The organism is Porphyromonas canoris (assembly GCF_000765975.1).
Lineage (GTDB): Bacteria > Bacteroidota > Bacteroidia > Bacteroidales > Porphyromonadaceae > Porphyromonas_A > Porphyromonas_A canoris.
In genome coordinates this window covers 1-57,671 of the sequence record NZ_JQZX01000002.1, presented here as the reverse complement: position 1 = coordinate 57,671, position 57,671 = coordinate 1, and the positions used below count along the sequence as shown (strand labels likewise).

Below are 57,671 nucleotides of genomic sequence, written 5' to 3'. Positions count from 1 at the left end.
CTTCCGTTTGGTGCAGATAGTATTGAACCCTATTTGCAGGCTCCAGGTTTGTATGGAGCAGACGCTTTGAAATTGATGATTTATCCAAATTCCGCTAAGGATCGTGAAACGGCAGAATACCCATATGTGGAATTGTTCCGAGACTTTGCCGCCTCCATTTGCAGACCTAATAGTACTCTAGTTAGCTATGGCTACGGATTTGCGGATGAGCATATAAATAGGGTCATCCATGATATGCTCACCATCCCTTCAACTCACCTGGTCATTATTTCGTATAACGATCCAATAGGTCGCATCTTAAAGTTTTATTCTGAGTCAGCACATAAAGCTCAGATGTCTATATTAATAGGGAATAATTTGGGGGACATTACGCATCTTGCCAATGACTACCTACCTAAATCTGCCATTGACAGAGCTACGATTAGAATGGCTGAGTTGTTACAGCATCGTATGGGGGCTTCGAGTTTAGACAAGCAGACTACAGCCAGACAATCGGTGTCTATTGCAGAGGTAGGAGTACAAATTAATTTAGAGTCTTAATTGCATAGTTTATGGCTACAACACCCATCGAATATCTTGCTTCTCTACGCATAGGTACGGTAGAATACATCTCTCCAGATAGGATAGAAGTACAGCTTGACATAGAATCTCCAGAAAGTGTTGCATTAAATACAGGAACACCTCGAAACTTTCCTCGCATCAATGGCTATGTTATGATACCTGTTGACCTCGGTTTTATTGTTGGGCAGGTGTCATGGATCACTATCCAACGCTCTCCTTACCCTAAGCGGAGAGGTTTTCAAGATTTTGGTTTGATTGATTTGCCTTTTCCTCTAAGGAAAATGGAGCTTCAACCTGTGGGAACTCTTCGTTCTATTGAGGCTGGTTATAAGTTTAAGCGAGGTCTTGAGGCTTTTCCATCTGTAGGAGACATAGTGATATTACCGACAGATGAACAACTCCGCTCCATCATAGAGTCTGGAGATAATAGAAGAGTTTATATAGGCAATAGTCCATTAGTAGGGAATGCCAAGGTGATGATTGATCCTGATCGTTTATTTGGAAGGCATCTTGCAGTACTCGGAAATACAGGTAGTGGAAAATCTTGCTCTGTGGCAGGATTGATACGATGGTCTATTGAAAGTGCTCGAGAGAAACTTGTTGATAAGGAAGGGAAAGTAAATAGTCGCTTTATTGTATTAGACCCGAACGGGGAGTATAGTAAAGCCTTTGCGGATAAATCGAACGCAAATATCTACACGGTTAATGTCGAAGGGGGGGCTGAAAAGCAACTTGAAGTTCCGATGTGGTTTTGGAATACAGACGAGTGGTGTGGATTCACCAAAGCCTCTCCCAAAACCCATAGGACGACCATTGTTCATGCCCTAAAATCGGTAAGAAGTGGTAATATCATCGAAGGGCAAACAAAAGAGAGAGAGCTGGCAAACTATGTTCGTACTGTTATTGACACTATTGAGGTCAACAAAGCATCTGGTAATCCTTGGGGAAAATTCCCGTTCCCAAAGAATTTTCACCAATCCGTAGAAAAGTGGGCAAGCGGAATTATATGTGAACCAGGATACTCAGAAGAATTAAAAGGAACGATTCAAGCATTTCAAGACCAAATTGCAGAATTAATAAATGCTAGGTCAGGACAATATCCTCATTATGACTATTCAAGAGAAGATATTGATAATATAATAGATAGATTAAAGGAGGTCTACATTAAAGCTGGGGGAAGAGAAGAGGAATTTTTGCCTACAGATGAGGATAGTCCTATCCCATTCACTGGTGACAATTTAGTTCGTTCCATAGAGGCTAATGCAGAGATACTGAAAACAACAGACTATATTGTGACGCTAATGCCTCGTATCAAAACATTACTGACAGATGTACGTGTCAAGAAAGTTATTGATAACAATACTCTAGAATTAAGTGACTGGTTAGATGATTATATTGGAGCTAACGGTGAGGAGTCTCTAACAATTATTGATTTATCTCTACTTCCATCAGATGTGACAAGTATCATTACAGCGGTTATAGCTCGTATGATATTTGAAACACAGCAACGTTATCTCAAGCTGAATAAGCAATGTTTGCCAACAGTGCTGGTTATGGAAGAGGCTCACTATTTTGTCAAGCGATACAATGATGATGCAGAAAATACAGGACCAACCATTCAATGCTGCAAAATATTTGAGAAAATAGCAAGAGAGGGACGAAAGTTCGGATTGGGACTAGTTTTGTCATCGCAAAGACCATCTGAGCTATCGCCGACAGTTTTGTCTCAATGCAATTCGTTCCTACTACACCGTATATCAAATGATAGGGATCAAGAATTAATTCACCGTTTATTGCCTGATAATATGAGAGGAATTCTCCGTGAAATGCCATCACTCCCCTCGCAATATGCTGTCCTATTAGGTTGGGCTTCAGAGTTGCCTGTCATGGTGAAAATGCGAACATTGCGTGAAGGACAGCGTCCTCAGTCTGATGATCCTGATTATTGGGATGTTTGGACAAGATTGAAAAAACGAGAAATCGACTGGAGCAATGTTGCCAATGAGTGGCAAAATAAAAAAGCTGAATCTACAGAGACTTAAGCTGTTCATAGTTGTATAGAGTTATAGCCAACTCACAGAAACTGATACGCTATTGCTTATATTATCAAATTATAATGTTGCTAATCATCCTCCAATTTAGGGATGCTTACTAAGTTATATAGGAGAAGGATGGTTCCTATGGAATAGATATGTTCACCCACGGTCATTGCCGTGGGTGAACGTTTTTGCTTTTTTTAGTGGAAGATTTAGTGCTGGAGCTGACGAGAGAGCGAGGTTTGCTCCTCTGTGAGTCGTTGTTGCTGGAGGGCGAGTTCGGCTTGGCGTTGGATTGTGAGTTCGTAGTTGCTGACTTGGTGGCGTAGTTCGCGAATGGTGTCGGAGGAGCTTTCAGAGGAGAAGAGGCTGTCAAGATGGGCGATTGTTGGATTACTGTAGCCTTGCTCCATACGTAGGATGCGGTAGCGAAGGGCGTAGCTTTCGTGGGTCTGATTGGCATTACGGAGATATACTGCCCAGCCAATTGTATAGGCGAGGAGTACAAGAGATATACCCCAGATGAGCCACTCCACCCATCGCTTGACATCAAAGAGGTAGTACTTCTTGACTGTTGGAGGAGATTGAGTTTCTTGGATTTTCTCGGATAGAGAGGCTATGCTTTCGGCTTGTCGCTCTTGGGTCTTTGTGATGCCATCTTTGATTTCTCGGATTCGTTTGCCTAGGACGATAGCGACATCTGTCAGTTCACTCTTGAATTTGCCATCTATCTCAATCTTTTGTCCAATAAGGCGTGCTACATCCGTAAGAGAGATGCCATCCTCTTCTGATGATGTAGTTGTTGAGATTGGTTGAGATGCGAGGTTGGAGACACTCGTTTTGAGTTCTCTGTTCTGTTGCTTGATTTCCTCGAGTACTTCGAGAAGGATGTTCATTTGTTCGTTCATAATTTTCTACGTTTTAGTTTCTTATTAGCTTGATTTCTTAGTTTACGTTGGAATACGAGTTCTGCGACATCTACGGCAGGCGCATTGCTATCGAATAGCCCCTCGCCAAGATCTTCTATGGCTTCATCAAGCTCCCCGATAAAACTTTCTGTTTCAGAGGATGGGTGAGGTGCTTGCTTTGCATTCTGTTCTAAAGCAAAGGAGAGTTTGGAGTAGCTACACGAGCGGTCTATGTGCGAACCACTGAAACTTACGCCATCTTTGCAGAAGAGTACGCCCTCTACCTGATCGGTCTGTCCTTTTGTCTTGAATTGTATGTCTATCCCTTGGCGTCTCAGAGCAGAAGAGAGTTCGTCCCAATTCTGACATCGAGGTAATACGGTTTTGATGGTATCGAAGATTTCATACCGAAGTCGGTCATTTCCTCGAAGCCGATTACGTTTTACTGCCTCTTTCCCTTCGCCCCATTTTAGTTGGTTAGCCTCGGTGATTTCTTTGCAGACCTTTGTTGAGCGGTACTTTTCGTTGCTGTCGGAAATAGTTTTTCCGTTGTTGTCTATACGATTGATGCAGATGTGTACGTGGGGATGCTCTCTGTCGAGGTGGCGCACAATGAGATATTGCGTATGTCCGTAGCCCATCTTCTGCAAGTATTGTATCGCCAAGTTATTCATCGTCTTGTCGTCCAGTCGCTCAGCATCCTCAGCCGAAAAGCTCAAGATGGTATGACAGACTATTTTCTTAACATTAGGACGCATTGAGGCTTGTAGCGCAAAGTCGTTGGCTATCTCGTGAGACGAAGCATCCCTCCTAACTCCTTCTGCATAGAGAACTCTCGCTTTCCCCTCTTGCTTCCCGAGGACATAGGCAAGCACTCCAGAAAAGGATGTTCCTTTGATTATCTTGGCTATCATGATTTCAGAGCTTTGAGCTGTTCATCAACTAAAAGTTTGAGCATTCGTAGTTCGGTCGGTATGGTAGAGATACCAAAAGTGTGAAGGCGATGAGCAATTTGATTGATGTTGTTTGCTATGCCCGAGAGCTGGCGTATCTCTCGCATCTGCTCAGGCGTAACTCTTGGCTTGATGAAACTCTCAGAGATGAGCATTCTCAGAAATTCATTTTTATTGATACCAGCCTCTGAGGCTTTACTTTTGAGAGTGAAGTACTCCATCGTATTCAGTTTTAGTAGGACGGAGTAGCTTCTCTTCTCGGATAGTTTTTTAGTGGGGCGTCCCCCTTTCTTTTTATCTTCTGTTGTCATTGTTCCTTTCGTTTTATTGATGAGACCATCGGGATTATTTCGCCCAGTTTGATGGGCGTTGAGGAGGTTTTGGGTAACCCAAAACACAAACTTGCTTCTCTACCTATGCAGTCTTCTCTTCTGTGGAAGAGGTTGTGCCAATCTTTGCTCTTTCACGACCCGAAGTCCGAGTTTATCAATCAAAAGTTGGAGGTTGGGATTTTGCCGAATGAGGTCTTTCAGTACACTACTTTGCGTCTTGATTTGGAGGAGGTAATCGGCAATATCGTAACCTGCTTGCTGGTCTTGGAGAGGAGCATGTTTCTCCAAATAATCGAAGAGCTGCACCTCCATTCCGAGGCTCTGCATCATCTTTAGTTTCTCCTGCCAATAGTCTGTTGCTCCGAGGTCGGGAAAGAGAACTACCTGACGCCCGAAGAAGGGAACGAGATTACTGCTTTTGAAACACCCGTGCTTTCCACCAGTTGCCAGCCACAGATATTGAGGTAGATAATGAGACGCAATGAGTGCCGTCTTTTCGCTCTCAACCAGAGCGATTGGTTTCTGCTTATCGGCATCAAGAAGATGCTCCCCGAAAAAGCATTGACTAAGGTTGTAGTTTGGACGTTTGAGCAAACTATGTACCCATGTGATATGATTGAATGGTTGCTTTACTCGCTTGCCAGTCTCAGGATCGTAGAGCATAATCTTGCCTGTTCTGACTCTACCGATAGTGTCTATCTGCCAGAATACGGTTGCCCCTTCCCAATGTTTAGATGTGCCAACGTGATAACGGTGTATCAGTTGGAGTGCTTCGTCCTCTCCAAGTTGTTCGGAAAGAAAGCAATAGAGGTTGTTATGCTTATATCCTCTCAAGGTCTGCTCCATCGTTGCTTTCTCTATGAAAGATGGCGGTAGAATGATAGGTGTCGGTTTGTAATCAACACTATCAAACGAATACAACTCTTCTTTCGCTAATGGATGCTCGGCAAAGTAATCTTTGGGAGTAAAGTGGTAACCACAACGCTGTTCGTGGTCGCAACGTCCCACGTTATCAGGGAACTCTATTTTCCCCTCCGTGTCTATGTAGCGAGCGAAACATCTGGGGCGTTCGCACGCTGGGCAGGTATGGCGTGTGCGCACACCTTTATATGGGTCTAATTTGAATCTATAATTGCTCATTGATAAATTTGATTTGAATAGCACACTATCTGCACTTTGTTCACTTTCGGGTTAATAAGGAATAGGGAAATGCTGATAATGCAGAAAGTGCGCTGGGTTAAACATTGAGTTTATGGTAAAGTCCGTGTCGCTCCTTAGCAAAGAGGTGTCCAATATTGCGACTGAGAAAATCCTTAAAAGCCCTCTCTTTCATCCCCAATCGCTCGGCAATACTCAGGGCTTCGGCAGTCTGAAAGGATGCTGGCAGTTCGGCAAGGAGTTGTTGCTGTTGCTGAGTGAGCTGAATACCTGCAATCTCTGAGTGCACTTGCTGTGCCGAATGGAGAAAATACTCGGTAAGAGTAATGGCTCGTTCCACAGAGACAAGGTCAATCTCGCTCTTATCTCCCTCGGAACACGCCCAACGAGCCATTTGGATGATAAGGCAAAAGCGAATGACATACACTTCCAACTTACAGTAGACTCCGACGAGAGTTTCGTTGGGTTCGGTATCGCAGAGTTTGGCATGCTCCTCTTGCCACATATAAAGTCGAGCCTTAGCATCTTCGGCAAAGGAGATAATCTCAGGAAGTAGTTCTCCCTCTTCGTCTTTGGAGCAAGGCATCTCAATAAGTTGCTGAATTATACTCGACCATCGTCCTTCGGTGCTTTCGGGAAGTTCTGTTCTGCTCCATCGGGCTTTTTGCTGTAGATTGGGCATCACAAAAAGGATACGGTCTATAAAACCATTACTGGAGCGTTCCCCCTTGGATAGCTCTCCGAGTATCTTCTTTTGGATAGTGCCTACAACAGAGATATAGGGACGCTTGATAAAAATGGAACTCCGATTTCCTTTGCGATCACTGATGGTTGCCTTAGCACTGAACACAGAGAGCCAAAACTGTTCCTCGGAACCGCTGTTGTAGCGATTGAAGTTCTTGAACCAAGCCGAAAGTTCATCCGTCCACAAACAAAGACCTCGCTTATTCTGAGCATGGATAAAACTCAAACCTTCGGGCGTGATGTCAGAGACGATAAATCTTCTTCGTATAGGCTCTGTCGGTTGCTCTGAGTGACCAGCCTCTATACGCTCCTTACGGCTCATCCGTGCAACATTGTCATACTCAGTGTAGGCTTGTTCGTAGAGCTTATTCTCCTGATAGTCAAAGTCAAGAAAAGGTTTCATCGCAAAACTAAGCGGATGACTTTTGTTCGTGCCAGGGCGTCCGACTAATGCCACGTAAAGCATTGCACTTTCTTGCCACCCTCGTTTGAGTTGGGCAAGATGCGTATTCCCTATGCCAACAGCGATAGCCACCAGCATTGCCGATGCGATATAGTCGATAGGAAAACCTTGACACTCGTGGACTTCAGCAATGATATTTCGTATCTCAGAGGGAAAGATACCAATGGGAAAAGCAGAGTCTGAGAATGACAATCCCAATTCGATGGCTTTATCCAGCAGGACTTCTGGCACGATTGTTTGTTCTCCCATAGCCCATTATCCTTTGAATGATTTAGGCTTGTGTCGGATGCCTGCTCTTATGGAGGATAATTGTTCCTCTGAGGAGGGCGCATAAAGGATACCTTTACGTCCACTTTCTACCCATTGCAGTAGCTCTTCTTTATAGAAATATAGCTTCTTGCCACGTTTGTAAGCTGGGATAATCCCCTTACGGACGAGAGCATAGATGGTAGGTTTTGCTTTTTGAATGACTTCGCACGCTTCATCTATACCAATGAGAGATTTCTCTTCAGGTATAGGCGGACGCAATGCCGAGACCATCTCTTTGATGGCAGAGACCTGTTCGGTCAGATACGTTACCGCTTCAGGTAACTTGTCGAATGTAATTTCTTTGTCCATGTTCGCAAATAAATTTGTGCAGGTTGCCCTGCGGATTTCTGATTATTTGCGAGCAAAGGAAATCGGTGTTCTCTCGGTGCGCTACAACACCTTCAAGTAACTTTTGGATAACTTTCTAATGGGGTTGAATGCTCATCAATGACAAGGTCTTTACAGAGAGGAATAAGGTATTTCCCCTCTGTATTGGTGAGCTTTCGTTGGATAGAACTTACCTCTACATCTCTCAAGGTATGGGCAAAAGTGTGTTTGAGAAAAAAGGCTATATCTTCTCTTTTCTTCCCGAAAGGGCGAGATATGTTCCATCCAAAGTGCATTAGATCAATGCTCTTGAGTTGGGAGGAGATTTTGATATCTTGGCTATTCTCAATACTCCATTCAGAGGACAGATAGCGGGTAATCTGTTCGCAAAGTTTTGTCAGCTCTTCCTCTCTCATATAGGCAGCAAGTGTTCTTTGGGTGTAGGAGGTGACGACTTCCATTTTCTTTTGCTCTTCTCTTGCCTTTACTTGAAAAGCCTCTTGACGAAACTGCTCATAGTTTGATGGCGATGGTGTTGGAAAAATTGTCTTCGGAGGTTCGATGACCTGTCTCTCCTGAGATCTAAAGATATGCCCGAAGAATTCTTCGAGTAATGATTGCACCGCTAGAAAGAGCAAAAAGAAGACGACGGAACAAATAAGAAAAACGCAGAACGCAGTAAAGCCGTCCGCTCCACAACTCAAAGTAGTAGAACGAACGGCAAGGGAAAATAGGACAATACACCCGAGGGTGATTGTTTGAGGAATATAGTTATCGTTAGTGCTTGATGGCTTCATACTCATCTATGCTTTGGTGCAAACATAGACAAGTATTCATCACCATTCATTACTTAGGGAAATAGCGGGAAGCATAGGGAAAAGGAAGTAAATACAAGTTTCACTTTAGAGAAATCTTCTCAGCTGTTTCACGCTTCTTCGAGTTCACAAGGTCAGCATAAATTTGCGTCGTGGAGACGTTCTTGTGCGTTAGCATCTTGGATACCGTGTAGATGTCTGTTCCTAATGAAATTTGTATCACAGCATAAGAATGGCGGAAGCAGTGGAAGGTAATATGCTTCGTGATACCTGCTTGCTTGATCCATTTCTTTAGCGGATAGTTTATCATACTTCGTTGTAAGCCTCTAAAGACTTTGCCCGAACTCGGTTCACCACACAGTTCATAGGCTTCGTAGCTGATAGGGAGAGTGGCTTCGGTCGAAGTTTTCTGTGTCTTGATACGAATGCAATACCCTTGGTCTGGAGCAAGTTCAAAGTCTTCCCAGCAAAGGTTCAGAATATCACTGATACTCAATCCTGTAAGGCAAGAGAAGAGAGAAGCTCTTTTCAGAACATCATGCTCACAGGGTGTCTGAGCAAGTATCTTCACTTCATCAAGTGTCAAATACTCTTTCTTGACCTCCTTAGCCTCTATCTTATCTAAAAAGTCATTGATATTCTCTCTTAGCCACTTATCTCGATACGCAATCTTCAGTAGTCCCCTAAAAGTGGAATAGTAGCCAGATGCAGAGTTTGTGGAGACTTTCCCTTTTCGTTTGAGTTGCTTGGCGTTGAGAAGGTACTCTCGAAAGCCTTGGCATAGCTCTATCGTTATGTCTCCAAAGGTGCAATGTCCTTGCACATAGTTGTAAAAGTGTTGATAGACGATGCGCCACTTTTGGTCTTTCTTTCGACACATTTTCAAGAAGTATGCAAGGAAGTCGGTTTTCATTTTAGTTCGATCTAGGAAGCCAAACTCTTCATTGATAAGCGACTGTACACGAATACATCGAATAGCTTCCGCCTTGTTCAACATATCCATGTTAAACTCTCGCTCCATCTCATTCTTAGGATGGGCGTAGATATAGATGCCGAGATACTCCCGACGGCTCATTTGCATGGTTTCGGGATTGCGCACGGCTGGATAATAATCGAGATAGAGCGATATACGCCCGTTTCTGATAGCTCTCTGTCGGAGCGTTACTTTGGGACAAGTATGTCTCATACAATTGCTGATTAGAGGGTTATATTTATTGATTCAGTTGCAAAAGAATAAGGTGATAAGTGAGTGTCCCATACCACTGACAAATAACTTATCGAGTGATGCAGGGAGGTTTGAGGACCTCGTCCAATTCTTGCTGAGAAATGAGGACCTTCCGACCTTGCTTTAGTTTAGGGACATTATAACGTTTGGTATATTGATAGAGCTGGTCACGAGTAAGACCAAACTTTTCCATAGCCTCCCGAACGGTATAGTAGCTTGGAGCGGCCTTATCAAGTACTCCTTTAGCTGCTTCGACATGTTTGGTGGAATAGTAGCTTTTACCCTTAACTTTCTTTCTGGGGATGTTGTGGTCAGAGACGAAGTTGTAAACGGCTGTAAGCGTCATATCGAATCTTTCTTGTATCTCCACGGCTGTACACCATTCTTCGATATGAGAAGCAGGAGCCTGTTTAGCAAAATAGGCATCTATATGCCGTTTGCTCCAATAGGTCTTGCCTCTGTTATAAGTTCGAGGGATATTCTCTCGCTTGGCTATTGCAAAAAGAGAAGATCGAGATATGTTGTGGATATCGCACACCTCGTCTGTCGTATATAATTCCGTAATTACGATTGCATCTCTGGGCTGTCGTTTCTCATAAGGTCGCTCTGCTAACATCCGTTCAATGTCTTCACGCTTGACGATTGAGCGTTGAGAACTCAAATTATAAGCCTTTAAGTTCCCTGAGTAGATATATCTATATATTGTATGCCTACTAATACCAAGTAATCGCCCAGCTTCTGAGATGGAGAGATAAGGTTTGTCTATAATATCACTGACCTTTTTCTCTTGTTCAGAAAGTTCTGTTCTGCGTACCCTCTCTTCTCTTTTTTGAGCTTTGTAGGCTCTGCTATTACATCTATGTGAGCAATACTTGGTAGTCGTCTTCAAAGCTATAAACTCCTGTTTGCAATGCTCACACACTTTTTTTATTGGAATTTTGCTCGCTGTCATTTCGCCATATTTTTGTTTTGTACTGTCTATTGGTGTTGCACCGTGTCTCATTTGTCCAGCATCTCGGTATATACGAGAGGGGCTGAAGGGGTGGTGAGAAGCGTGCGGTACAAATGAGGTACAAAAAACAGCGAAAGAACGGCAACAGATGATGCCTAACGAACAGAAAGGGCAAAAGAAAAGGCACTCATAATGAGCGCCTTTTCGATATTTGGTGATATATGATTATCGGTTGTAATCAGAAATTACTTGCCGATGCAAAAGTTCTTAAAGACATGATGGAGGATGTCGGAAGAGGAGATTTCTCCGGTAATTTCAGCCAAGTGTCGGAGAGCATCCCGGAGGTCCATGCTGACGAGTTCGCCTGATATTCCAGACTCCAAGCCGAGCAGAACACGATCCAGAGCAGAGACGGCATCGGATAGAGCCTCGAAATGACGGGCATTGTAGACGATGAGATCCTCGCTTTCTGCCTCGCCATACATTTCATTATAAGAAGATACAAGAAGAGAGGTGATGTCGTCTGCATGCGTAAAATGGCGTGCAGATATGGTAAGAACCGAGACAGAACCGTTAGAAAGAGTGTTCAGCAAGGAGCGTTTGGCGTCTCCTTCGGCTTCTGTGAAGAGATCGCACTTGTTTAGGAGAGCTATCACACGCTTATCCTGCCAATGTTCGGAGAGTTGGGCATACTCCCCTTTTATTACATTGTCATCTTTAGTGCCGTCTATCACCCAAAGTATCAGCTCTGCCCGCTGCATTGCGGCAAAAGATCGTTGGATGCCGATCTCCTCTACCGTATCGGTTGTTTCCCTTATACCGGCAGTATCTATCAGACGAAACTCTTTTCCGTCCAGTATCACCGTATCTTCTATGGTATCTCTTGTGGTGCCATGAATATCGGTAACTATCGCTTTGTCTTCACCCAAAATCAGATTGAGAAGAGAAGACTTTCCGGCATTTGTAGAGCCTACGATGGCTACCGGGATACCGCTCTTCAGCACTGCTCCACGAGAAAAGCTGTCGGCAAGCCGTTGAAGGTCGGCACGCTGTTGTGAACAAAGAGCTATCAATTCGGATCTGTCTGCAAACTCCACATCTTCTTCTGGGAAGTCGAGCTCCAACTCCATCAAAGCACAGAAGTGAAGAAGAGTTTCCCTCGTTGCCTCTATCTTCTTACGAAATCCGCCCCTCATCTGCGTCAAAGCCATACGGGCGGAAGAGCGTGTACGTGAAGAGATGAGATCTGCCACCGCTTCTGCCTGACTCAAGTCCATTTTCCCTGCCGCAAAAGCCCTCTGCGTAAACTCTCCGGGAGCTGCCATGCGACAGCCTGCCACGAGCAGCGATTGGATGACCTCCTGTAATATGAATGTGGAGCCGTGGCAGGCTATCTCCACTACATCGTCCCCCGTGTAAGAGTGAGGCGCACGAAACACGGAGAGTACGACATCATCTATGGTCTCGCCCGTTTTCGGGTGCTTCCACCAGCCGTAGAGCAGTCTGTATCCTTCTGCTTCGGCAGCTTTAGATACACCCTTGGCAGGGGTGAAGCACCTGTCTGCAATCTCCAAAGCCTCCGTTCCCGACATTTTGACAACGCCTATGGCGGAGACGCCCATCGGTGTGGCAAGTGCACAAATCGTATTCATAGGGATAAATGTAATGGAATAAAAAGAAATCTCGGCAAGGGGATGACAGAAAACATCCTCTTACCGAGACTTTTATTTCTTTGTTGATAGTCTCTTTACGGCTTTTCTATCGGGCTTATTTGCCTCTCTTACCGTAACGGCTCATGAACTTATCCACTCTACCCGCAGTGTCCACAAGCTTAGCTTTACCTGTGTAGAAGGGGTGAGAAGAGCTGGAGATTTCTATCTTAAGTAGAGGATATTCTACTCCGTCAATCTCGATAGTCTCCTTTGTTGCTACTGTTGAACGAGTGATAAATACCTCCTCGTTAGACATATCTTTGAACGCTACCAAGCGGTAGTTTTCTGGATGGATCTCTTTTTTCATCGCTATATGCTTTTGTTATTATTATTCAGTCTATTGGATGGTAACCGGATGCGACCGCAAAGTTATCAATTTTCTTTCTAATATGCAAACATCTCTGTGAACAGTTCACAGTGGTAAAAAATCGGAATAATAGGGTTTAGAAAATCGGTTTACAGTGTTAGAAATTTTTGCCGAACGTGATAAAAAGAAGAAACCAAGACTTGATTTGCGGTTTGCAAGCGTTGATTCTAAAGAATCGAGCCGTGATTTCTGCAAATCAAGTCTTGGTTTCTTCTTTTTTTCGGCATTAGCAGATTTTTTGTTCCCGTTAAAATCTTCTTTTGAAAGCGTTTAGCAGAGATTGTTTATCGTACCGAAAGAGCCTTTTGTCGGGAAGAGTATGTTCCGTCTTTGCTCCAAGTCTGTTAGAGATGCTCTCCGAGCTTACGGTATTTCGTCTTCTTGACGGCATCTTCACCCAGGCGACGAATCTTGTCTTCCTCGTACTCGGTGTAAGTTCCCTGATAGAAATAGGTGTTGCCATCCCCTTCAAAGGCGAGAATGTGCGTACAGATTCTGTCCAAGAACCAGCGGTCGTGAGAAATGATTACGGCGCAACCGGCAAAGTTTTCAATACCTTCTTCAAGGGCACGAAGGGTATTGATGTCGATATCATTGGTAGGTTCGTCCAGAAGAAGGACATTGGCACCGGAACGAAGAGTCAGTGCCAAGTGAAGACGATTTCTCTCCCCTCCGGAAAGAACACCGCACAACTTCTCCTGATCTGCCCCATTAAAATTGAATCGAGAGAGATACGCTCTTGCGTTTACCTCCTTGTTACCGATCTTTATAAGCTCTTGCCCGCCGGAAACGACTTGATAGACGCTCTTTGCAGGGTCTATATCCTTGTGCGTTTGGTCTGCATATCCGATGGTTACAGTCTCTCCCACTTCAAATGTACCGCCATCCACGGTCTCTTCTCCAAGAATCATCCGGAACATGGTGGTCTTACCTGCACCGTTCGGACCTATCACTCCCACAATGCCATTGGGAGGAAGCATGAAGTTGAGATCCTTAAAGAGGACTTTATCTCCGAAAGACTTAGAGACATTGGTAGCCTCAATCACCTTGTTACCAAGGCGAGGTCCGTTCGGGATATAGATTTCGAGCTTTTCTTCTTTCTCTTTCTGCTCTTCGTTGAGAAGTTTTTCGTAGGCATTCAGACGAGCCTTACCTTTGGAGTGGCGAGCTTTGGGAGCAAGATTGATCCACTCCAACTCTCTCGCCAAAGCCTTGGCACGTTTGCCCTGAGTCTTCTCTTCCATTGCGAGACGCTTGGATTTCTGATCGAGCCAAGAGGAATAGTTGCCCTCCCAAGGGATACCCTCTCCCCTATCCAACTCTAAAATCCAACCTGCCACATGGTCAAGGAAGTAACGGTCGTGCGTGATACAGATCACAGTGCCCGGGTAACGCTTGAGGTGTTCTTCCAACCAGTCTATACTCTCAGCATCGAGGTGGTTGGTAGGTTCATCGAGCAACAAAATTTCGGGTTGGCTCAGGAGCAAACGACACAACGCTATACGGCGACGCTCACCCCCTGAAAGATGATCCACGAGCCGATCTGCAGGAGGACACTGCAATGCCTCCATCGCTTTGCTTATACGGGTATCTATGTTCCAAGCATCAATGGCATCGATACGGTCTTGCAGCTCTGCCTGACGCTGGATAAGCTTATCCATCAGGTCCGGATCGTCCAACACATCCGGATCTGCAAATTTCAGATTCACCTCTTCAAACTCTTGAAGCAGCGCAGTAGCTTCTCCGGCTCCTTCCATAACCACCTCTTTCACGGTCTTTCCTTGAGGAAGTTGAGGATCTTGCTCCAAATATCCCACTCTGTATTCGGGGGAAGCATAAACAACGTGTCCGTCGTACTCCTTCTCTATTCCTGCTATAATCTTGAGCAGAGTAGACTTACCCGAACCGTTGAGACCGATGATACCGATCTTTGCTCCGTAAAAAAATGAGAGGTATATATTCTTTAGAACCGTTTTATTGGGCGGGAACGTTTTGCTTACTCCCACCATCGAAAATATGACTTTCTTATCGTCTGACATGCTGTGTCCTATTTATATAGTTGTTTCAAACTCTTTTCTATTGCTTCAAATGTGCGAGCAAAATCTTCTTCCGTATGAGCACCGGATACGAAGATTGCCTCAAACTGAGATGGTGGAAGGTAGATACCTTGCGCGATCATCAGGCGGAAAAACTTTGCAAATAACTCTGTATCGCAAGCTCGTGCATCTTCGGCATTACGTACAGGCTTGCCTCTGAAAAATATGGTAGAGAGTGTCCCGGAAACCGCATAGTACAGATGGTCGGCATAAGGCTCGATCAACCGACCTACTCCATCGGAAAAAGCTTTCCCCTTAGCCTGCAATGCAGGATAAGTTTCCGGCTTTTGCAACTCTTTCAGCATAGCTATACCAGCCGCAAGAGCGAGGGGATTTCCGGAAAGTGTTCCGGCTTGATACACCGCTCCATCGGGAGAAAGAGCATCCATTATCTCTGCTCTACCGCCAAAAGCACCTACAGGAAGACCTCCTCCTATTATCTTTCCAAGGCAGGTAAGATCGGGGATAACACCGTAAAGTTTCTGTGCTCCTCCGGCAGAGAGACGAAATCCGGTAATCACTTCGTCAAATATCAGAAGAGAGCCATACTCGGATGTTACACGCCTTACCTCTTTCAAGAAGTTTTCTTCCGGCTTTATTATACCCATATTACCCATAATGGGCTCTATGATCACAGCCGCTATTTGGGAACCATGTTTCTTGAAAAGATCTTCCAAAGAAGCTATGTTGTTAAACTCTGCAACGAGAGTTTCGCTCACTGTGGAAGTGGTAACGCCATTATTCTGTACGGATGAGAAGGTTGCAACACCGGAACCGGCTTGTACAAGAAATCCGTCGGAATGTCCGTGATAACAACCATCGAACTTCACGATGAGTGTTCTCTTTGTGTATCCTCTTGCCAGACGGACAGCACTCATCGTGGCTTCCGTACCGGAGTTTACCATCCTTACCTTTTCCATGGAAGGGAAGAACGACTTTACAAGCTTGCTCATCTCCACTTCCAAAGGTATGCATGCCCCAAAGCTTGTGCCCTTTGTGGCTGTCTTTTGAATGGCTTCAACAATGGCAGGATGAGCGTGCCCCAAAATATGTGGCCCCCACGAAGAGATAAAGTCTACATACTCGTTGCCATCGACATCAAATATATGACCCTTCGTTCCGGACTCTATATAGATAGGATCCATCCCGACAGACTTGAAAGCTCTTACCGGGCTATTTACCCCTCCGGGTATATGTTTTACCGCTTCTCGAAATAGTTCTATAGATTTGTTCCACTGCATAGCCGTAGAGTTTTATGCGTTATTCTTGAGCCAGATGGCTGCTTCTTTTGCAAAATAGGTGAGGATAATCTTTGCCCCTGCACGGCGAATAGAGAGCAGACTCTCCATCATCACTCGGTCGTGATCTATCCAACCCTTCTCTGCCGCTGCCTTTAACATGGCATATTCTCCCGATACGTGATAGGCTGCAATAGGCATTTCAAAACGTTCTGCCGCCTTGGCGACAATGTCCAAATAAGGAAGAGCCGGCTTTACCATCACAATATCCGCTCCCTCCTGTATATCCAACTCAATCTCTCTGAGTGCTTCTTTGGCATTTGCAGGATCCATTTGGTAACCACGGCGATCTCCGAAAGATGGAGCAGAGTCTGCAGCTATACGGAACGGTCCATAGAATCCGGAGCAAAACTTTGCAGCATAGCTCATGATAGGGATATTTTCAAAGCCTGCCTCATCCAGTGCTTCTCTCATGGCAGCAATACGACCATCCATCATATCCGATGGAGCTACCATCTTTGCTCCACAGCGAGCCATGGATACTGCTTGACGGCAAAGAAAACTAACGGTAGCATCGTTGTCCACCTCTTCTCCATGAAGCACGCCGCAATGTCCGTGATCCGTGTACTCACACATGCAGATGTCTGCAATGGTGATGAGCTCCGGAAGTTCTTTGTGAAGAGCTTTAAGTGCCTGCTGTACTATGCCTTCGTCCGAAAAGGCTTCACTTCCGATACCATCCTTATGGGCAGGTATTCCGAAAAGCATAACGCTACGAATGCCCAAGCTATACAGTTCCTTGCACTCCTCTACCAAGGTGTCCACAGAGAAGTGGTACTGTCCCGGAAGAGAAGAGATCTCTTCTTTTATTCCTTTTCCATGAACGACAAAAAGAGGATGAATCAAATCTGATGGGTGAAGATAAGTCTCTTGCACCAAAGCTCTCATGTTCGCTGAAGAGCGAAGTCTTCTCATTCTAATAGTCGGATACATAGTAATAGTAGGTATTATTTCTGTTTATATATTGTCTCAAATATTTTCTCCGGATGTGGTTCGGGACTCTGGATAACATCCTTAAAACCTTCGGAGAGGAGTTTCTTTGTAGTTACGGGGCCTATGCTTATGGCTCGAAATCCTTTGTTTTCACCACCGGAATCCAACCATGCCTCTACTCCGGACGGACTATAAAAGACCACAAAGTCTAAAGATAGTGAAAGTCTTGCAATAGTAGCCGGCATTTCAGGATGTGGGACTGTCTTGTAGAGGGGGAGAATAATGTACTCCCTGACATGAGGAGAGATAGCTGCTTCCAAAGAGTGTCCGGCTATATCCGAAGTAGGTTGCAGGATAAATTTATCGGCAGATTCATTTGCATATAAATGCAACCACTCCTCAGCCATCCCCTCTGCATTTTCGGTCTTGCTTTGAAACTCAGGAATAATGCCGTATAGCTGTCTTATTTTGTCAGAAGTAGCCTCTCCAACAGAACCGACTCTAATATCTTTTGAAAAAGAAGGATATAGTTTGTGGAAGTGAATAACCGCACGGGGAGATGTGAACAACACCCAATCGAAATGAGGCGGAAGCTCTGCCGGAATATCCACAGTAGAGATCGCAGGAAGACACAAAGGCTCAGGATAACCGTGCTGATCTATAAGATTCAACAAAGGAAGAGCCATCTCTTTTTCCCTTAAAAGAATACCGGTAAAAGTAAGGTGCTTTTCTGCTTTCATGGATGAAGGGTTTCTTTAAGGTGATTTGCTAAAGATTTGAGTTCGCCGGACGAATAGTTTGTAGGAAGAGTAAAGGAACAACCGGAATGCAGATCTCCTTGGGCATAGAATGCCTGCCCTTTTACCTCTCCATCTTGCAACTCGCAGTAGCAACCAAAAGGTAGAGCACACCCTCCGCCTAAGTGTTGCAGCAACGCTCTTTCCGTATCTGTACAAAGTCTGTCTTCAATATTATTGAGCATCAAAGCCACTCTTTTTGCTACATCATTACTCTCATGTATTTCTATGGCAAGGGCAGCCTGACCCGGTGCGGGCAACAACTGATGAACAGGGAAGGTATAGACAACATAATCCTGCAGTCCGAGCCTTGCTATTCCTGCCTTAGCCATAATGATCGCATCGTATTGTCCGCTTTTCATTTTATCAATACGAGTCTGTACATTTCCACGAATCGGTTCAAAAGACCACTCCAAGTGTGGAAAGTTTGCCTTAAGCTGTGCCACTCTTCTTGGACTGGAGGTTCCTATCTTCCAGCCTTTGCATTCGTCTAAGTGTGTTATAGGTTTATCGGAAAGAAGTACATCTTCCACAGCAACTCTATCCAGAACAGCTCCAAGAAGGAATCCCTCTTCCAGGCAGACCGGAAGATCTTTCAAGCTGTGTACCGCAAAGTCTATACTGCCATCTTGAAGTCTCTCTTCGATCTCTTTGGTAAAAAGCCCCTTGGACAGTGTATTGCTTTGAAGGGAGATATTAAGGTGCTTGTCTCCGGATGTCTCTATAATCTCTATCTCTACCGGTATCTGAAACTCCGATATGATAATATCCCTTACCAAATGAGCCTGATAGAGAGCCAAGGCACTACCTCGAGTCCCTATTATTAAAGGTCTTTCTGTCTGCATCATGGCGTTTGGAGTATTTTCAGAAGTGCTTCTGCATATCTTGTATCTTCTGTCTCTTCACTTATTCGTCGTACTTTGGAAATAATGGATGAAGATATAGTGGTAGAGAGATGAGTCAAATGCTTTTCAATGAGACTCCTCACTTCGGGGCTGTCTATATTAGCCAAATATTTCAATTCCCCTTCCAGATATATCTCTATTTCCGAGCGAATCTGTCCATACACATCTCTAAGAGCCAGACCGTCTCTCCAAAGCTTAAACTCTTCCACCGCTTCCGTAAGCAGTTCCTTAACGGCAACATTGGACGGGAATCTCTCGTCCACTTCTTCCGGAGAGCCTTCTCGCAGATCATCTATGCCATATAGTCGGACATTGGGAAGGCCTAAGACATCAATCTCCACATTTCTCGGCACGGCAAGATCAAATATTACTATGGGCTCTTCTTCTGCATGCGTTTCCTTCAGAAGTGCTGCATCCACTATCGGAGAAGACGCAGCTGTTGCAACCCAAAGCCACTTCACTTCCTGAAGAGCCGAAGAGAGTTGGTCGCTATGATAATAATGGTCTATGTGATGCTTATTGGCAAACCGAGAAGCTCGCTCTATAGTTCTGTTGTAGATCCTGATATCATTCACGCCCAGCAGTTTCAAGGCTTTAACAACAGTATCCGCCATCTGTCCCGCCCCCAATACGAGTGTCTTTCCAACAGTAATGTCAGATCCGTACTTGCCATTGATCATATTCACGGCCGCTGCTCCGGCAGAAGATTGTGCATGAGATATGGTATAGGTCGATCTTATCCGCTTGGCAACCTCTAAGGTTTTATCCACCAAACGGAGCAGTACGGATGGAAGCAGATTTCCGGAACGAGAGATGCTGACAGCATCCTTGAGCTGCCCTAAGATCTGTGTTTCTCCCCGAACCATAGACTTTAGTCCGGAAGCCATAGAGAAGACATGCAACATAGCCCTCTCCTCTACGAGATAGAAGAAATAGCGGCTCATTTCCGGAGGTTGCTGTTTGTACTCCAACACTTCCGATATTATCTTGTGTATTGCATTATCTCCCACTTCCGATGGAATACAGACAATCTCCATCCGATTGCAGGTAGAGAGAAGAAAACCTCCCTGTATCAGCTTTTTAGCTTGAAGTTTTCTTAAAAAGTCGGCAACTTCTGCAGGAGTGAAAGAGAATGCTTCTCTTATCTCCACAGAAGCTGTTTTATAGTTGATGCCTACTACGGTAATCATAAAATAATAAGGGCTAAAAGAGCCAAACAGTCTATACTTCCAAAGCCTCCAACTGCTTCTTACTACGAGAGTAATGCAGACAATACTCCGAGATTCCACACTGTGCACACAGAGGAGATCTTGCCAAACAGACATACCTGCCGTGAAGAATGAGCCAGTGATGTGCTTTGCTCCACAGCTCTTTGGGAATATACTTTGTAAGTCCGCTCTCCACTTTCTCCGGAGTATTGGAAGTTTGTGGAACAAGACCTATTCGTCTGGAAACTCTAAAGACGTGTGTATCTACGGCTATGGCGGGAACGTCGAAAAAGACGGAAGCAACAACATTTGCCGTCTTTCGCCCCACACCGGGAAGCTTTACCAATTCTTCTTGTTTCTCCGGGACACAACCATTAAAGTCGGATACCACAGCATTTGCCATACCATGCAAGTGCTTTGCCTTGTTGTTAGGATAGCTTACGCTCTTGATGTACTGAAATATATCATCCGGAGTAGAGGCTGCGAGTGCTTCCACGGTAGGAAACACATCGAAGAGAGCAGGTGTAACCAGATTGACACGCTTATCTGTACACTGGGCAGAAAGAATCACCGCCACTATGAGCTGATAAGCATCCGTATAGTTTAGTTCTGTTTCCGGATTGGGATTATTCTCCTTAAACCACCTTAATATATTGTCGTATCTCTCTTTTCTTGTCATTATCCCCTACTTGGCACTTTCAAACTGTTTCAAGAATCTCTTGTCATTCTCCGAGAACAGTCTCAAGTCGCTCACCCTATACTTCAGATTTGTGATGCGTTCAACGCCCATACCAAGAGCAAAGCCCGAATACTTCTTGCTGTCTATGCCACAGTTTTCAAGGACATTGGGATCCACCATACCACATCCCAGTATCTCCACCCATCCTGTGTGCTTACAGAACGAACAGCCCTCTCCTCCACAGATGTTGCAAGAGATATCCATCTCCGCAGATGGTTCCGTGAATGGGAAATACGATGGACGAAGACGGATGCGGGTATTGGCATCAAACATCTCTTGAGCAAAGAAGAGCAGTGTCTGTCTCAAGTCTGCAAACGTTACATTCTCATCTATATAAAGAGCCTCCACCTGATGGAAGAAGCAGTGTGCTCTGGCGGATATTGCCTCATTCCGATACACTCTGCCCGGGCAGATGATCCGGATGGGAGGCTTCTGTGAAGTCATCACGCGTGTCTGTACAGAGGATGTATGTGTCCGCAGAAGCAGCTCCGGAGATGTAGAGACAAAGAATGTGTCCTGCATATCACGGGCAGGATGATCGTCCGCAAAGTTCAAGCTCTCGAACACATGCCAGTCGTCCTCGATTTCAGGACCCAAGGCAATGGAAAAGCCGAGACGGTTGAATATCCTGCAAATCTCTTCCCGGACAAGACTTAGAGGATGACGCGTTCCCATCGGAATGGGATAAGCGGTACGTGTAAGATCTTCTCCGGAAGTATCTCCTTCGCTTTGCTCCAAAGATCTTTTTACCGACTCATAAAGCTCTGCCACTCTGTTTTTCAAGACATTCATAGCAGCTCCGACATCTTTCTTCTCTTCTGCCGGAACGCTCTTAAACTCAGAGAAAAGAGAGGATATAAGACCTTTTTTGCTCATGAAGCGCAACCTGAAGTTTTCCAACTCCTCATGCGTCTGGATTGATAGACCGGACAGCTCGTCCAGCAATTTCTGTATCTTCTGTTTCATTAGGCTATTATACTTCGTTTTGAGACGGTAAAATTACTAAAACTTTTGCGAAGCGACCAACCGAAGAGTGCTTTTGGCTCACCTCAAATCGAACCCGGACGCACTCCTGCTCTTGTAGAGGAAGGCAAGTATAAAGGTAGTCCAAAAAGAGATTATCGCATAGACCAGAGCCGGCTTCAGCATCTCCTGATTTTGCAAAAGCGTTCCGGTGATCAGCATTGCGAGCGAGCTGTTCTGCACGGCGATCTCGATGGCTGCCGTCATGGAACGTTTTCTGTTGAGATTACCGAGACGAGCCACCGCCAGCCCTATAAGAAACGCCAGAGTATTGACTCCGAAAGAGAGCGGCAGCAGCAGCAACAGTTCATCCTTCAGAATGCCTGCTCCGCCACTATGTTCTCCGGCGAAAAACTTAATGGTAAACACGACGGAAAGGATGATTATCATTGCGATCTTCAGAGGTCTTTGGAGCTTCTCCCGCCCCTGTTTGATCAGTTTTCTGGTAACTCCTCCGAGAAAAACCGGCACGATGGTTACCAAAAAGATATGAGCCATGCTGCGGGCAAGAGGCATCTCGATGTAGACCTCCTGATGTCCGAAAACGAGGAAAGCCAGATTCACCAGGAAAGGGATCGTAGCCAGTGCCAGCAAGCTGTTGGCGACGGTCAAAGAGAGCGACATCGCCACCTCTCCTCCAAGAAGAAAAGTGATAAGCCCGGACGTGGATCCTCCGGGACAAGCCGCCAGTATCACGAAGCCGATTTTATACTCCGGCGAGATCGGAAGCAGCAGCATCAGCCCGATCATCATCAGGGGCAGAGCCAACATCTGCCCGAAAAGTCCCACCAGTACCGGCTTCGGTTTTGCGACAAGCGAAAGATAGTCCTGCCGGCTCAGAGAGAGCCCAAGACCATACATCACCAAAGCCACGGCACCGGAGATCAGAACATCAACAATTTCGGGAGACCAACTCATACGTCCTCACATCTTAAATATACGCCCTGCAAAGATAGCCATTTCCTTCACGAAAAATCGGGAAAAGAAGCTCTTGCCAAAAAGTTGATCATCAAGCCCCGGCACGATTTGCACAAAAATTCTCTTCTCCGGCAAGGAGAAAAGGTCAAAGCACAGAGAATCAAGCATAAAAGTCCCTGCACCACGTCGGAATCCTCCTTAGGAAACGACAACGTTTTTCGCGAAAAGGCTCTAAAAATTTCGGACACAGCATTTTTTTTGTTCGGATGAAAAATTTTTTTGTTCGGATGAAAACTTATGTTCGTCCGCATAAAAAACTGACACAGTAGCAACAAAAATTTATTTTCACACCCGCGAAAAAGATTTTTTATTCCTATAAAAATAAATCTTTTATGCCAAAGAAAATACTTTTCTTACCTACGAAAATATTTTTCCTTACCTACGAAAATATTTTTCCTTACCTACGAAAATATTTTTTCTTACCTACAAAAATTTTTTTCTTACCTACGAAAATATTTTTTCTTACCTACAAAAATTTTTTTTCTTACCTACGAAAATTTTTTTTCGTGCGCACGTAAATTTTTTTTCATGCGCACGAAAATTTTTTTTCGTGCGCACAGAAATTTTTTTTCGTGCGCACAGAAATTTTTTTTCGTGCGCACAGAATTTTTTTTCGTGCCACTCTCAGGTTCCCGTTTTGGCAACACAAAAAAAGCAGTGCCGGCGCTTATCGTACCGGCACTGCCTGCTTTTGTCTGAGATGTTTTATACTCCGTCCCTTCGGGATGAGCTATTATCAATCACCGGATTCGAGGTGTACCTTCCCCCCCTTGTTCTCGGCTATCTTCTTGTGGCACGTGTCTGTGCCCGGATTGCCATAGAGGACGTTCTTATCCCCGTCTTGATCCAAAGCGATGCGCGTTGCGATGCCATCCTGTGGCATGAAGGCCGGGAAGAGAGCCTTTGGATATACGCTTCTCATATTCCTCGGTTCTTTTATTTTATCACAGATCCACTATTTCAAGATCCGAAATATTTCCTTTTCCCTCTCTGGCTGCTTTCTCCAGTTTTGCTTTATAAATTTCCACTTCTGCCTGAAGCTCCGTACAGTCCCACAAAAGCTTCTCTGCAAGTTTCTTCAACTCCTTATATTCATGTTCGTGAAGAGTATCTTTCTTTGCTTCAATTGCTTGAGAGAGGGTGCTGATCTCATTTTGCAAGTTTCCTATCTTCTCCAAAAGCGGTGTGAGCAGCTTGAGTTTTTCATTTACGGTTTTATCGGACTTCTTGATGCTGTCAAATTCCGTCCTTGCCGATTCGATATTTTGCTCAATCTGTTTCGCCTTATCTCTAAGTTCTTTGTACTCATCGGTGATCTTGCTCTTGACCGTAACCTCGCAAGTAGCAGTTTTGCCACCATCTTCCGTAGTGGCGGTGATGACTACTTTACCCGGTTTATGTGTGGTTACGCGACCTTGATCGTTTACGGAAGCGATGTCGGAAGCCGAGCTGCTCCAGATTACTGTTTTATTATCAGCATCAGCAGGAAGCACGGTGGCAAAAATAATGAAGCTCTCGCCCTCGATGATGGTCTTCTTGGTCGGATTGACCGTAATGCCGGTTACTTTTACCTCTTTCTTATTAACGGTAACCTGACAAGTAGCTGTCTTGCCTCCTTCCACCGTAGTGGCTGTAATAGTGGCACTGCCCGGTTTATGTGTGGTTACGCGTCCTTGATCATTTACGGAAGCGATGTCGGAAGCCGAGCTGCTCCAAGTAACCGCCTTGTTGTCCGCATCGGCAGGAAGCACGGTGGCTGTGATGACAAACGTTTCCCCCTCTTTTACACTCTTCTCTGTCGGAGAAACGGTAATGCCTGTTACAAGAACAGGTTTGCGGCGAACGGTTACCTTACAAGTGGCTGTCTTGCCGCCATCAACAGATGTGGCTGTGATGATCGCAATGCCCTCTTTGTGAGTGGTTACTTCCCCTTTGTCATCAACGGAAGCAACGTCCGACTTGTTTGAACTAAACGTTACAGCCTTATTCGGTACATCTGCAGGGGTAAACGTAACTTGGAGTTTGAATTTCTCCCCTGCCTCCACACTCTTTTCGGTAGGAGAAACGGTAATGTCTTCCACCACCTTAATCAGTGTTACTTTTACCTCCTGACCATAAGTAGTACCAACGGAGTTCGTTGCATACGCACGAGCATAGTAGATTTTACCCGGAGTAAGGTTGCTGACGCTCACCTTGAAGCTCCCGGTACCCTGACCTCCGGAGACTTTATCATTGGAAACAGTAGGAGCAGAACTCATGGCATAACAGACACCGCGATCCGTAACTGCCGCTCCTCCATCTGCGGTAACATTTCCCTCGCAGTCGAAACTTGTTGTGGTAACAGCCGAAACCGCTCCGGTAGAAACCGTAGGTGCTTTTGCAGGCTCTTTCTGTTCTTTCTTACATCCCATAACAGACAGGGATACAACTAATAAAAGAAATAGTACTCTTTTCATAATCATAATTTTTATTGTTCTTGATTTGATAGTCAACTCTAAAAACGCATAATACCCAAGAATAATCCAACCTATATCCGGGGCATGGTTCTCATTTATTCCCTATATATCGCAAAAATACAAATATTCAAAGAAAGAGCTCCATTTTTGGGATAAATGCTAAAACAAAAAGAGATGATAGTTCATAAAACTCTCAATAAATACTTTTAGTTTCTCATATCAAGCGCAGAATGCTGCAAGTCATGGCTTGCTTGTCTTAAATCACGCTTCGATCTGCACCAATCACGGCTTGGTTTATACCTCTAAACCTAATAAGCTCAATCTAAGAAAGTGTTTATCACATCTTTCATACAGGTTCAAACCAACAATTCGGCAGGGCAATATCAATGGTATAAGATAAAAAGAAGAGAGTCTCCGAACTTTCGCTCGGAAACTCTCTATTTGTCAGAAACGATCTTTACGGGAAAGTCTGTTCCTCAATAAACAATCGTTGTATTATTTCTCAAAATGAATGTGTTCCGGATTAGATCACACCTTGTTGAATCATTGCTTCTGCAACCTTCATGAAACCTGCGATGTTGGCACCCTTAACATAGTTGATATAACCATCTTTTTCGGTACCATACTTCACACATTGCTCATGAATGTCGTTCATGATTGCCTTAAGTCTTACATCGACCTCTTCGTTAGACCAAGACAAGTGCATTGCGTTTTGAGTCATTTCAAGACCGGAAGTAGAAACACCACCTGCATTAACAGCCTTACCAGGGCCAAAGAGGATCTTCTTTTCTACAAATAGTTCTGCCGCTTCTGCTGTACAACCCATGTTAGATACTTCACATACACAAAGAGTGTTGTTTGCAATCAACTTTTGAGCATCTTCGAGGTTAAGCTCGTTTTGTGTAGCACAAGGAAGAGCAATATCCACCTTTTGTCCCCAAGGCTTTTGACCCTTGAAGAACTCTACACCAAACTTCTTAGCGTATGGTTCAACGATGTCGTTACCACTGTTGCGAAGATCCAACATGTATTCGATCTTTTCACCGGAGATTCCGTTTGGATCGTAAACGTATCCGTCAGGACCGGAGATTGTAACAACCTTAGCACCGAGCTCGTCCAACTTCTTGGCAGCACCCCAAGCTACGTTACCGAAACCTGAAAGGGCAACAGTCTTACCTGCCAACTTGTGGCCATGTGTTTCCAAAACCTGGTTAAGGAAATAGATTGCACCGAAACCTGTAGACTCCGGTCTGAGGTTAGATCCGCCGAATGTAAGCCCCTTACCGGTGAATGTACCATGATGTTGGTGAGAAAGCTTCTTGTACATTCCGTACATATAGCCTACTTCACGACCACCAACGCCGATATCGCCCGCAGGAACATCTTCATCAGGACCGATGTTTCTCCAAAGTTCTGTCATGAAAGACTGGCAGAAACGCATAATTTCCGCATCAGAACGACCTTTTGGAGAGAAGTCGGCACCACCTTTACCACCACCCATAGGAAGGGTAGTAAGAGCATTCTTAAATGTTTGCTCGAAACCGAGGAACTTAAGGATGGACAAGTTCACAGATGGATGGAAACGGATACCTCCCTTATAAGGGCCGATTGCGTTGTTGAACTGTACACGATAACCGATGTTCACATGTACCTTACCTTCATCATCTACCCAGGGCACTCTGAAAGTGTAAACTCTGTCGGGTTCTACAATGCGGTCGATAATGTTGTGCTTTTCAAACTCAGGGTGTTGGTTGTACACCTCTTCAATAGATTGTAGCACTTCCTTTACTGCCTGAAGAAACTCTTTTTCTCCGGGATGTCTTTTCTCGAGTCTTTCGAGGACTTCGTGGATTTTCATTACAATGTAATTTTAATAAAGTGAAAATATAAACACTTAATTAGGTAATAACCTTAATTATCTTACTCCGCAAATTTAGTACTTAATACTTTCAAAACAAACGAAATCGAAGAAAAAAATAGCTTTTATATGAAAAAGGGATCGACACCGAATGAAAAACCTGTGTCAATCCCTTTTTATCTTATCTGAAAGATCAGATATATAGCTCTAAAACTCTATCTTCAATCTACGGGATGATACTCCACAAAGGCTTCGATAGCCTCATAAGAAGCCAAGCCCAAACGAGAGTAAAGATCTGCCGTTGCACGGTTGCGCTCCTCTGCACGTTGCCAGAAAAGTCTCTCGTCATTACCTAAGAAGGGAGCACTCTCCATTTGAGACTGATGCTTTAGAATAGAGTTTCTCTTGAAACGAACTTCTTCGGGGCTCATCGGGACAGCCATCTCGATGTGGTCTATCTCCCACTCTGCCCATGCTCCTCTGTACATCCAGACCTTACATTCCTGATACCACTCTTCATGTTTCACCTGATCTATTGCAGCCAGGATGGCATCCAAGCAGACTTTATGCGTGCCATGAGGATCCGCCAAGTCTCCTGCCACAAACATCTGATGAGGTTTCACTTTGCAGATCAGCTCTTTTATAATATCGACATCGGCTTGTGTCAAGTCTCCTTTTTTGATAGCTCCTGTTTCATAGAATGGCAGATCCAAAAAGTGTACATGATCATCCTGCTCAATTCCGACAAAACGACACGCTGTTCTTGCTTCTTCTCTACGAATGGTTCCCTTCATGAAACGGACCTCCGGAGTCTCTATGGAGCCTTCTTTCTTTTCATTCAAGAGATAGTTGCGAATATCCAATGCTCTTTTCATTACAGGAGAGTCTTCCTGTCCCAAATGTTCGCAAACATTTCTTAGGTAGGATACATATCTTATGACCTCTTCATCCCCCACAGCAATATTACCGGATGTCTGATAAGCAACGTGAACATCGTGTCCCTGTACAACCAATCGGCGGAATGTTCCTCCCATGGAAATAACATCATCGTCAGGGTGAGGACTAAATACAATCACTCGCTTAGGATATGGTGTCGCACGCTCAGGTCTGTTAGAGTCATCGGCATTAGGTTTACCACCGGGCCAACCGGTTATGGTATGCTGAATATCGTTGAATATCTTGATATTGACATTGTATGCCGAGCCGAACTTGGTTATAAGTTCATTAAGCCCATGTTCTGCATAGTCCTTGTTGGTCAGCTTCAAGATCGGTTTTCCGGTAAGATCACAGAGCCATACGATAGCACGACGAATAAGTTTGTCGTCCCAATCACAAGAAGTAACCAACCATGGGTGGCTGATTCGTGTAAGTTGAGAAGCAGCTTGAAGATCTACCAAAACTTTCGCTTGAGGTATCATTTGAAGCTGAGATGCCGGCAGAAGGACACTGCAATCTCCCTCTACGGTCTCTTTTATCATCTTCGCCTTATCTTCTCCAAGAGCCAAAAGGTATATCTTCTTAGCCTTAAAAATAACAGACAATCCTGCTGTGATAGCGGTTTGAGGAACTGCATCAAGAGCATTGAATGTTGTCATTGCCTCTTCTCGTGAAGTCTTATCCAAAGTTACAAGCCTTGTAATGGATGTACTCATCGCTCCGGGCATATTCAGGGCAATAGTACCTTCTCTGCCGATACCCAATATTACAAGGTCTATACCTCCAAGATCCGCTATCTCCTGTTCGTATCTGCGACTCTCTTTCTCCGTACTCTCGGAAACAGAGAATGTGTCTATTGCGTGCAGATTGCCATTAGGCATATCGACATGGGCAACAAACTCTTCTCTTATTCTTGCCGAAACTCCTTGATGAACATCTGTAAGAGGATAAAATTCGTAAAGGGGGAAAATATGCAGGTTAGACAGACTTATGCCCTCTTCCTTGTGGTATTTCACAAGAAGTTCAAAGACATTGGACGGAGTATCTCCTCCCGAAACTGCAAGCACGTACGATTTGGACTTCGATTGTGCCTGCTTCAACTCTTTTACGATAGCCTTCGCGATAACCTCCGCAGCATCACCTGCCGCGGGGAAAATCTGTGTTGGAATCTTTTCGTATCGTGTGAGCAGAGACTGCTCGTAGGCATTGGTTGGCTTGTAATATCTCTCCGGAATATGCGTTAATGCAATCTTAGAGCTTAAATTGTACCTCATATCTTTATTCTATGTTTTTATATTACGACCTTCGTTGTTAATCTATATTGACCCACCGAACCAAAGAAAAGTCCATCTTATGAGGAAGGGCAGGATGTGTGGGAAGTAGTCGAACCGCCAGCTTGTGATGTCCCGGGTTTTCGGCTTCTTTTCTGATTCTATAGTGTACTTTACTTCCATTCTGCTCGACGATCTCCAGTGGTGTAACCTCTTCCAATAGAAGTTTATTCGCATCTTCCTTATCCGCCTTTACTTCTATCAGCTCAGCAAGAAGATCTCCGGCAATATCTTTTTTATCAATGTAGAGATTTACCTCAAGCATTTCTCCCACGGTTAGAGAATGATCTCCGGTACGATCATGAACGATCATACTACAATTCTCAACTTCTACCTGATCCCATTTTTCAGCAACGTCTATCTTCCACTCTACCAACTCTTTTGCAATCTTACCGGAGTCGGCAGAAATAAGCTTGAACCGCTTTGCAAGAGGATTATAAAAACGCTCGATATAATCTTGCAGCATACGCCTCATTGTATAGTGAGGCAAGATGTAGTTCATGCTGTTCTTAATCCACTGTATCCACTCATCCGAGTACTCTTTTCCCTCTGCTCTATTATAATAGAGAGGTATGAGCTCTTCCTCAAGAATGTGGTATATGGTAGCAGCATCCAGCTGATCCTGATGGTGCTGATTTTGGAATGTCTTCTTATCGGTCAATGCCCAACCCGCCTTTTCGCGGTAGCCTTCGAACCACCATCCGTCAAGGACAGAGAAGTTCAGTACGCCATTCATAAGAGCTTTCATTCCCGAAGTACCGGAAGCTTCCAATGGTCTTGTAGGAGTATTCAGCCAGACATCCACTCCGGCAATCAGCATAGAAGCGACCTGCATATCATAGTTTTCCAAAAACAAAATCTTGCCGGAAAATTCCGGTCTCTTGGAAATATCGACGATATGCTTTATCAACCCTTGTCCTCCTCCATCTGCAGGGTGAGCTTTTCCCGTATATATAAATTGTACAGGCTGATCACTGTTATTGACAATCTTTGAAAGCCTATCCAAGTCTGTAAAGAGCAGATGAGCTCTCTTGTATGTTGCAAATCTTCTACCAAAACCGATCAATAGAGCTTTGGGATTGATGCTGTTTATAAGATCCACAGCCTTTGATGGATCTCCATTATTGCGCACCCAGTTGTCTCCGTAATGTTTTTGAATATAACGGATGAACTTTTGCTTTAGCTCTGTTCGTACTTTCCAAATCTCTTCATTATCGACATCTTGAATCTTATTCCAAACACTTTCTTGCTCTTGTGTATGACAGATGTCAGATGAGATTTTTTCTTCTATAAATGTCTTCCATTCCGGTTGTGTCCATGTTGGGAGGTGAACACCATTGGTAACATATCCCACATGAAGTTCTTTTGCAAAAAATCCTTTCCAAACAGGAGCGAACATCTCTTGAGAGACTTTTCCGTGAAGGAAGCTCACTCCATTGGCTTCTTGACAAGTGTTGAGAGCAAAGACACTCATGGAGAACTTCTCTCCCGAACCGGGATTTTCTCGTCCCATATCCACAAGTTCATGGAATGATATGCCAAGCCTATCGGCAAAACGCCCCATATATTTACCAAAGAGAGACTCGTCAAAATAATCGTGTCCGGCAGGTACCGGGGTATGTACCGTATAAAGAGAAGATGCTCGTACAAGCTCTAATGCTTGAAGGAATGTAAGACCCTCTTTTTCTATATAGTTGGCTAAACGTTCTGCATTTATAAAAGCAGCGTGTCCTTCATTACAGTGATAAATATCTTTCTTTATACCTAAACGGTTGAGAAGTTCTATACCGCCTATACCAAGAAGATACTCCTGACGCATACGATTTTCCCAATCTCCACCATAAAGCTGATGAGTGATTGTCCTATCCCATTCGTTATTTTCTTGAATGTCTGTATCTAAAAGGTAGAGTGTTACACGACCTACTGCAACCGACCAAACGTTAGCCATCAACATGTGATCCAAGAATGGAATGGATATCTGAACTTGTCTACCGTTTTCGTCAAATAGTTGTGTTATCGGAAGTGCTTCAAAATCCTGTGGTTTATATACTGCAACCTGCTGACCGTCGGATGTTATCGTTTGATCAAAGTAGCCAAAACGATATAAAAATCCGACTGCGACCAGATCTATATTGGTATCGCTTGCCTCTTTGAGATAGTCTCCGGCTAAAACACCCAAACCTCCGCTATATATCTTAAGTATGTTAGTAAGACCATACTCCATGCTAAAATAAGCCACAGATGGTTTGGTATTATCGGGCTTTTCGTCAATGTATGCTCTAAACTTCTCATAAATATCTGCTATACGAGCTTGTAGAGCAGAGTCCTCCATCACCTCCTCTATTTTAGACTGAGATAAAGATTGTAAAAGCTTTACAGGATTACCAAAGTTTTCATGCCAAACAGATGGATTGAGACTCTTGAAAAGAGCTTTCGCTTCGGGATTCCAGACCCACCATAAATTGTGAGCAATTTCGTCTAACTTAGAAAGAGACTCCGGCATTTTAGAGCTTGTAAACAAGTCTTTCCACGCAGGAGCATTACATCTTTTGTTAATTATCATACTTATTTTTATCGGATATTTTATTTACAATAGTTGCGTCTATATCAGCACAGATCCCAAGACATGAATAATTCTATCTTAAAACCTCTTATCTTATGTGTTTACAACAGCGCAAACTTACAAATTTATATCCGCGTACACAAAAATATTCAATTTGAAACCGGCTCTTTTTCATCTCTTTTTATGGATTGTATTCAAATCGTCTGAAAGAAGAAATCTAACAATAACACCTCCTGCTCTCCAACTGAAAATATCTCAAATAAATATCCCAATAATCGCCTTAAAGAGTCGTTGTCCACTTCGGGCAAACACACTTACAAAGTATTTCTACTCTTCTTAGATTTTCACAACTCACCATTTAGTAGTAATTTTGTACCCCATGAGACCTTAAAAAGAGCCTCTCATAATTTAACAGGCAAAAGATGCAAAAAATAAGAAATATCGCAATAATTGCTCACGTTGACCATGGTAAAACTTCCTTGGTGGATCGTTTACTTCTTGCGGGCAATCTATTCAGAGAAGAGAATAAAGAGCTGGATCAGCTGTTGGATAATAACGACTTAGAACGAGAAAGAGGTATCACCATATTATCCAAAAATGTGTCTATCTCTTACAAAGACTACAAAATAAACATTATAGATACTCCGGGGCACGCAGACTTTGGAGGTGAGGTGGAACGTGTGCTCAATATGGCAGATGGGTGTTTGCTGTTGGTTGATGCTTTTGAAGGTCCTATGCCTCAGACTCGATTTGTGCTTTCAAAAGCCATAGACATGGGGCTGGTTCCAATAGTTGTAGTAAATAAAGTGGACAAACTCAACTGCAGACCGGATGAAGTACAAGATATGGTGTTCGACCTCATGTTTTCACTGAATGCTTCGGAGGAACAGCTTGACTTCACAACTCTCTTCGGCTCTGCAAAAGAGGGATGGATGTCTTATGACTGGAGACAACCGACAACCTCTATTGAACCTCTTCTTGAAGCTATCATAGAGCATATTCCGGAACCGGTGCAGTTGGATGGAACGCCCCAAATGCTTATTACCTCTTTGGACTACTCCAAGTATGTAGGTCGGATAGCCATAGGGCGTGTACACCGAGGCTCTCTCAAGGAAGGACAAGACATAACGCTGTGCAAGAGAGATGGCAGCATGGTAAAAAGCAAAATAAAGGAGCTTAACGTATTTGAAGGTCTTGGACGAAAAAAAGTGGAAGAAGTTTCCAGCGGAGATATATGTGCCGTAATTGGTATCACAGGATTTGAGATTGGAGATACTATTGCCGATTTTATTGAACCGGAACCCTTACCTACTATCGCCATTGATGAGCCTACAATGAGTATGCTATTTACAATAAACACCTCTCCCTTCTTCGGGAAGGAGGGTAAATACGTTACCTCTCGGCACATACATGACCGACTCATGAAAGAGTTGGACAAAAACCTGGCGCTAAGAGTAGAGCCAACGGAAAGCGCAGACTCTTGGCTTGTTTATGGTAGAGGTGTATTGCACCTATCTGTCCTTATAGAAACAATGCGCAGAGAGGGATACGAGCTTCAGGTAGGACAGCCTCAAGTCATCATCAAAGAGATAGATGGAGAAAAATGTGAACCCATAGAAGAACTTACGATCAATCTCCCGGAAGAGCATGCCAGCAAAATCATAGATATAGTAACAAAACGAAAGGGAGAGATGCTTTCGATGGAGAACAAAAACGACAGGATATTCTTGCAGTTCTCCATCCCATCAAGAGGAATCATCGGACTCAACAACAGTGTTCTTACAGCATCAGGAGGAGAGGCTATTATGGCACATCGCTTTGTCTCTTTTGAGCCTTGGAGAGGACCGATTGAAAGACGTAATAATGGCTCAATTATTGCCCTTGAAAGTGGAACGGCTTTTGCCTATGCTCTTAACAATCTTCAGAGTAGAGGAAACTTCTTTATCTCTCCACAAGAAGAGATATATGAAGGCCAGGTAGTTGGAGAACACACCAAGGAGGGAGACCTTGTAGTGAATGTTTGTAAGACAAAAAAGCTGACCAATATGCGAGCTTCAGGAAGTGATGAAAAAGTCTCGCTTGCTCCACCGATAGTGTTCAGCCTGGAAGATGCTCTTGAATACATCAAAGCAGACGAGTATGTGGAGATCACTCCGAAAAGTATGCGTCTGAGAAAAATACTTTTATCCGAAAATGATCGAAAACGAGCGGGTAAAAATGCTCTGGTCTGACATGGACTTTTCCGACGAAAATAAAAATAAAGTTTTGGCGATAATCGTGTTACATAACGCAAGTATGTGGCACGATTTGTCGTTCAATACCCTCCTTGATCAACCGGATATAGATCTATTTATAATAGATAACGCAAGTACGGATGATACTCCTGTGTGGCTGCAAAAGACTCCAAACATACAAAAGCGCGTATTCTCTAAAATCAATATCGGATTTGGGATGGCAAACAACCGAGGTATAGAGTATGCCATAGCTCACGGCTACAAAGGAGTTTTACTGATCAATCAGGATGCCTGTATCGCACCATCCGAAGCAAGAAAACTCATTGAAGCAGGAGAAAAAGACTCTACTTGGGGTATCATCTCGCCAATGCACTATGTCGACGAAAAGAACTTGGATAGAGGCTTCTCCAACTATATTCGTCATTGCTCGAACACTTCTTCCGAAAATGAGATAATAGAGGTTCCCTTTATCAATGCTGCTCTTTGGTATATACCATATCAGACTCTTGTAAAAGTAGGAGGCTTTTCTCCTCTGTTCTTCATGTATGGGGAAGACAAAGATTATTGCAACAGAGTAAGATATGCCGGACTAAAAATCGGCTATCTTCCTTCTGCCAAAGGCTATCATCATCGATCTCAACAAGAGGATATACCAATAGAGAAAAGACGAACGTTAGAATACACTTATCATCTCACAGAATGGATCAATCCCGGATACTCTTTTTTCAAATCTCTGAAGAAAGGCCTGATAGATTTGTTCATAAAAGTCCTTCTGAGAAGACACAGACTTTCTCTTACAGACGTCAAAAAGCTATGGAAAAGACGACATGAGGTAGCTCTTTGGAAAGAAAGACCTGCCATAGACATAGACTCTATTCGCAGGACTCTACCAAGCGAGAATAGTTCTCTTGCTCCTGTTTTGCTTTTTGTTTATAACAGACCGGAACACACCAAACAGGTTATCAACTCTTTACTTGCCCAACCAGAAGCTGCCTATACTGATCTTATCATCTTTTGTGATGGTGCGAAAAACGAGCAAGACAAAACAAAAGTAGAAGAGGTTCAAGATATAGTGGATAACATCAACGGATTTAGGAGTAAAACCATATACCAACAATCCGGAAATATTGGATTGGCAAAGAGTATCATTGATGGGGTGACAAAGATACTTCAATCATATATCTCAGTCATCGTATTGGAGGACGACCTAACATTGTCTCCCTACTTCCTAAGATGGATGAATGATGCTTTGAATAGGTATTCTTCCGTAGAAGAGGTGGCTCATATCTATGGATGCAACTATTTCCAAACAAAAGGAGGCAATCCTAATGGAGACTTCTTGTGCTTTGTAGGATCTTGGGGCTGGGGAACTTGGCAAAGAGCTTGGGAGAAATATGCCAAGTGGGATGGCGAAAAGCTTCTTCATGAGATTAAGAAACGTGGTCTTAAAAGGAGGTTCGACTTTAATAATTCCTATCCCTATACTCGAATGCTAAAAAGACAGGTAGCGGGAGAAAATAACTCTTGGGCCATACGCTGGAATGCCTCTCTGTTTTTACAAAATAAACTATCACTTACAGCAGGGAGATCTCTTGTGAACAATATTGGTTTTGATGGTTCCGGAACTCATTGCGGACAAGACTCCCTATATGGTAGCACTCTTGTTCCTTACCCTCTGTATGCAGAGACTCCTCCACAAGAAGTAAAAGAGAATCTAATATTCCGTAAAAAATTGGAGCGCTACTATCGTAAAACCAACTCTATACCTGCAAAAGCGTGGCGGAGGATACGAAAGTTTTCGCTAATTTTGTGAACATAAAACTTCAGCAGATAATACAAATACGCAAATAACTATACAGCAAGATGTTTAATAATCTTTCAGATAGACTCGAAAGGTCATTCAAAATACTTAAAGGGGAAGGCAAAATAACGGAACTCAATGTGGCCGAAACATTGAAAGACGTAAGACGAGCTCTTTTAGAGGCAGATGTTAACTTTAAGGTTGCGAAAGACTTTACCAATAAAGTAAAGGAGAAAGCCCTCGGACAAAATGTTCTGACTTCTATCAAGCCCGGTCAGCTCATGGTAAAGATTGTCCATGATGAGTTGGCAGAACTTATGGGCGGATCTGCTGAGGACATCAACCTAAGTGGAAATCCTTCTGTGATATTGATGTCCGGCTTGCAGGGTTCCGGTAAGACAACATTTACCGGGAAGTTGGGGAACTATCTGAAAACCAAACAGCACAAGAAACCTTTACTTGCAGCATGTGATGTTTACAGACCTGCTGCGATAGAACAACTTCACGTACTAGGCGAACAGCTGAATATCCCTGTTTATAGTGAGAAAGAGAACAAAAATCCTATTGCTATTGCAAAGAATGCTATACAGAAAGCCAAGGAAGAAGGCTGTGATGTTGTCATCATAGACACGGCAGGACGATTGGCTGTGGACGAAGTTATGATGAATGAGATCGCATCTATTAAAGAAGCGATTCGTCCGGACGAAATTCTCTTCGTTGTGGATGCAATGACAGGGCAAGATGCTGTTAATACTGCAAAAGAGTTTAATGACAGACTTGACTTCAACGGCGTTGTTCTCACAAAGCTTGATGGTGATACACGAGGTGGAGCTGCTATATCCATTAGAAGTGTTGTTACTAAGCCCATCAAATTTATTGGTACGGGAGAAAAGCCTGAAGCCATAGATGTATTTCACCCAAGCCGTATGGCAGACCGCATCCTGGGCATGGGAGACGTCATCTCTTTGGTTGAGCGTGCTCAAGAGCAATTTGACGAAGAACAAGCAAAAAAACTACATAAAAAGCTTGCTAAGAATCAGTTCGACTTCAATGACTTCCTCGAACAAATTGCCCAAATCAAAAAGATGGGAAATTTGAAAGATCTGATTGGAATGATTCCGGGTATGGGCAAGGCTATCAAAGACCTGGATATTGATGATGATGCTTTCAAAGGAGTGGAATCCATCATATATTCCATGACTTCCGAAGAGAGATCCAATCCTAATATCATCAACGGATCAAGACGGAAACGTATTGCTGCCGGATCGGGTCGTTCTATCCAAGAGATAAACAATCTTCTAAAACAGTTCGAGCAGACTCGTAAAGTCATGCATATGATGACCAATTCAGGAGCCGGACAACTGGCAAAATTAGCAGGAGGATTACGCCCCAAACGTTAGGCTTGACGACAATTTTTAGAAATTATCAACACCAACTATTGACTACAAAACAAACAATGGAAAGTACCAATCTTGATACAAACAAATACCAAATTCTGAGCGGCAAAGAAGCATCGACTCACTTCAAAGATGAAATAAGAAAAGAGGTTGAAGCCTTCGTTACCCAAGGAGAAAGAGCACCACACTTGGCTGCCATACTAGTGGGACATGATGGTGGCAGTGAGACCTATGTGGCCTCTAAGATGAAGACCTGTGAGGAGGTAGGATTTAAATCCTCCTTAATCAGATATGAAGAAGACATCACCGAGGAAGAGCTCTTAAAAGCGATACAGTCTCTGAATGAAGATGATGAGCTTGATGGCTTTATCGTTCAGATGCCTCTTCCTAAACATATAGATGAACAAAAAGTAATAGAAGCGGTAGATCCAAGAAAGGACGTGGATGGATTTCATCCTGAAAACGTGGGAAAGATGAGTATAGGTTTGGACACATTTGTCTCAGCCACTCCTCTTGGTATCATTTCCCTTCTGAAATACTACAATATCTCTACCAGAGGAAAGCATTGTGTGGTTGTAGGTCGCAGCAATATCGTAGGAAAACCGATGGCTAATCTGCTCTTATACAAAGGAGAACAAGGTGACGCCACCGTTACCGTATGTCATAGCAGAACTCCCAATATCGCAGAGATAACCAAACAAGCAGATATCCTTATTGCGGCAGTAGGTATTCCGGAATACATCAAAGGAGACATGGTAAAGAATGGAGTCATTGTTATAGATGTTGGTACAACAAGAATACCGGACAGCAGCAAGAAAAGCGGCTTCAGACTATCCGGAGATGTCAAGTTTAATGAGGTTGCCCCAAAAGCCTCTTATATTACTCCGGTACCGGGAGGAGTAGGTCCGATGACAATATGCTCTCTTATGCAGAATACCTTAAAAGCTGCAAAACAAAGAAAGAAATAGGTCCTATTATAGATATTGGCTCTTAAGCCGATTTATAAGACGTCACTCCTCCCTACTCTTAATTTCTCAATTAAGACTGGAGAGGAGTGAGTCTTTTATGGTAGTAATAAATACTTCTGAAACTTCATGACACGAAACAGAATAGTTCAATACCGATCTTTGGCACTGTTTATCCTTACAGCTGCCATCATCGTTATGTTTTATCCTCGAAGAACAAAGTTCAAATACCAATTCACAGAGGGAAGACCTTGGAAGTATGAGTTGCTTACTGCTCCCTTCGACTTCCCTGTAATAAAAACATCCGCACAGATACAATACGAAAAAGATAGTGTTCTTCGATCTGTTATGCTCTACTATACATTGGAAGAGCAGGTATATAAATCCGTAAAGAACGAACTTATTGCCGACTATAACAGAGAACATCACAAGACTCTTGGAAACGAATACATCAACTATCTTGTTCATGAACTTGAGATCATCTACAAGCAAGGAATATTAAGTCAAAGTTTATACGATGACCTCTACCAGTTGAAGGAGAAGAGTTTTAACATCATTACGGAGGATAACATAGCCAAAAAGCGAACTTTGGACGATGTCTATACTCTGAAACAAGCGTATGAAAAGGTGTTGAAAGATGCTCCTGCATCTGTCTCAAGTGAAGGTCTGCGTACCATTGGAATAAACAAATATCTCCGCTCAAATCTGGTCTTTAATGCAGAAGTAACGGATAAAGTAGAGCAAGCCAAGCTTGAAGATATCGTAGCAGAACAGGGGCGTGTACAAGCCGGAGAACGTATTGTGGGAACTGGAGACGTTATCACTCCCGATATATATATGCAGCTGAGTTCGCTGAAAAGGATTTATGAGAGTCAGTCCTCCACCGGCTCCAGCTCTATTCTTATTTTGTTGGGACACTTTATACTGAACCTCATTATCCTCCTCTCATTTTGGGGTTACTTGGTCTCTTTCCGACCAAAAATCATTTCAGATATAAAGAACTCGTTTTTCTTTCTCTCCATTATATTGCTATTCGTCATTCTTACGGAGATAGCCGTTTCACATGAGATCTTTAATATCTACATACTGGCCTATGCTACCCTTCCCATTCTTGTGCGAACCTTCTTCGACTCTCGCACGGCACTCTATGCACATATCATAAATGTACTTACCTGCTCTCTTATAGCTCCTTATGCCTTAGAGTTCATTATTATACAATTCCTGTCCGGAGCCATGTCAATACTGACTCTTGTACGTTTATCCCAACGCTCGGACCTTATCCGAAGCTCATTCTATGTATTGCTCACCTGCATTGTTACCTATGTCAGTCTGACCATGTTTCAAGAAGGCGATCTGCAAAATATCTCATGGAGAATCATCGTATATTTCCTCATAAGCTTTGTCTTCCTAATGTTTACCTATGTGATGGTATATGTGTTAGAACGGGTTTTCGGCTATGTTTCCAACATATCTTTGATAGAGCTTTCGGATGTCAATACTCCTATGCTTCGTCAATTATCGGAAATGGCTCCGGGAACATTTCAACACTCTTTGCAGGTATCCATATTAGCTACTTCTGCGGCTGCACGTCTCGGAGCAGATGTTCAGTTGATCCGTACCGGAGCTTTGTATCATGACATTGGGAAGATGAAAAATCCCGGATACTTCACGGAGAATCAGGGAAACAACAATCCGCATGACAAACTCCCATTTGATGAGAGTGCAAAGATCATCATTAAGCATATCACCGATGGTATAGAACTGGCAGAAAAAGCAAGACTTCCCAAGCAGGTAATAGACTTTATCCGCACACACCACGGATTGAGTAAGGTAAAATACTTCTATTACTCATACAAAAATGCCAATCCTGATGCGATCATAGATGAAAGTATATTCACCTATCCCGGTCCCAATCCGTACACCAAAGAGATGGCAATACTTATGCTTGCCGATGTTGTGGAAGCCTCATCAAGGAGTCTTAAAGACTTTACCGAAGATAGTATGATGGCTCACATCAACAAAATCATTGATGGAACAATAGAAGAAGGACTTCTGAAGAACAGCCCTTTGACATTCAAAGATGTAGAGATCATTAAGGAAGTATTCTTTGAGAAACTCAAAACCATGTTCCATTCTCGCATCTCCTATCCTGAACTCAAAACAAGAACAAATGCTTTCGAGTAAAGACTTATCTCGCATATCGGAAGAGGAGCTTCTGCGACTGCTTCAACAAGAAGAGACCAAAGAACAGGCTTTCTCTGTTCTTTTAAAAAGATATAGCCCCAGACTGTACGCGGTGATCCGTCGCATCGTGCTCTTCCATGAAGATGCCAACGATGTTCTGCAGGAGTCGCTGTATAAGATCTGGAAGAATATTGCTTTATTCAAGGGCAATTCCAGGCTCTACACGTGGATGCATACGATAGCAACAAATGAAGCTCTATCTCATCTCAGATCTGAAAAATATGAACGAAAAGTTCCGCTATCCACATCGGAGTATGATCTGGCTGAGATACTTATGAACGATCCATACTTTGACGGAGACAATGCGGAAGCTCTTCTTCATGCAGCAATAGCTACTCTCCCGGAAAAGCAAAAGCTGGTTTTTCAATACCGCTACTTTGATGAGCTCTCCTATAATGAGATTTCTCAACTGACGGATACATCGGTCGGAGCTCTTAAAGCGGACTTTCACCATGCACAAAAGAAAGTAAAACAACACATTGAGATAGAATCGGATTAAACCTTTATCCCTAAACCCTATCTAAGGGATGTAGGTAGGTCATACAATACAGACACGACATTATTATGAATGAGATAGATGAAATAAAAAAGAGACCTTTGGGATTCCGAACTCCTGAAAACTATTTCGAGAACTTGGAAAAAGGTTTGGTCTCTACTTTCAAAGAAAGAGAGCAGACAGAAAAGGCTCAAAAGGAGAAGATAAAGCTCTCCGTTTGGTCCAAGCTGCAGCCATACATCTATTTGGCTGCGATGTTTATCGGTTTGGCTCTTCTCATAAAAGTGATTCTACCGACTCCGAGAGGCACTTCTATGGAGAATGCTAATATTACGGCGGTAGTGGATTACAAAACCGATGAAGGATACTCGATTGAGTGGGATGATGCTACTTACACCTCCTACTTGGAGGATCAGGCAGCCGAAGCTTATATGGTCTCATACATATCCGAATAACATATAAAAATAAAAAGCCATGTATTTACATACAAAAAATAGCGTAAACATTGCTATTCAAAAGATTTTATTATTTATCTTTGTCGCAGTAGCGTGCGTTGGTACGATAAGCGGCCAAAACCATGATAAAGTCGAAAAGCGATCTCAAAGAATGCGAGAGTTTACGGAAGGGCGGAACGCGTATATTGCGGAAAAGGCAAAGCTGACCGTTGCAGAGCGGACTTTCGTAGAACAGGAGCTTCAGAAATATGACGTAAAGAAGCAAAAGCTATGGATGGAGATGAACAGACTCATCAAACACACAGCGAGGGAAGATGTCGTCATATCCGAAGTCGAATATGGAGAAGCCTTAGACAAAACCGTAGAGAATATGAAGATTCAAGCAGAGATTACTCAAGAGTTGATTACGTCTCTTCGTTCCAAGCTATCAAATACAAAGGCATTTCAGATCATACATGCGGAGAACGTCTACACGAAGCGTTACTTTGCAAGGAAATCTAAAGGCGAACAACACCCGAAGGAAATGACAAAGAAATAATTTGGGTAAGAACTTTAAAGATTAGATTAGTGTGGGTGATGGCAGACGAGAGTCTCCCATCACTTTTTTTGTGCCCGGTCGTAGATTTTGACGTTTGCGTTGGAGAGTCTGCGCGATGCTTAAAGATTCGGAAAATCATGAGATCGGGAAGCGGGAGGCTTGCCTTCCGGAAGAAAAAGAAAGAGCAGCACATTGCAAAGACGGCTGCTCTTTCAAAAGATAAACGATAAGTGTAAGTGTTTATCTATAAGGATCCCTCTGCATGTCTTGTGGCGTGGCAGCCGATATTGACTGCGACGGGAAGCCCGGCTATGTGGGTGGCTTCGGTCAGGATGTTCACAGCCAGAGCCGTTGTGGAGCCTCCGAATCCGGCGGGGCCTATGCCCAGTCGGTTTATTTCATCCAGCAGCTCTTTTTCCAGGCTTGCCACAAACTCGTTGTCGCTGTGAGAGCCTACGGGTCTCATCAGCGCGAGCTTGGAGAGACAGGCGCAACGCTCCATCGTTCCGCCGACACCTACTCCCACCACTATCGGAGGGCAGGGGTTGGGGCCTGCGTCCCTGACCACTTTGATCACAAAGTCTTTTACGCCTTGCACGCCCTGCGAAGGGGTAAGCATTATGAGCCGGCTTTTGTTTTCGCTGCCGAAGCCTTTTGGTGCCACGAGGATGTGCAGCTCTTCTCCTTCCACTATATTATAATGTATGACTGCGGGGGTATTGTCTCCGGTGTTGGTTCTGTCGAACGGATCTTTCACCACGGATTTTCTCAGGTATCCGTTCCGGTATCCTCTTCTGACGCCCTCGTTCACGGCATCTTTGAGGCTGCCTCCTTCTATGTGCACCTCCTGTCCGATGGTAAGATAGACGACGGTCATGCCGGTGTCCTGACACATCGGCACTTCTTCGGTACGAGCGATGCGGGCATTTTCGAGGATCGTACCCAGTATCTCTCGTCCGAGAGGAGATTTTTCCTGTGTTTTGTATCTCTTCATTGCGTTCTCGATGTCGGGGGCGAGCTTATAGTTGGCATCCATGCAGAGGCGTTCGACGAGGTCTGTTACCTGAGAGGTATGAATTGTTTTCATGAGAGGGGTAGAGTGTTATTCTTTTCGGGTTAGAAAGTAGTTGGTATTCTGGTTTTCGAGATCCTTATCGGTTTGGACGTCGAGCAGCCCGACCATACAGTAGACCTTCTGCTTGGGGTCGTGTACCCAGTGGCGGACCAGATAAAAGTTCTTGATTTCGGATGTTCTCGGTACGTGCAGTCGCGGACCGGTGCAGGGCACTTCTCTGTCTGCGACCATGATATGGTTTTCGTCCTTGTAGGAGATGGTGAGATTTTGGTCTATCTTCTCCCGGATCAGCTCTGCCAGGCGGTCGAAGTTGATTGGCAGCGGCGACTCGGAGCAGAGCACAAAACCGTTCCGTATATCGCTCACGGTGAGGCTTTCCATCCCTATCCCCCACTCGTCCATGAGGGAAAGCAACGTCAGCTCCTCTGCCGAGTGTGCCATCTTGCGATACCTCAGCGAGCTGTGCACCATGTCGTAGATGCGGTCTGCCTGCGGTCCGAAGATGGTGGGATGAGTAACGATAATCTCCTCCCCGATCCCCACGATGATGTCGGCGTTGCGTCCGAGGGCGGGTTGGAGCAGGTTGAAGTGTTCTATGACCAGCCTGCGCCCTTTTTCGAGCATGTTCTTGACAAAGTCCACGATCTCGTACATCTGTGTGAATCCGAGCTGAAACCGCATATCCAGATGGTAGGTGGAGCTTTCTCGCTCCGCCATGTCGAATGTGTCCCTCACCTGGAGGATCTTTCTCGGATTGATGACATCGTCATCGTTGGAGAGCTCCAAGCCCGGAAACATCCCTTTGATCAGGGACGATTTTCCCGAACCGGCATCTCCGACAATGCCCACGAGCCGATCTCTATAACTCAAATGTTTTTGTGCGATCTGCTCTCCGAGGAACATCAGTCGCTCTCTCCCTCGCGGGGCAAAATACTGGGACGAAACCGAGTATTCTCTGTACAGATTCAGGGGGTTCATTGGCGTTATCGGGGGTATGTGTAGAGTGATCTTTTTGTTGCTTTCGGAGCGTCTTCCGACGGCATTTCCAAAAGTCTTTTTAGAAGCATGATAATCAGCTGTTTATAGCGAAAAATAAATTTCCTTCGGAAGGGGTGAAAATTTCGTACGTACAAAAAAAAATTTTCGTACGTACAAAAAAAAATTTTCGTACGTACAAAAAAAATTTTTCGTACGTGCAAAAAAAATTTTCCGTACGTGCAGAGAAAATTTTCCGTGCGTGCAGAGAAAATTTTCCGTGCGTGCAGAAAAAATTTTCCGTGCGTGCAGAAATAAATTTGCGTGCGTGCGGAGAAAATTTTCCGTACGTGCAGAAGTAAATTTACGTGCATGAAGAAATAAATTTGCGTGCGTGCAGAAATTTTGCTCCTTCCGAAAAGAGGCAATTTTCCATCAATGAGCGGAACCGGCTCCGTAAATGACCGGAACCGATTCCGCCACTAATCCGTCTGCCGTCTGTCTCTGTCTTTTTATCCGACAAATGCGGCACCGTTTCCTCAGATCTCGAACCCGAAAGTTACGAGAGGGGCATGCTGTTGTGCGCCGTACACATCGGTCTCGCCCAATGCTCCGGACGGAATGGGACGAACGATGGTTACCTTGATCGCCTTGGCAGGATCGAAATGAACGATATTCATGATGTCGTCCTCCGAAATGTTGTACAGCCGCGCAAACATCTCTTTGGTGAAAATACCGGCATCTCTCACCATGTGATAGCCGTCGAAGTCCTTGAAAATCACGTCGAATGTCAGCTCGTAAGGTCCGGAGTTCTTGCTCCTGATAACGGAAGCAAGCTCTCTCAAAGTATATCTTGCCATGATTTATTTGCTTATTCCTTGGTTAAACACTTCGTACCTCGCAGGGAAAAGAGACGTTGCATCCGCCACTTTCAGCAGGTGATACACATTGAACTCGAACACCTCGCCCACATGACAGTCCGAAGGCGAGAACGGGAAAGCAAGATTCCCCGCCGTGGAGATGCGTCCCTCGTAACCGTAGTGCAGCATCGTGCTTCTCGCAAAACCGCAGATCGTATCCGCCTGCTCCTGAGTCGCCGCCACGGCTTCGATGATGATGAGAAGCTCGCGAGGCTGATACTCGTCCGCCCTATCCTCGAAGATAGCCATCGTACCGTTCTTGCCGTAGACCTTGAAATCCAGGAAGAAATCGCGAATGCCGTAAGCATCGAAGTTGTTCACCACACGCTCCTTGACCTTCTCTTTCACCTCGTCTATCTTCGAGATGAGGATGGGATCCTTCACCGCCGCGCAGGAGATGGTCCGGTATCCGACCTTGCGCACGCCTTCGAGCTTGACGAAATACTCCTCCGTAGGCTCGAACCTGCTGCCCGATACCCGGACGCGGTTCTCTTCCACCTGCTCGAACTTGGTCTCGTGCAGATTGATGGCTCCGCCCGGACCCGGCAGGATGTAAGGGTTGCTCTTCTCGTACAGCGTATGAGCCGCCACCGAAAGAGTGGTACACTTGCGAAGCGGAGAGAGCGTCTCCAGCTCGAAGTGATCCCTGCGGAGATAGCCGAACATACAGTCCGAACCGCTGCCCGGAAGTGCCGCGATGGCTGCGCACTCCAAAATCTTTCCCATGTGGATCGCCAAGCCTTTCTCATAACCCCGGCTGATGGCCAGCGCAGAAAAAACACTCGGATCGTACGCACGCCCCGCCACTATCACATTCGCTCCGTTCTTCAATGCCTCGATGATAGGCTCTTCTCCCATCTGTGCCACTATGCGAACGCTCTCCTCGACATCCTTCTCGGTAAGCTCCTTCGCCGGCTTCAGGGGCGTGATGTTGCCCTTGCGAAGCTCCGAAAGAATAAAATCCTTCTTAAACTCGGACTCGATGACCGCCATCTTGAAAGAGAGCTGCTTCTCCTTCGCAATCTCTCTGACAATATCAAGCACAAACTCCACATGAGGATGACCACCCGCACCACCGGCAGAACCGATGATCACAGGGATATTTCTTTCCACCCCCGCAGGGATCATGTATTCAAGATCTCGCTTGACGGAGTTTCTGTCCGTAAAAGACTTGCCGGCTCCCAAGTAGTACGGACCCGGATCCGTACTTCCGGCATCCACGGCTATGACATCTGGATTACGCTTCATGCCCTCCAAGAAAGACTCTTCCGGAAAGCCGTATCCCAAAATAGCCGTAGGAGAGAGTACTCTTATCTCTTCCATAATATAATGTGTTGTAATTAGAGTTTATCCTTTAGTGAAAGTATTCTGCTCATCTCGTTGAAGACTATCATGTAGCCCTCGTCCACACCCATACCGGGCTTGGCAAGAGTTTGAGCCGGCCGGGTAGCCATGGCAATGTTGGCGCAGATCTCGGCAGAACGGCTTGTCTCGTTGCATGTTCCTCCCAAGTAAGCCCCCATTCCATGCTCTTTACAGTAGAGAACGGCTTCTATCGAGTTGTTGATACCGCCGAGGTCAGGAGTCTTAATCTGCGCCATGTGTCCGGCTTTGGCTTTGGAGAAGTCTACAATATCTTCAAAAGTATTGCACCATTCGTCTGCCACGATTTCGGCAGTAGAGCCTTTGGCATCCATGTGCTTGCGAATAGCTGCCAAAGCATCTATCTGTGCCCACTTCTCCTCGACATCCACCGGACCTTCTACACGCAGCTTGAACGGCTTGGCTATCTCTTCCAGCTCCATAACGTAGTCCGCGATCTTTTCAAAGTCATTATTGAATACGATACCGAGCGTACCATATACGTCAATGTGCAGAATAGGGTTGTAAGAGTCCGATGTTCTGTATTCGAGAATGCGGTTTCTCAACCATTCCACATACGCTTTCATCTTCTCGCCCTTGAGACCGACCTTTTGTTCAACGTGGTTGAACAGAGCATGAGGAAGCACCTCTGCACCTTTCATGATCATCTTATCTGCGTTTTCATAACGGTTGTCTCCACTCTGAGTGAAGATCGGGATCATCTTATCCGAAACCTTTGTGCCGTACTCTTCCGCTATGACTTGAGCCATGAGCTTTCCTTTGCTCTTGGCAACGGCATCCAAGCAAGCTTGAGTAACGCCGTAGCGAATAGCCGTGTGGTATTGTTTTCCCGTTTTCGGGCAGACAAATTTATCTACCAAGTCTGCCATCTCACGGAATGTGGTGATCTCTTTTCCTTCATACATCGGAGCTATCTCCTTTTCGATAACAGGAATGAAGTTCTCTGCCAAAAACAGAGGATCTCTACCCCCTGCTCCCGAATACTGCACAGCCGCACAGTCTCCATGAGCAATGGCTCCGTTTTCCAATATAAACAGTACAGAAATAGCCTCGCCTGCCTGACGAACAGAAGAGAAACCCTCCGTAACTGTCTCACCTTTATAGAAAGCACCATCGCTTTCCGCACCTTTTTTGATGGCTCTTTGGTCATCAAAGTAGAAACCGGTCTTTCCGGCTGCACATACTACTTTCTTAATCTTCATCGCGTATGTAGTTTTTAACGAGTTTATGTTTAGTATTAGGTTGTAATAGAAAGTATGCAGACCTTTAGCCTGCATACTCTTTCTATTTTCAGTTTGTATTTCTACCTACAAGAAATCCTTTACCGATGGCATAGACATCATCTATCACCATTTGAAAGCTCACGGTTCTGCCTTCTGCTCTTCCTCGCTCTTCGAGTTTCGCTCTGTGGAACGCTTTAAGCTCTTCGCTAAATGGGATGTTGCCCAACTCCAAAATTCTCACAGCACCGAAGTTGTCGCGAGCAGGCATTACCTTTCCGGCATTGTACTTCGATGGAGCAAAAGGAATATCCAGTACACCTGCTTCAAATGCCGCAATGGTACCCTTGGCATAGTCGCCCTTGCCAAGCTCCTCTACCTTATCCAAGATACATCTCATCTCTGCTTCTATGATTTCGCTCTCTGCCAAAACTGCCGGGATTTCACGGAAGTCTTGGTCTCTCAGCATGGAGATCACCTGTTTTGTGGCTCTAAGACCTGCTGCGTTAGCCTCCTTGGTAGGTACCCCCATAGCTTCGTGCGGAGTCTTCACAATAACCTTTGTCGCTTTTGCCAATGCAGCCGCAGCTGCTCCCCAGGATATTACACCGAATGCTTTGGCTTCATCTTGAGGGAATCCGCCCATCCATTGGTGGAATACGGTCGTAACCGTGCATCCTTTATAGCCGTATCTCTCAAGATACTCTTCCGTCATCTTCTTCAAAGATCTCACTGCTGCCACGTCCTGGATGAGGTTACCGCACTGACCATAGCCTACGGTAATATCCTTAACACCCTGCTCTGCGGCAAGTAAGCTTTCAAGCACGGCAACAGAGTTGGAGATACACGGAGGGATCAACGTACCTGTAAGAGGCCCGAATGGTTCACGGTTGATATTGATACCGGCTTCCGCATACATACCGCAAAGACGGTCCGTGTACTGCCAATAGGCAATGGTCTTCTCCAGAGAGTAGTTTTTAGAATACGGAATATTATAAGAGATACCACCACCCTCGTATGATGTAAATCCTCCTGCGATAGAGATCTCCGTCAAGAGGCGTGCATCAGGAGTTCCGTGACGCACCTGAACCGGATTTTTAAGTGCCGAAGTTACCGATCTACAAATATCCACACCATAGTTTACGATAGGGAAACCATTAAGCATAGAGCGTCCGGTCTCCTTACTCTTCTCTATACCATTCTCTGCCTCTTTGTATCTGTTGAGACGGGTATAGCTGTCTACCGTTGAAGGCAGAAGATCCGCTTCTCCCTCTGTTTCCAAAAACTGAAGCAGCTTGATGTGTTCATCGTAAAGAGCCACACCGGCACGAGGTTGAATAAGAGTTACTCCCTCTTTCTCTGCCTGTTGCAGCTTTGAGTCGAAACGCTTTTCAGGCGCGATGCGCTTCTGATACTCCACAGCTTCATCAAAGTTTACACCTGCTCCCGTAGGCCATTGTTTCAAGACCTCTTCGCGTTCTTTCATGAACACGTCTTCGGGAATTCTTACATTCTTTACTTCCATAGTCTAAAAATGGATTCTATTCTTTAGTTTAATCTTCTTTTCTACTTCCCAATATGCCTATCATACCAAGGCACAAAGACCTCATTCCTCTAAACAGTCGTACAGGAATAAGGTCTTTTGTTCTATCATAAGGTTACTACCTCTTTCTTCATCAGTTCGAGAGCCAGTTCGGGATCTGCACTGCTCAAAAGCCCCATAGAAGCCATGATGTACCTCTTGTCCAAAAGGAACGCAGGCTTTTTCGGCTTGGCACTCTCGTATCTCATCGGGTCGTACAACGCCCCTTTCAGTACCTCTTTAGGGTTCGGACTATTGAGGATAGCCCCTCCGATCCCCAACACGAACGGGACTTGAGTAAGGTCTTTACCATTAAGCGTAAAAAGCTCACCCATAGGCGTATAAACCTTTGCAAGTGTTCCGCAATGACGCTCCATGGCAATCCTCACGGCAGCTCTTGCTAATGCCTCTTCCATTCGTACTTCTCTCTCGTTTGAGGCAAGAGTATCCGGTGTGTCCGTACAGCTTTTTACCCAATGCACCAGCTCTATCTCCGCCACTTCTGCTTCCAAAGAAAGTTTGTAGGAGTCTGCTTGCTCCAAGAGCGGAGTCAAGCTATATCTCATCCCCAAATCTCCCTCAACGGAACGTTTGCTGTAAGGCTCCGGAATACCTTTCAGCATGATGCTCTCCATTGTAGGCTCTCCCTTTGCTATCGAATAAACATCGGTAGTGGCTCCACCAAGATCTATCGCCATCAGATCCCCTATTCCCGATGTCTGTTTCGTACCCAAACTCAATAGATTACAGGCATTCAACACGGCATAAGGCGTAGGTACGATCTTAAAGCGCGACATCTCTTGTATGGATGTAAGCCCCTTAGCCTCTATGATCTTAGAGATAAAAAGCTCCATTATACAACGCTTTGCAGGCTCTATATTGAGTCTGTTGAACTCCGGCATCACATTTTCGGTGATGACAAAAGACTTATTTCCGGCAGAGAGAATCTCTTCCAGTTCGTAAGATGCTGTCTTGTTTCCTGCCACTATAATAGAGAAGTCTCCGGGAATCTCTATCAAACGACGAGCATTGGCGAGTATAACCTCCTTGTTCCCTCCGTCTGTTCCGCCACAGAGCAGGATCAGATCCGGAGCGATGGTTGCTATCTCATGCTGTTCTGCCTTTGAAATCTCATAAGCATAGGTCTTAACCACCTTTGCTCCTGCGCTTGAAGCAGCCATGCGTGCAGCTTTCGATGTCAGCTCCGGCACTAAACCAAGAGCTACCATCTTGAGTCCGCCCGCGGCAGAACTACAACAAACCAATTCGTCATACAGCCATGGCTCTCCTATGTTCTGTCCAAGCGCAAGAAGCGCATCCCGAAAGCCATCTCCGATATGAGTTTCAATTGTTGTAAATGCAGCAGCCGTACCTACAATTTTACGGGAATTACCATCTATTGCGGTAAGTTTGGTGTAGGTACTTCCAAAGTCCGCAGTAAGGTACCTCATTACTTTAACGAGTTACTCCCAATATTTTATCAAGATCTGCTATTGTAGTTTCTATTGGAGTTCCGGGAGGATAAACACAGTTGAAGCCCATTTTCTCAAAACGCTCTTTAACGTCTGCGAACTCCTGTTTACCTACCACAAGATTGCCACCGGCAAGGAGAGGAATACCTTTTAACCCGGCTTCATCACACTTTTCACGAAGACCATTACAGTCTATTTCACCATGACCATAAAGAGAAGAGACGATAATAGCATCGGCTGCCGTTTCTATGGCAGCTTCTATATACTCTTCCTGTGAGACCATAACACCGAGGTTAACAACCTTGTAGCCCGCTTGCTCTAAAGCAAATGCAATAATCTTATTCCCTACTGCATGGGCATCCGCACCGATAACACCGGTGACCACTGTCTTTCCATTCATAATATTTTTCTACCTATGTGCTAAAAATGAAGCTTAGCTTCTTATATACTTCTTCGTCCTTCACACATCAAGACACGTTTTTCAGTGGTTTCTCGTGTCCTGTGTGCGATTATAGACACAAAGTTAAACAAAGATTTATAATCTGGACAACCGAACCCGAATTTAACGTTATCACATCTCCTTGACAGCTTTTTCGCCACCCTTCAGAAGCTCTTTTTTCTCATCCTTTTCGGGGAATAAAAGGGGGTCTTCTGCGGTATGTTTTATATAAAAACGGAAGCCCCTACCGGCTCGTCTGTTTCGACATTCTCCGGCTCTCTTATAGCTCTATTTTTCTCCAAATAGCCACTAAAACACTCATGTACAATAGCATACAAATTTTCTCAAATTTGAGAATCTTTTTCTCCTTGGACGATTTCATGGGCTGTTTTCGCGTTAATTGGTGTAAATTTTAACACCCATTCCTGTAAACGTTTCCTAATAAAGAAATCTGCCTTTTTAGGAGCATTTTAGTGCGAAAACAGGTAATCGGTTGATATTTAGGGTTTTGACACTTTCGGCTAAACACGTTAATCGAATCCGGTAAACGTGTTTAATGAAATCACTAAACGTGTTCATTGAAAAATTAAACACGTTTAGCCAAAAGAATATGCTCGTTTAGCGTTTTTGCTTAACGAGTATCGGAATTTGTGTTAATAAAACAGCCCAAATTTAACAGTTCGGTCGTGCTCTGAAAACGCCCCCTCCGATCAAAATAGAGAGACCGAAAAAAGTGAACATTTTTGGGGATGGAATATATAAAAACAACCTCCCCAAAAATGGGGTCAAACTTTAAGAAAAGAGAAGTACAATAAGACATAACTCAAAAAACATTACTACCTTTGTACTAATGGAGCAAAAACGAATCGGATGAATATATTTCGGAAGAACCAGTATAGAGACGTTTCGGATCGGCAGAGAGCACTTGCCACAAGTCTGGGATATTGTGGGAAGAAGCTCTTTTTTTTTGCAGCTCTGTCTCTATTGCCATTCATTCATTCCTGCAACCTTTCCAAAGAAGAGACTCCACTCTACCGCTCTTGGGATGAGATCAAAAGTTCCGATACCATAAGGGTTGGAGCCATATCGTCTCCGCTGATTTACTTTCTCTACAAAGGAGAAGAGCTGGGACCGGAATATGAGAAAATCGTAGCCTTTGCCACCAAGCACGATCTGAACATAGAGCTGCATCTTGCTCCCTCTTCAGACTCCCTTTTCACTTGGATAGAGAGAGGAGAGATAGATCTGTCCATTGCTCCTTACGGTATGACGGCAAAAGCGAGAGAACGTGTGGACTTTTGCGGAGAGAAAGAGAGTTATAGCATCGTTCTGGTACAAAAGCAGACAGACAGCCTTATCAAGCAACCGTATGAGCTTGCAGGAGAAACCATACACATCCTACCGCACACACCCGAAGAGCTTCGTCTGCACAACATGAACAGAGAGATAGGTGGAGGAGTAGAGATAGTGCCTGTACAGGGAGACTCCATACAGATAGAGGAGCTGATGATGCTCGTCGCCAAAGACTCCATACGCTTCACGGCAACGGACGAACGCACTGCCGGTCTCAACAAAACCTATATACGAGGGTTGAATACCTCTACTCGTCTCAGCTTTCCGATCCCGACATCGTGGTACACAGCCAAGGGCAACCAAGCTCTTCAAGACAGTATCAATCTTTTTGTAACGGAGCATGAGTTCGTCTCCAAAGAGCGACAAATGGTTTACAGATATTTTGAGGAAAACAGATGGCTGGCGGAGAATGAGAGCAAAACTGGCACAACATACATCACAAAGCCGGGTAACCTCTCCCCTTTCGATGATATATTTAAGGAGGAAGCGAAGAGACTCGGTTGGGATTGGCAGTATCTTGCTGCGATTGCATTCCATGAGTCCAGATTCCGTCCGGAAGTAAAGGCATGGTCTGGTGCTACCGGTCTTATGGGAATCATGCCAAGAACAGGAAGAGCCTATGGTGCATCCGTTGGCGAACTTACGGATCCTCATGTTTCGGTACGCATCGCCGTCTCTCTGCTTCTGGCTTTGGACAAGATATTCCGAGACATAGAAGATCCGGCAGAGCGTGTCAAAATCGTTCTGGCAGCGTATAATGCAGGACACGGACACGTGGTCGATGCCCAAAGGTTGGCAGAAAAATACAATGAAGATAAACACTCTTGGGATAGTGGAGTGAGGAAATATATCCTTTTGAAGTCGAACCCGGAATACTACAACGACCCTGTCTGCAAGAACGGATACCTTAGAGGACGTGAGACAGCAAACTATGTGACAAACGTTGTAGAGAAGTACGAGCTGTTCAGACGCAATTATCAATGACAACCTCTACTCTTCCGACAAAAGATTGCTTCCTAAAAAGTCATAAAAACAGAATACATATATATAAGATGAAAACTTTTAATCTGGCAGAAGAGAACTCGCTGCTACACCGCTTTGTGGCTGAACTCCGAAATGTGAACATACAAAACGACTCGATGAGATTCCGTCGCAACATAGAGCGGATAGGTGAGATCATGGCGTATGAGATAAGCAAGACATTGGACTACAAAGTAAAAAATATACAGACACCGCTGGGCATCGCTCCTACCGAACTGGAAGAAGATAAAGTGGTACTTGCTACCATCCTTCGTGCAGGACTTCCGATGCACCACGGATTCTTGAACTATTTCGACAGAGCCGAGAATGCTTTTGTATCGGCATACAGAAAGTACATCGACGAAGAGCATTTCGATATCCACATGGGTTATCTTACCACTCCCGATCTTACAGATAAGACACTCATCATTATAGACCCGATGCTTGCCACCGGAAGCTCTATGGAGATTGCCTACGAAGCTCTCCAGCGTTTTGGGAAGCCCAAGAGCGTACACATTGCATCCGTTATAGCGAGCAAGCCGGCACTTAAATACTTGGAAGAACATCTGCCGGAAGAGGTAAGTATATGGGTTGCCGCTCTTGATAACACCATCAACAGCCACTCTTATATCGTGCCGGGACTTGGCGATGCCGGAGACCTTGCATACGGACACAAGCTCGATCACGGTGCGAAGCATTGAACTTCTTGCTCCTGCAAAGAATAAAACCTACGGACAGGAAGCGATACTGCATGGTGCGGATGCCGTTTACATAGGGGCTCCGGCGTTTGGAGCCAGAGCGTCCGCAGGCAATAGTATAGAGGATATTGCAGAACTCGCAGCTTTTGCACACCTGTATGGAGCGAAAGTGTATGTCGCTCTCAATACGATTCTGACGGATAAAGAGCTGCCCCTCGCCGTGGATCTCATCCGGAAGTTATACGAGTCGGATGTCGATGCCATCATTATTCAGGATGTCGGATTGCTGGATTCGGATCTTCCGCCCATTCCGCTCCATGCAAGTACACAGATGGATCTGCGCACACCTGAGAAGGTGAGATTTTATGCGGATCTCGGTATGGAGCAGATCGTGATACCTCGTGAGCTGAATCTGGCAGATATTGCCACAATTGCAAAAACTGCTCCCGATGTCCGTCTCGAAGCATTCGTCCACGGAGCTTTGTGCGTCTCTTACAGCGGAGTGTGCTATGCCGCTCAAGCTTTTCATGGGAGAAGCGCAAACAGAGGGGAGTGTTCGCAAGTGTGCCGGATGGCATTCAATCTCATAGATGCCAACGGACGGACGATTGTATCCAACCGTCATCTTCTCTCCATCAAAGACCTCAACAGAAGTTCTCTGCTGGAGCAGATGATAGACGCAGGGGTTTCATCGTTCAAGATAGAAGGCAGACTGAAAGATCTCACCTATCTCAAGAGTGTAACTGCACACTATCATCAAGAATTGGAGAGGATTATCTCTCGCCGGGAGGATCTGTGCAGGAGTTCGGAAGGAGAGATTACTCACTTCTTTACTCCGGATCTTTCAAAGTCGTTCAACAGAAGATTCACCACCTATATGGCAAGAGGGCGAGGAGAAGACGAGCTATCATCTTTTGCCACGCCTAAGTCTATCGGGGTGCTCATCGGCAAAGTGGAGAAGATCACACCGCAATGGTTCTCCATCACCGGCACTACTGCTCTGAACAATGGAGACGGACTCACATTCTTTCTCCCCGATGGGGGTACCTCCGGAATACGGGCAAATAAAGCGGAAGGCTTTAAGATATTTCCATCCACACCATCCGATCTGAAAAAACTCACACTCGGAATGGAGATTTACCGCAGCCTTGATGTCCGCTATCAGAAAGAGTTGCAACAGAAGACCGCAGAAAGAAAGCTCCCGATATCTATCTGCGCTTCCGTTACAGATGACGAACTTTCCATGGAGGTTACTTGTGGAGAGAAGAGAGTAAGGAGCAGTATACCATTCAAACCGGAACCGGCAAAGCGTGATGACTCTGCAGGTCAGATAGATATCCTTTCAAGATGGGGCGAAACCATCTTTACTCCGTCAGACATTGACACAGACGGTCTTAAAGATATATTTGTACCTCGTTCTCTACTCCAAAATCTCAAAAATGATCTCTCCCAACATCTTCTTCGGGAAATAAAAAGATCTTATACGAAACCATATCGCACGATAAAGCGGGAGACGCTCTTAGCTTATCCCGAAGAGAAAGTGGACTTCCGTGCCAATGTCTTTAATGCCCAAGCCAAAGCATTCTACACCGGCCACCGCGTAGCCGTAGAGGCTGAAGCATTCGAGAGTTCCCCAGCCCCCGAAGCTCCTCTCATGGAGACACGACACTGCATCAAGTACAGTCTTGGTAAATGTCCTATCCGCCAATCTCCCACCTCCACTCTCTCCGAACCTCTCTACCTCGAAAGCATCGACGGGACCGTCCGAATGCGAATCCGCACCGACTGCAAGGCATGCAAGATGTACCTCTACAATGCCAAGCCCAAATGCTAGGCACCTTTCTTGATTCCTTTGTCGAATCTGCTATTCAAAATATTTCTTAACTTTAAGAAGTGATTTTTCAAAAAGAGGTTTGAAGATAACATGACCTCTGCATAGCTTATCAGTAGAATATCTTTCTCATTACAAATAATACAATTTTTCAATATAAGATTATGACATCAGACAAAAAGACATCCGAAGTCAAAACTCTTTCTCTCAGGGAGCTCACTAAAACAATACAAAGGAACCAAAATTCATCTGGTATCAAATTTACTTTTCTGTTAGGTTCCGGAGCATCCAAATCTTCCGGAATCCCAACCGGTAAGACTCTTGCTGAAAAATGGTATAAAGAACTGGAAGAGACACTAGAAAAGGAAGAATTGGAAGAGTGGATAAATGAAAATAAGGGAATTGAAGTCCCCAATAGACGAGCTGAATTTTACTCCCCAATATATCAGAGAAGATTTGGACATATCCCGGATGAGGGATACAATGAACTAAAGCGGATCATGGAGGGCAAAGATCCTTTTTTGGGATACTTTATTTTGTCTCAAATTATCTCCAAAACAAAAAACAATATTGTCTTAACAACCAACTTCGACAATCTTATGGAGGACGCTGTTCGTTCCTATACGGAAAAGATTCCCTTTGTTGCAGGGCATGAGCATTTGGCTGAACATATTACCTCCCATACAGATCGTCCTATAATCATCAAACTTCACCGAGATCTGTTATACAAACCCCTCAACACAAGTGATGAAACAGCCTGCCTCAAAGAGGCATGGCAGAAGACTCTTCGGAATATTATCTCTACATCAACCCTTATTGTTTTAGGATACGGAGGTAATGATGGCAGTCTCATGAACTTCTTTGAAGAGCTGTCTCCCGATCAAAGAAAGGGAATCTATTGGTGTAAGAGAAAAGATGATGGCGAGCTTAGTTCAAGAATATTAGATGTCTTGCAAGGTCCTTCAGATAGGATTGTAACCATAGAAGGATTTGATGAGTTTATGTATGAATGTGCTTCTGAATTGGAGCCAGATTTAAAATTTAAAGACTTATTTGAGCGAATATCAGAAATTCGACGAATTTCTTCTCTCCCCATAATAGAACCGGTTCTACGAAAGCTACGCAAAATTGATCAAAAACTACAAGAATACATAGGTAACGAGAAAAAACCAATGGAAAAGAGATCTGACTCTTTGACTAAATTACTTCCAGAACCCTACAAAATCATTAGTAATGCAAGAGAAGAAACAGATCCGGATAAAGCAGATAAAATCTATCAGACAGGTATTGATCAATTTCCTGATAGTGCTGTTATATTGGGAGATTATGTTTTGTTTCTAACAAATATCCGAAAAGAGTACGATAAGGCGGAAGAGTTCTATAACAGAGCGATCGACGCAGATCAAAAAAATGCAATCATCTTGGGAAACTATGCTCTCTTCCTAAAAGATATCCGAGAAGATTACGATAAGGCAGAAGAGTTCTATAACNGATCAAAAAAATGCAATCATCTTGGGAAACTATGCTCTCTTCCTAAAAGATATCCGAGAAGATTACGATAAGGCAGAAGAGTTCTATAACAGAGCGATC

The 57,671-nt window shown here is 44.5% G+C and carries 47 protein-coding genes (1 of these 47 running past the window's edge); 14 read left to right on the top strand and 33 right to left on the bottom strand.

From position 1 onward, the window contains the following. Together HQ29_RS00260 and HQ29_RS00255 are read left to right on the top strand one after the other, a co-directional pair. Window positions 1-540, top strand: partial view of an SIR2 family protein gene (locus HQ29_RS00260; RefSeq protein WP_036866825.1) — the 3' end only. It extends 972 nt beyond the left edge of the window; the window shows 540 of its 1,512 coding nt (coding positions 973-1,512); its start codon lies beyond the left edge, outside the window; the stop codon is at window positions 538-540. 11 nt (window positions 541-551) lie between these two features. Further along, window positions 552-2,603: an ATP-binding protein gene (locus HQ29_RS00255; RefSeq protein ID WP_036866823.1), complete on the top strand. Its 2,052-nt coding sequence runs from the start codon at window positions 552-554 to the stop codon at window positions 2,601-2,603. Window positions 2,604-2,809: 206 nt separating this feature from the next. Here HQ29_RS00255 and HQ29_RS00250 read toward each other — a convergent pair whose 3' ends face one another. The 25 genes from HQ29_RS00250 to glgP form a co-directional block, all read right to left on the bottom strand. After that, entirely contained in the window at window positions 2,810-3,505 is a 696-nt protein-coding gene (locus HQ29_RS00250) for a hypothetical protein (protein WP_036866821.1), read from the bottom strand. Further along, complete coding sequence (locus tag HQ29_RS00245) at window positions 3,502-4,419, bottom strand: relaxase/mobilization nuclease domain-containing protein (RefSeq protein WP_036866820.1); 918 nt, start codon at window positions 4,417-4,419, stop codon at window positions 3,502-3,504. Before HQ29_RS00245 ends, HQ29_RS00250 begins: the two co-directional genes overlap by 4 nt. Continuing rightward, a complete protein-coding gene (locus HQ29_RS00240) occupies window positions 4,416-4,769 on the bottom strand; it encodes a MobC family plasmid mobilization relaxosome protein (protein WP_036867031.1) in 354 nt (117 codons plus the stop codon). Before HQ29_RS00240 ends, HQ29_RS00245 begins: the two co-directional genes overlap by 4 nt. A 99-nt stretch (window positions 4,770-4,868) precedes the next feature. Further along, the gene (locus HQ29_RS00235) at window positions 4,869-5,930 is read right to left on the bottom strand and encodes a DUF6371 domain-containing protein (protein WP_036866817.1); all 1,062 of its coding nucleotides are present in this window, start codon (window positions 5,928-5,930) and stop codon (window positions 4,869-4,871) included. A gap of 97 nt (window positions 5,931-6,027) precedes the next feature. Next, window positions 6,028-7,404 (bottom strand): DUF3987 domain-containing protein, encoded by a 1,377-nt coding sequence (locus tag HQ29_RS00230; RefSeq protein ID WP_036866813.1) that lies wholly within the window; start codon window positions 7,402-7,404, stop codon window positions 6,028-6,030. A gap of 6 nt (window positions 7,405-7,410) precedes the next feature. Beyond that, the gene (locus HQ29_RS00225; RefSeq protein WP_025843055.1) at window positions 7,411-7,773 is read right to left on the bottom strand and encodes a helix-turn-helix domain-containing protein; all 363 of its coding nucleotides are present in this window, start codon (window positions 7,771-7,773) and stop codon (window positions 7,411-7,413) included. Window positions 7,774-7,865: 92 nt separating this feature from the next. Next, complete coding sequence (locus HQ29_RS00220; protein ID WP_235318014.1) at window positions 7,866-8,414, bottom strand: mobilization protein; 549 nt, start codon at window positions 8,412-8,414, stop codon at window positions 7,866-7,868. Window positions 8,415-8,688: 274 nt separating this feature from the next. Then, window positions 8,689-9,792 carry a site-specific integrase gene (locus HQ29_RS00215; protein ID WP_036866805.1) on the bottom strand — a complete coding sequence of 368 codons (1,104 nt, stop codon included), beginning with the start codon at window positions 9,790-9,792 and terminating at the stop codon, window positions 8,689-8,691. Window positions 9,793-9,880: 88 nt separating this feature from the next. After that, complete coding sequence (locus tag HQ29_RS00210) at window positions 9,881-10,783, bottom strand: helix-turn-helix domain-containing protein (RefSeq protein WP_036866804.1); 903 nt, start codon at window positions 10,781-10,783, stop codon at window positions 9,881-9,883. 245 nt (window positions 10,784-11,028) lie between these two features. Beyond that, a complete protein-coding gene (gene mnmE, locus HQ29_RS00205) occupies window positions 11,029-12,435 on the bottom strand; it encodes a tRNA uridine-5-carboxymethylaminomethyl(34) synthesis GTPase MnmE (RefSeq protein ID WP_036866802.1) in 1,407 nt (468 codons plus the stop codon). 115 nt (window positions 12,436-12,550) lie between these two features. Then, entirely contained in the window at window positions 12,551-12,802 is a 252-nt protein-coding gene (locus tag HQ29_RS00200) for a type B 50S ribosomal protein L31 (RefSeq protein WP_036792009.1), read from the bottom strand. Window positions 12,803-13,206: 404 nt separating this feature from the next. Then, window positions 13,207-14,901 carry an energy-dependent translational throttle protein EttA gene (gene ettA / locus HQ29_RS00195; RefSeq protein WP_036866800.1) on the bottom strand — a complete coding sequence of 565 codons (1,695 nt, stop codon included), beginning with the start codon at window positions 14,899-14,901 and terminating at the stop codon, window positions 13,207-13,209. Window positions 14,902-14,909: 8 nt separating this feature from the next. Continuing rightward, the gene (gene hemL, locus HQ29_RS00190; RefSeq protein ID WP_036866799.1) at window positions 14,910-16,199 is read right to left on the bottom strand and encodes a glutamate-1-semialdehyde 2,1-aminomutase; all 1,290 of its coding nucleotides are present in this window, start codon (window positions 16,197-16,199) and stop codon (window positions 14,910-14,912) included. 12 nt (window positions 16,200-16,211) lie between these two features. Beyond that, window positions 16,212-17,189 carry a porphobilinogen synthase gene (gene hemB / locus HQ29_RS00185; RefSeq protein WP_036792003.1) on the bottom strand — a complete coding sequence of 326 codons (978 nt, stop codon included), beginning with the start codon at window positions 17,187-17,189 and terminating at the stop codon, window positions 16,212-16,214. Window positions 17,190-17,203: 14 nt separating this feature from the next. Then, a complete protein-coding gene (locus HQ29_RS00180) occupies window positions 17,204-17,929 on the bottom strand; it encodes a uroporphyrinogen-III synthase (RefSeq protein ID WP_036866797.1) in 726 nt (241 codons plus the stop codon). Beyond that, complete coding sequence (gene hemC / locus HQ29_RS00175; protein WP_052089616.1) at window positions 17,926-18,834, bottom strand: hydroxymethylbilane synthase; 909 nt, start codon at window positions 18,832-18,834, stop codon at window positions 17,926-17,928. Before hemC ends, HQ29_RS00180 begins: the two co-directional genes overlap by 4 nt. Further along, window positions 18,831-20,081 carry a glutamyl-tRNA reductase gene (gene hemA, locus HQ29_RS00170; protein ID WP_036791997.1) on the bottom strand — a complete coding sequence of 417 codons (1,251 nt, stop codon included), beginning with the start codon at window positions 20,079-20,081 and terminating at the stop codon, window positions 18,831-18,833. The genes hemC and hemA overlap by 4 nt, the downstream gene beginning before the upstream one ends. A 31-nt stretch (window positions 20,082-20,112) precedes the next feature. Further along, a complete protein-coding gene (nth, locus tag HQ29_RS00165) occupies window positions 20,113-20,778 on the bottom strand; it encodes an endonuclease III (protein ID WP_036791993.1) in 666 nt (221 codons plus the stop codon). A 6-nt stretch (window positions 20,779-20,784) separates the two neighbouring features. Then, window positions 20,785-21,804, bottom strand: a complete 1,020-nt coding sequence (gene pheS, locus HQ29_RS00160) for a phenylalanine--tRNA ligase subunit alpha (protein WP_036791990.1) — start codon at window positions 21,802-21,804, stop codon at window positions 20,785-20,787. A gap of 78 nt (window positions 21,805-21,882) precedes the next feature. Further along, window positions 21,883-22,779, bottom strand: coding sequence for a bile acid:sodium symporter family protein (locus HQ29_RS00155; RefSeq protein ID WP_036866794.1), 897 nt, complete (start codon window positions 22,777-22,779; stop codon window positions 21,883-21,885). 796 nt (window positions 22,780-23,575) lie between these two features. Then, entirely contained in the window at window positions 23,576-23,761 is a 186-nt protein-coding gene (locus HQ29_RS00145; RefSeq protein WP_036866790.1) for a hypothetical protein, read from the bottom strand. A gap of 22 nt (window positions 23,762-23,783) precedes the next feature. After that, a complete protein-coding gene (locus HQ29_RS09780) occupies window positions 23,784-25,295 on the bottom strand; it encodes an Ig-like domain-containing protein (RefSeq protein WP_161781541.1) in 1,512 nt (503 codons plus the stop codon). Between the two features lie 523 nt (window positions 25,296-25,818). Further along, entirely contained in the window at window positions 25,819-27,153 is a 1,335-nt protein-coding gene (gene gdhA / locus HQ29_RS00135; RefSeq protein ID WP_036866788.1) for an NADP-specific glutamate dehydrogenase, read from the bottom strand. Window positions 27,154-27,374: 221 nt separating this feature from the next. Continuing rightward, window positions 27,375-29,363 (bottom strand): glucosamine-6-phosphate deaminase, encoded by a 1,989-nt coding sequence (locus tag HQ29_RS00130; protein ID WP_036866786.1) that lies wholly within the window; start codon window positions 29,361-29,363, stop codon window positions 27,375-27,377. A gap of 37 nt (window positions 29,364-29,400) precedes the next feature. Beyond that, window positions 29,401-31,983, bottom strand: coding sequence for an alpha-glucan family phosphorylase (gene glgP, locus HQ29_RS00125; RefSeq protein WP_036866783.1), 2,583 nt, complete (start codon window positions 31,981-31,983; stop codon window positions 29,401-29,403). Window positions 31,984-32,405: 422 nt separating this feature from the next. Between glgP and typA the strand changes: the two genes are divergently transcribed. The 8 genes from typA to HQ29_RS00085 all read left to right on the top strand — a co-directional run bounded on the left by typA (window position 32,406) and on the right by HQ29_RS00085 (window position 42,113). Then, complete coding sequence (gene typA / locus HQ29_RS00120; RefSeq protein ID WP_036866780.1) at window positions 32,406-34,214, top strand: translational GTPase TypA; 1,809 nt, start codon at window positions 32,406-32,408, stop codon at window positions 34,212-34,214. Continuing rightward, the gene (locus HQ29_RS10620; protein ID WP_161781540.1) at window positions 34,201-36,030 is read left to right on the top strand and encodes a glycosyltransferase family 2 protein; all 1,830 of its coding nucleotides are present in this window, start codon (window positions 34,201-34,203) and stop codon (window positions 36,028-36,030) included. The genes typA and HQ29_RS10620 overlap by 14 nt, the downstream gene beginning before the upstream one ends. Window positions 36,031-36,080: 50 nt before the next feature. Then, window positions 36,081-37,418 (top strand): signal recognition particle protein, encoded by a 1,338-nt coding sequence (gene ffh / locus HQ29_RS00110; protein ID WP_036866777.1) that lies wholly within the window; start codon window positions 36,081-36,083, stop codon window positions 37,416-37,418. Window positions 37,419-37,474: 56 nt separating this feature from the next. Beyond that, the gene (gene folD, locus HQ29_RS00105; RefSeq protein ID WP_036866774.1) at window positions 37,475-38,383 is read left to right on the top strand and encodes a bifunctional methylenetetrahydrofolate dehydrogenase/methenyltetrahydrofolate cyclohydrolase FolD; all 909 of its coding nucleotides are present in this window, start codon (window positions 37,475-37,477) and stop codon (window positions 38,381-38,383) included. Window positions 38,384-38,509: 126 nt separating this feature from the next. Beyond that, on the top strand, window positions 38,510-40,564 hold the full coding sequence (locus HQ29_RS00100; RefSeq protein ID WP_036848729.1) for an HD family phosphohydrolase: 2,055 nt from the start codon (window positions 38,510-38,512) through the stop codon (window positions 40,562-40,564). Then, window positions 40,551-41,123, top strand: a complete 573-nt coding sequence (locus tag HQ29_RS00095; RefSeq protein ID WP_036848726.1) for an RNA polymerase sigma factor — start codon at window positions 40,551-40,553, stop codon at window positions 41,121-41,123. The genes HQ29_RS00100 and HQ29_RS00095 overlap by 14 nt, the downstream gene beginning before the upstream one ends. Window positions 41,124-41,188: 65 nt before the next feature. Next, window positions 41,189-41,575 carry a hypothetical protein gene (locus HQ29_RS09775; RefSeq protein ID WP_052079265.1) on the top strand — a complete coding sequence of 129 codons (387 nt, stop codon included), beginning with the start codon at window positions 41,189-41,191 and terminating at the stop codon, window positions 41,573-41,575. A gap of 19 nt (window positions 41,576-41,594) precedes the next feature. Beyond that, a complete protein-coding gene (locus HQ29_RS00085; protein WP_036866772.1) occupies window positions 41,595-42,113 on the top strand; it encodes a hypothetical protein in 519 nt (172 codons plus the stop codon). Between the two features lie 244 nt (window positions 42,114-42,357). On the opposite strand, the gene HQ29_RS00080 is transcribed toward HQ29_RS00085, so the two are convergent. The 8 genes from HQ29_RS00080 to glmS form a co-directional block, all read right to left on the bottom strand. Next, window positions 42,358-43,200, bottom strand: a complete 843-nt coding sequence (locus HQ29_RS00080) for a fumarate hydratase (RefSeq protein WP_036866770.1) — start codon at window positions 43,198-43,200, stop codon at window positions 42,358-42,360. Between the two features lie 15 nt (window positions 43,201-43,215). Further along, window positions 43,216-44,166, bottom strand: a complete 951-nt coding sequence (locus HQ29_RS00075; RefSeq protein WP_036788761.1) for a hypothetical protein — start codon at window positions 44,164-44,166, stop codon at window positions 43,216-43,218. Window positions 44,167-44,702: 536 nt separating this feature from the next. Further along, entirely contained in the window at window positions 44,703-45,023 is a 321-nt protein-coding gene (locus HQ29_RS00070; protein ID WP_036788759.1) for a DUF4387 domain-containing protein, read from the bottom strand. A 3-nt stretch (window positions 45,024-45,026) separates the two neighbouring features. After that, a complete protein-coding gene (locus HQ29_RS00065) occupies window positions 45,027-46,406 on the bottom strand; it encodes an acyclic terpene utilization AtuA family protein (RefSeq protein ID WP_036848717.1) in 1,380 nt (459 codons plus the stop codon). A gap of 17 nt (window positions 46,407-46,423) precedes the next feature. Next, window positions 46,424-47,668 (bottom strand): methylaspartate ammonia-lyase, encoded by a 1,245-nt coding sequence (locus HQ29_RS00060; RefSeq protein ID WP_036788755.1) that lies wholly within the window; start codon window positions 47,666-47,668, stop codon window positions 46,424-46,426. A gap of 88 nt (window positions 47,669-47,756) precedes the next feature. After that, the gene (locus tag HQ29_RS00055; RefSeq protein ID WP_036848714.1) at window positions 47,757-49,211 is read right to left on the bottom strand and encodes a methylaspartate mutase subunit E; all 1,455 of its coding nucleotides are present in this window, start codon (window positions 49,209-49,211) and stop codon (window positions 47,757-47,759) included. Between the two features lie 125 nt (window positions 49,212-49,336). Beyond that, the gene (glmL, locus tag HQ29_RS00050; protein ID WP_036866767.1) at window positions 49,337-50,719 is read right to left on the bottom strand and encodes a methylaspartate mutase accessory protein GlmL; all 1,383 of its coding nucleotides are present in this window, start codon (window positions 50,717-50,719) and stop codon (window positions 49,337-49,339) included. Window positions 50,720-50,723: 4 nt separating this feature from the next. After that, entirely contained in the window at window positions 50,724-51,140 is a 417-nt protein-coding gene (gene glmS / locus HQ29_RS00045; protein ID WP_036788752.1) for a methylaspartate mutase subunit S, read from the bottom strand. A gap of 909 nt (window positions 51,141-52,049) precedes the next feature. Here glmS and HQ29_RS00040 point away from each other — a divergent pair. The 4 genes from HQ29_RS00040 to HQ29_RS00025 all read left to right on the top strand — a co-directional run bounded on the left by HQ29_RS00040 (window position 52,050) and on the right by HQ29_RS00025 (window position 57,643). Further along, window positions 52,050-53,516 carry an MltF family protein gene (locus HQ29_RS00040; protein WP_052089613.1) on the top strand — a complete coding sequence of 489 codons (1,467 nt, stop codon included), beginning with the start codon at window positions 52,050-52,052 and terminating at the stop codon, window positions 53,514-53,516. Between the two features lie 68 nt (window positions 53,517-53,584). After that, entirely contained in the window at window positions 53,585-54,253 is a 669-nt protein-coding gene (gene upp, locus HQ29_RS00035; RefSeq protein WP_036866765.1) for a uracil phosphoribosyltransferase, read from the top strand. Further along, complete coding sequence (locus HQ29_RS00030) at window positions 54,201-56,084, top strand: peptidase U32 family protein (RefSeq protein ID WP_052089610.1); 1,884 nt, start codon at window positions 54,201-54,203, stop codon at window positions 56,082-56,084. The genes upp and HQ29_RS00030 overlap by 53 nt, the downstream gene beginning before the upstream one ends. A 161-nt stretch (window positions 56,085-56,245) precedes the next feature. Continuing rightward, on the top strand, window positions 56,246-57,643 hold the full coding sequence (locus tag HQ29_RS00025; protein WP_052089608.1) for an SIR2 family protein: 1,398 nt from the start codon (window positions 56,246-56,248) through the stop codon (window positions 57,641-57,643). The last annotated feature ends 28 nt before the right edge of the window (window positions 57,644-57,671 follow it).

Bases quoted from the DNA above. Each gene is read 5' to 3' on its own strand.
- HQ29_RS00215 (WP_036866805.1), bottom strand. From the start codon at position 9,792: ATGAGACATACTTGTCCCAAAGTAACGCTCCGACAGAGAGCTATCAGA.
- HQ29_RS00080 (WP_036866770.1), bottom strand. From the start codon at position 43,200: ATGAAAACAATTCATACCTCTCAGGTAACAGACCTCGTCGAACGCCTC.
- upp (WP_036866765.1), top strand. From the start codon at position 53,585: ATGAAAACTTTTAATCTGGCAGAAGAGAACTCGCTGCTACACCGCTTT.
- HQ29_RS00095 (WP_036848726.1), top strand. From the start codon at position 40,551: ATGCTTTCGAGTAAAGACTTATCTCGCATATCGGAAGAGGAGCTTCTG.
- HQ29_RS00070 (WP_036788759.1), bottom strand. From the start codon at position 45,023: ATGGCAAGATATACTTTGAGAGAGCTTGCTTCCGTTATCAGGAGCAAG.
- HQ29_RS00155 (WP_036866794.1), bottom strand. From the start codon at position 22,779: ATGAGTTGGTCTCCCGAAATTGTTGATGTTCTGATCTCCGGTGCCGTG.
- glmS (WP_036788752.1), bottom strand. From the start codon at position 51,140: ATGAATGGAAAGACAGTGGTCACCGGTGTTATCGGTGCGGATGCCCAT.
- HQ29_RS00030 (WP_052089610.1), top strand. From the start codon at position 54,201: ATGCCGGAGACCTTGCATACGGACACAAGCTCGATCACGGTGCGAAGC.
- HQ29_RS00200 (WP_036792009.1), bottom strand. From the start codon at position 12,802: ATGAAAAAAGAGATCCATCCAGAAAACTACCGCTTGGTAGCGTTCAAA.
- HQ29_RS00130 (WP_036866786.1), bottom strand. From the start codon at position 29,363: ATGAGGTACAATTTAAGCTCTAAGATTGCATTAACGCATATTCCGGAG.
- HQ29_RS00230 (WP_036866813.1), bottom strand. From the start codon at position 7,404: ATGGGAGAACAAACAATCGTGCCAGAAGTCCTGCTGGATAAAGCCATC.
- HQ29_RS00180 (WP_036866797.1), bottom strand. From the start codon at position 17,929: ATGAAAGCAGAAAAGCACCTTACTTTTACCGGTATTCTTTTAAGGGAA.
- hemA (WP_036791997.1), bottom strand. From the start codon at position 20,081: ATGATTACCGTAGTAGGCATCAACTATAAAACAGCTTCTGTGGAGATA.
- HQ29_RS00250 (WP_036866821.1), bottom strand. From the start codon at position 3,505: ATGAACGAACAAATGAACATCCTTCTCGAAGTACTCGAGGAAATCAAG.
- HQ29_RS10620 (WP_161781540.1), top strand. From the start codon at position 34,201: ATGCTCTGGTCTGACATGGACTTTTCCGACGAAAATAAAAATAAAGTT.
- HQ29_RS00225 (WP_025843055.1), bottom strand. From the start codon at position 7,773: ATGGACAAAGAAATTACATTCGACAAGTTACCTGAAGCGGTAACGTAT.
- HQ29_RS00235 (WP_036866817.1), bottom strand. From the start codon at position 5,930: ATGAGCAATTATAGATTCAAATTAGACCCATATAAAGGTGTGCGCACA.
- gdhA (WP_036866788.1), bottom strand. From the start codon at position 27,153: ATGAAAATCCACGAAGTCCTCGAAAGACTCGAGAAAAGACATCCCGGA.
- glgP (WP_036866783.1), bottom strand. From the start codon at position 31,983: ATGATAATTAACAAAAGATGTAATGCTCCTGCGTGGAAAGACTTGTTT.
- HQ29_RS00085 (WP_036866772.1), top strand. From the start codon at position 41,595: ATGTATTTACATACAAAAAATAGCGTAAACATTGCTATTCAAAAGATT.
- HQ29_RS00255 (WP_036866823.1), top strand. From the start codon at position 552: ATGGCTACAACACCCATCGAATATCTTGCTTCTCTACGCATAGGTACG.
- folD (WP_036866774.1), top strand. From the start codon at position 37,475: ATGGAAAGTACCAATCTTGATACAAACAAATACCAAATTCTGAGCGGC.
- HQ29_RS00065 (WP_036848717.1), bottom strand. From the start codon at position 46,406: ATGGAAGAGATAAGAGTACTCTCTCCTACGGCTATTTTGGGATACGGC.
- mnmE (WP_036866802.1), bottom strand. From the start codon at position 12,435: ATGAATACGATTTGTGCACTTGCCACACCGATGGGCGTCTCCGCCATA.
- hemL (WP_036866799.1), bottom strand. From the start codon at position 16,199: ATGCAGTGGAACAAATCTATAGAACTATTTCGAGAAGCGGTAAAACAT.
- hemB (WP_036792003.1), bottom strand. From the start codon at position 17,189: ATGTATCCGACTATTAGAATGAGAAGACTTCGCTCTTCAGCGAACATG.
- glmL (WP_036866767.1), bottom strand. From the start codon at position 50,719: ATGAGGTACCTTACTGCGGACTTTGGAAGTACCTACACCAAACTTACC.
- hemC (WP_052089616.1), bottom strand. From the start codon at position 18,834: ATGATGCAGACAGAAAGACCTTTAATAATAGGGACTCGAGGTAGTGCC.
- HQ29_RS00055 (WP_036848714.1), bottom strand. From the start codon at position 49,211: ATGGAAGTAAAGAATGTAAGAATTCCCGAAGACGTGTTCATGAAAGAA.
- HQ29_RS00075 (WP_036788761.1), bottom strand. From the start codon at position 44,166: ATGAACCCCCTGAATCTGTACAGAGAATACTCGGTTTCGTCCCAGTAT.
- HQ29_RS00100 (WP_036848729.1), top strand. From the start codon at position 38,510: ATGACACGAAACAGAATAGTTCAATACCGATCTTTGGCACTGTTTATC.
- HQ29_RS09780 (WP_161781541.1), bottom strand. From the start codon at position 25,295: ATGAAAAGAGTACTATTTCTTTTATTAGTTGTATCCCTGTCTGTTATG.
- HQ29_RS00240 (WP_036867031.1), bottom strand. From the start codon at position 4,769: ATGACAACAGAAGATAAAAAGAAAGGGGGACGCCCCACTAAAAAACTA.
- ffh (WP_036866777.1), top strand. From the start codon at position 36,081: ATGTTTAATAATCTTTCAGATAGACTCGAAAGGTCATTCAAAATACTT.
- typA (WP_036866780.1), top strand. From the start codon at position 32,406: ATGCAAAAAATAAGAAATATCGCAATAATTGCTCACGTTGACCATGGT.
- nth (WP_036791993.1), bottom strand. From the start codon at position 20,778: ATGACAAGAAAAGAGAGATACGACAATATATTAAGGTGGTTTAAGGAG.
- HQ29_RS00060 (WP_036788755.1), bottom strand. From the start codon at position 47,668: ATGAAGATTAAGAAAGTAGTATGTGCAGCCGGAAAGACCGGTTTCTAC.
- HQ29_RS00145 (WP_036866790.1), bottom strand. From the start codon at position 23,761: ATGAGAAGCGTATATCCAAAGGCTCTCTTCCCGGCCTTCATGCCACAG.
- HQ29_RS00210 (WP_036866804.1), bottom strand. From the start codon at position 10,783: ATGACAGCGAGCAAAATTCCAATAAAAAAAGTGTGTGAGCATTGCAAA.
- ettA (WP_036866800.1), bottom strand. From the start codon at position 14,901: ATGTCAGACGATAAGAAAGTCATATTTTCGATGGTGGGAGTAAGCAAA.
- HQ29_RS09775 (WP_052079265.1), top strand. From the start codon at position 41,189: ATGAATGAGATAGATGAAATAAAAAAGAGACCTTTGGGATTCCGAACT.
- HQ29_RS00245 (WP_036866820.1), bottom strand. From the start codon at position 4,419: ATGATAGCCAAGATAATCAAAGGAACATCCTTTTCTGGAGTGCTTGCC.
- pheS (WP_036791990.1), bottom strand. From the start codon at position 21,804: ATGAAACAGAAGATACAGAAATTGCTGGACGAGCTGTCCGGTCTATCA.
- HQ29_RS00040 (WP_052089613.1), top strand. From the start codon at position 52,050: ATGAATATATTTCGGAAGAACCAGTATAGAGACGTTTCGGATCGGCAG.